Raw genomic sequence first — 57671 nt, 5'->3', positions numbered from 1 at the left:
CGTTTCCGCGAAACAAAGAATGGGTCTGGAAGACCTGCTCGAGATGATTCTGCTCGTAGCTGAAGTGAATGAGTACAAAGCGAACCCGAACAAACGGGCACGTGGTACCATCATCGAGGCAGAACTTGATAAAGGTCGCGGTTCTGTAGCCCGTATCCTCGTTCAGAACGGTACACTGAAAGTCGGCGATGCTTTCGTAGCGGGTAACTGCTTCGGACGTGTGCGTGCCATGGTCAACGATAAAGGTCGTCGTCTTAAGGAAGCAGGTCCTTCCACTCCAGTTGAAATTACTGGTTTGACAGAAGTTCCACTTGCTGGCGATCCATTCATGGTGTTTGAGGATGAGCGCAAAGCTCGTGCTATTGCTGATAGACGTGCGATCACGCAACGCCAATCTGATCTGGGCAGTAATACCCGTGTAACACTGGATGACCTGTTCCAACACATCAAGGATGGCGAAATGAAGGATCTGAACGTCATTATTAAAGGTGACGTACAAGGTTCCGTCGAAGCGTTGAAAGGTTCCTTGAACAAGATTGAAGTCGAAGGTGTGCGCGTTAAAATTCTTCACAGTGGTGCAGGAGCAATCACCGAATCCGATATTATTTTGGCAGCAGCTTCCAATGCTATTGTCATTGGTTTTAATGTTCGTCCGGATAACCAGGCGAAATCTACAGCGGAAGCTGAAAAAGTGGATATTCGTCTACACCGTGTCATTTACAATGTCATTGAAGAAATAGAGCAAGCCATGAAGGGCATGCTGGATCCTGAATATAAAGAAAATGTGATTGGGCATGCTGAAGTACGTAACGTATTCAAAGTTACTAAAGTCGGTACGATCGCTGGTTGTATGGTGACATCCGGTAAAATTACCCGTTCAGCAGAAGCACGCCTGATTCGTGATGGCATCGTCATTTTTGAAGGTAAAATCGACTCACTGAAACGCTTTAAGGACGACGCAAAAGAAGTTGCCCAAGGTTACGAATGCGGTATTACCCTTGATGGCTATAATGATGTTAAGGAACTCGACATTATTGAAGCGTTCGTCATGGAAACAGTGGAGCGCTAACGGCAGAGAGGTGAGCATCCATGGCTAAAATACGTACAGGTCGAGTTGGCGAGCAGATCAAGAAGGAGCTAAGCCAACTCATACAAACTGAATTAAAAGACCCCCGCATCGGTTTTATCACGGTAACGGGTGTCGATCTTACAAATGATTTGTCCCAAGCGAAAATATACTTGAGCGTGCTCGGGGATGAAGAACAAAAAAATTCTTCCCTGAAGGCATTGGACAAAGCGAACGGTTATCTTCGTTCTGAACTCGGCAAACGGATACGGCTGCGCCATATTCCTGAGTTGATTTTCAAAATTGACGAATCTATTGCTTACGGTAGTCGAATTGAAAAACTGCTGAGTGATATCGACAAGGATGAAAAATAAAACTTTTAGTTTGTCTGAAGGAACCATGAACTGAATGTAAAGGAGAAGGCAATGCATACCTATGAACAGGCGCTTCAACAAGCGAAGGAATTTATTCTGGAGCATGATGATTACCTGATCGTATCGCATGTACAGCCGGACGGAGACGCAGTCAGCTCCACCGTAACGGTGGGCTGGCTTCTCTCATGTCTGGGGAAGAAATTTACCATGCTAAATGAGGGACCTATTCCCAAGCGTATGGATTTTTTATGGCATGCCGATGAGATTATGGATATGAGCCAGCAACCGCCAGAACGGAAATACAACCGGATCATTTGTGTAGATTGTGCGGATTACCGTCGTGTTGGTTTGACAGAGCAGTTTTTTACGGAAGATGCCATTATCCTGAATATTGATCATCATCCAACGAATGATGCGTATGGTACAGTTAATGTGATTAAATCGGATGCTGCGGCAACAGCAGAAATTCTTTTTGACCTACTGAAAGAGTTCGCAGTAACTTGGGATGTCGAAATAGCTACGGCTTTATATACAGGGTTGCTAACGGATACAGGAGGTTTCCGTTACTCCAACACTTCACCGAAAGTGATGTCTACTGTGTCACAGCTACTTGCTTACGGTGTAGATGGTCCATCTTTATCCGAGAAATTGCTCGAGGAGATGACTTTTCCACAAATGAAGGTGCTGACAAAAGCATTGCAGACGCTCACGATGTCGGAGGATGGAAAAGTTGCTTGGGTCGTAGTATCACCTGACGACATGACGGAATGTGGCGCTGTAAATGAGGACTTGGAAGGCATTGTGAATTATCCAAGAAATATTCGTGGAGTTGAGGTAGGCATTTTCTTTAAGGTTATTAATGATCAAGCGGTCAAGGCCAGCTTGAGGTCGGCAGGAAATGTTGATGTAGCTGCGCTGGCTCAATCATTTGGGGGCGGTGGACATGTACGTGCAGCTGGCTGCCGTCTAGAGGGTAAGCTGGGAGATATCATTGAGACAGTTGTAGGGCGGGTGAAGTCTGAGCTATGAACCCGATAAAGAAGGAACAGGCAACTTGGGAAGGCGTTCTACCTGTCTATAAACCTGCTGGATTTACCTCTCATGATGTGGTGGCCAAGGCTCGCCGTTTATTAGGTATGAAGCGAATCGGACACACTGGAACGCTTGATCCGCAAGTAACCGGTGTTTTGCCCTTGTGTCTGGGACGTGCCACCCGTGTGGTGGAATACATGCAAGAGCGGCCCAAGGAATATCGGGCTACACTGCGATTAGGAATTGCTACGGATACCGAAGACCTGACTGGGAAAATCACGGAAGAGAGTGAATGTCCAGTAGAGGTGACGGAAGTGGAAGTCAAAGCGGTTTTGAAACGTTTTGTTGGTACGATTTCCCAAGTGCCTCCAATGTTCTCCGCGCTAAAAGTGGATGGCAAACGTCTATATGAACTGGCTCGAGAAGGCAAAACCGTGGAACGCAAAAGTCGTGAAGTGAGCATTTACGAGTTGGAAATGACGGGATTCGCGGAGACGGGGGCGTATGTGGATATTTCTTTTCGTGCCTTATGCTCCAAAGGTACTTATATCCGTACACTATGTGTTGATATTGGTCGTGAATTAGGATATCCTTCAACGATGGTTAAGCTGGAGCGAACCATGTCTGCGGGAATTCCTGCGGAACGTTGTCTGACTTTCGAAGAGATAGAGCGTTTCGTAGCGGATGGTAGTCTTGGAGAGCGACTTATTACAACGGATCAGGCGATTGACTATATGCCTGAGCATATAGTGGCTGAAGCCAAGGTAACTGCGGCTCTGCAAGGCCAACGTCTGTCGCTGAATATGATTTCACCACCTGTGACGGACAACCAGCCCTTCCGTTTGTATAAAGAGGATAAAACGTTTTTAGGCATATATGGTCGGGATGAATCAGACGCGATCGCTCCCATTAAAGTTTTTTTACCTTGAATTGTGCTATAATTTTGACGAAGTTAGTCAAATGATGTGAAATGCAGGTGAATTAATAATGATTACCGTATCGTTATCTTATCCATTGAGTGATGAGCTTTTGCAGCAATGGGGACGTCCACAGGTCACGGCGATCGGTCAGTTTGATGGTCTTCATCTGGGACACGCAAGCGTGATACGTAAGGCCGTTGCGCTGGCTCGTGAACAGCAAGTGCCGGTATCTGTCATGACATTTCATCCTCACCCAAAGGAAGTCATGAAAAAAGGCGATTATGAAGGTTATTTAACACCGCTTGCGGACAAGCAGACTATTCTGGCTGATATGGGTGTGGACGTACTTTATATTTTGAGTTTTAACGAAGAATTTTCTAAGGTCAGCCCTGAGGCGTTTATAAGCGATGTGCTGCTTCCGTTGCAAATTCGAACAGCGGTAGTAGGCTTTGATTTTCGGTTTGGCCACCGGGGAGCCGGGCATGAGGATACCCTCCGTAAGCTGGGAGGAGAGCTGATGTCTGTACACACCGTATCACCGTTCGAACTGGATGGGGACAAGGTGAGCAGTTCTGGCATTCGCCGTGCTTTACAGAACGGGGATATAGCACATGCCTCTCGCTGGTTGGGACGTCCTTATCGTATCCAAGGTACTGTAATGGATGGAGAGAAGCGCGGACGTACGATCGGTTTTCCGACCGCTAATCTCAAACTGGATGATACCTACGTGATTCCGATCAAGGGTGTATACGCTGTACGGGCGCTTGTAGGCGATCGTTGGATAAATGGTGTAATGAATGTAGGGGTTAAGCCTACTTTTCATGAAGGTGTGCTGAATCCGTCGTTTGAGGTACACCTATTTGATTTTAATCAGCAAATTTATGGGAATTCTGTGCTTGTGGAGCTTCACCATTACATCCGCCCTGAACGCAAATTCTCTTCGGTGGATGAGCTGATCAGCCAAATTGGCAATGACGCACAAACGGCTAAAAAGCTGTTAGGCTAATTTATTTACATAAGACAGGCGCTGTGTTATACTGACTTATGTTGTGTAAACAACGATGAACCTTAGCTTGGTTGTCCGCTTTCACCGGCGGCTACGAGGCTAATGGCGATTATAATGAAGGAGGTGAACAGGATGGCATTGACTCAAGAGCGTAAACAGCAATTGATCGAGGAGTACAAAACTCATGAATCCGATACAGGATCACCAGAGGTACAAATCGCTATCCTTACTGAAAACATCGTCAACTTGCAAAGTCACTTTCGTTCGCACAAGAAAGACCATCACTCCCGCCGCGGGTTGTTGAAAATGGTCGGTCAGCGTCGTAAACTTTTGGCTTACCTGAAGAAGACTGATGTTAAACGTTACAGTGCGTTGATCGAGCGTCTCGGACTGCGTCGTTAATTTTCAGACATGTAATGAGAAAAGAAGCCTGGTTGTTCACCGCTTGTCCCTGCTAAGGCGACGGCGGACAGCAGCCGGGTTCTTTTTTGAAATGAGGAATCTTTTTTTGAATTACATATCCTGATTTGTCTGCTAGCTTCTTATGAATAAGCCCTGCGCAGGAAATACTGGATATGTATAGAACTTTTACAATGAAATGAAATGGAGGGATACCATGGAGCAACGCGTAGAAATGCAGCTCGGCGGAAGAAAGCTGGTGCTGGAAACAGGACGTCTTGCGAAACAAGCCAATGCGGCAGTTAAAGTGAGCTACGGAGAAACAGTTGTGCTTTGTACCGTGACCGCTTCCCGTGAACCGAAAGATTTGGACTTTTTTCCCCTGACCGTAAACTATGAGGAAAGATTGTATGCTGTAGGGAAAATTCCTGGCGGATTTATTAAACGTGAAGGACGTCCGAGTCAAAAAGCGATTTTGTCGAGCCGTTTGACAGACCGTCCAATTCGTCCATTGTTCCCGGAAGGTTTCCGGAATGATGTACAGGTGTTGAACCTGGTTATGAGTGTCGATCAGGATTGCGAACCTGAAATTGCAGCAATGATCGGAACCTCGGCAGCACTTAGCATTTCGGATGTACCTTTTAATGGGCCAATCGGTGGAGTCGCTGTAGGACGTGTAGACGGGCAATTTGTGATTAACCCGGATATTGCACAGCAGAATGCAAGCGATCTGTACCTGGTTGTAGCCGGAACGAAAGATGCCATCATGATGGTAGAAGCCGAGGGCAATGAGATTCCAGAGGAAGTTATGCTGGAAGCTATTATGTTCGGTCATGATGAGATTAAGAACATTGTGGCAGTCATTGAACAATTGGTGCAAGTAGCAGGTAAAGAGAAAATGCAGGTTAAACTGCATGCTGTTGATGAAAAAGTGAACAGTGAAGTACGTGCTTATGCAGCTGAACGTTTAATGGAAGCTGTTAAAATTGCAGAAAAACACGCCCGTCAAGAGGCGATTGATGCAGTCAACGAAGAGACAGTTGCTCATTTTGAATCACAATACATAGAGACACCTGAGCTTTTGAGCGACGTGAGCGAAGTTCTCTATGATATCGTCAAGGAAGAAGTACGTCGTCTGATCACGCATGATAAAGTGCGTCCTGATGGTCGTAAGCTTGACGAAATTCGTCCGATTGAAAGCGACACTAGCATTTTGCCGCGTACTCATGGTTCGGGCTTATTTACACGCGGTCAAACGCAAGCACTTAGCATTTGTACACTTGGTGCATTGGGTGATGTACAAATTTTGGACGGTATTGATTTGGAAGAAACAAAACGCTTCATGCATCATTACAATTTCCCGCCATTCAGCGTAGGTGAGGCTCGTCCTTTGCGTGCGCCAGGCCGTCGTGAAATCGGACATGGTGCTCTTGGTGAACGTGCACTTTCCAAAGTGATTCCTTCCGAAACTGAATTTCCATACACCATCCGTTTGGTTTCCGAGGTACTGGAATCGAATGGTTCGACTTCACAAGCTAGTATTTGTGCAAGTACACTGGCTATGATGGATGCAGGTGTACCGATTAAAGCTCCGGTTGCAGGTGTAGCGATGGGATTAATCAAGGATGGAGACCATGTTTCCGTATTGACTGATATCCAAGGGATGGAAGACCACCTGGGCGATATGGACTTTAAAGTTGCTGGTACCGCGGAAGGCGTAACTGCCATTCAAATGGATATTAAAATTAACGGTATTGACCGCCAGATTTTACAGGATGCGCTCAAGCAAGCTAAAGAAGGACGCTTATTCATTCTTAGCAAAATGATGGAAGCGATCCAGAAGCCACGTGAGCAGTTGTCTCAGTATGCTCCAAAAATTATGACGATGCACATTAACCCGGACAAAATCCGTGATGTTATTGGAGCTGGTGGTAAAATCATCAACAAAATCATCGAAGAAACCGGCGTGAAAATCGATATTGAACAAGATGGTCGTGTGTTCATCGCTTCCACAAATCAAGAGATGAATGAAAAAGCACGTTCCATTATTGAGGGTATCGTAAAGGAAGTCGTGGTCGGTGAGATTTACATCGGTACAGTAAAACGGATTGAGAAATTCGGTGCATTTGTTGAAATTTTACCGGGCAAAGATGGTCTGGTTCATATTTCTCAACTGTCTACTGAACGTGTAGCCAAGGTTGAAGATGTAATTGCTATTGGGGATACAATTACGGTGAAAGTAACCGAAATTGATCAACAAGGTCGTGTCAATCTGTCCCGTAAGGCTGTTCTGACTGCAGAAACACCTGCAAAATCCTAGGTACCTGCATGTTGCAGACTAGAAAGGCAGGAGTAGCTTTTCGTATTAACAGTACAAGGGATTTGAATAGCATTGTTTAAGCTTTTGGAAAGAGGCAGAGCTACGTTTCTGGCTCTTTTTTCATACATATGCACAAGCTGCGCCAAAGTAGGCTTCTAGAGGCTACTGCGTCATAGTTCTTGTCCTCCCCGCATACAATGTGGACAAACGGGCGGGAGGATGAAGGAATCATGAGTAGGGCAAAAAGAGCAGTGTGGGTGGTAGCCAGTTTAGCCATCACACTGGTAATCGGACAGTTTAGCGGGGTTCGTGACTTCGCTAATCAATTACGCAATGGAGACGCTACAGGAGTTGGGGAGCCTAAAGCTGAAACAACGATGGCGATGGCGGCTTTACCCGATAATGCGCTTATGCAGCGACTAAGAACAGAAGCAGCCCGTCAGCGGCGGGAACCAGTTGATGCCAAGATCGACAGGGTATGGAAGGCTATTCCAGGCTATAACGGACTGGAGGTTGATTTGGATGCTACCTATCGCAAAGCGATTGCATCTCCGGATCGACCCATTCAATATGTATATCGGCAATTGGCACCTAAAATACATTTAAATCAGCTTGGTAATGTTCCAATTTACAAGGGGAATCCCGAGAAGCCAATGGTATCCTTCATGATCAATGTAGCATGGGGGAATGAATTTATCCTGCCAATACTGAACACGCTGGATCAGGAAAAGGTCAAGGCTACATTTTTTCTTGATGGAAGTTGGCTGAAAAAAAATCCTGAACTCGCCAAGGAGATTCAAAAAAGAGGACATGAGCTTTCGAATCATGCTTACTCTCATCCGAATATGAGCCGTCTGAGTCGGGCCAGAGCCACACAAGAAATTGAAAAGACACAAGAGCTTCTTCAAGAAACTTTGGGCGTCAAAAATAACTGGTTTGCCCCTCCATCGGGCGATTTTAATCAGCAAACGGTGGATATAGCAGCAGAACGTGGGCTCAAAACAGTGTTGTGGACATTGGACACTGTAGATTGGAAACATCCGTCACCGGAATCGGTGATTAACAAAATCAGTAGTAAGGTTGAATCAGGCACACTGATATTAATGCACCCAACAGATTCCTCAGCGGCTGCTCTCAAAGGCATGATCCATGCCATTCGTAGTAAGGGACTTGTGCTCGGAACTGTCAGTCAGACACTTTCCCCTGATCGACAGCTACCTGCTCTGGTTGAGTGAACGTCTTTTTTCTGTTAGGATTGAACATTATGGCTAAGTATGCAATTCAGTTTAGGAGGGCCAATCGTGGAAAGAATTCAACTCAAAAACGGCCTAAGAGTGGTCATTGAAAAAATTCCAACCGTGCGTTCTGTTTCTTTCGGTATCTGGGTTAAAACCGGCTCCCGAAATGAAACGCCGGACAATAGCGGTATTTCTCATTTTATCGAACACATGCTTTTCAAAGGAACAGAGCGTTTTAACGCTAAGGAAATCGCTGAGCAATTCGATGCCATCGGAGGAAATGTTAATGCTTTCACTTCGAAGGAATATACATGCTATTATGCCAAGGTGTTGGATGAGCATCTACCGATCGCAGTTGATGTGCTGTCTGATATGTTTTTTAATTCCAAACTAGATCAGGAAGAATTGGCAAAAGAGAAGAATGTGATTTTGGAGGAAATCTCCATGTACGAGGATACACCGGATGATATGGTGCATGATCTTGTATCTCGCGCGGCCTATGGTGAACATCCACTGGCTTATCCGATTCTCGGAACCGAAGATCACCTGCTTGCTATGGATAGCTCACATCTCAGCCATTATATGAGGGAGCATTATACAATCGACAATACAGTTATCAGTGTGGCTGGTAATGTTGATGATCGCTTGGTAGAATTGTTGGAGCGACATTTTGGACATTTTGATAATCATGGAACCGTTTCGCCGCTGACAGTACCTGCGTTTAACGGTGAGCTGTTGTATCATGAGAAAGCAACGGAGCAAAATCATATTTGTTTATCCCTGCCTGGATTTGCAACGGGTGACGAACTCCAGTATGCTATGGTTTTGCTGAATAACGCGATCGGCGGCGGCATGAGTTCACGTTTGTTTCAAGAAATTCGGGAAAAGCGTGGACTGGCTTATTCGGTCTATTCCTATCATAGCTCCCATGCGGACAGTGGTATGTTCACGATCTATGCAGGTACGGCTCCTAAGCAAACAAAGGACGTGCTGGATTTGACGCTGGAGCTTTTACGAGATGTGGCTGTCAACGGTTTGGACGCTAATGAGCTTCGTAAAGGTAAGGAGCAATTAAAAGGAAGTTTGATTTTAAGCCTTGAAAGTACAGGTAGCCGGATGAATCGGCTTGGAAAAAATGAATTGATGCTTGGTCAGCATTATACGCTGGATCAAATGATCGAGCATATCGAGCAAGTGACGGCAAATGATGTGAATAAAGTGCTGGATCGGATGTTCTCGGAGCCGTTTGCCCTGTCGATGGTGGGAGCGAGTGATTCAGCGGTAAAGGATATGAGGAGGGACTATTTTGTTAACTTACGTGGAAATTAACAGACTCGCGGGCAATGAAGATATTGAGCTGCCCCGCAAAATGTCAGAGCTTGCATCAGGGTTTGACTTGTATGCAGCAGTACAGGAAAATCTGGTACTGGAACCCGGCAAACGTTGCCTCGTTCCAACTGGATTTGCAATAGCTATGCCAGCGGGATTGGAGGCACAGATCCGTCCGCGAAGTGGACTGGCTCTTAAGCATGGTATTACTTGTCTCAATACACCGGGAACGATTGATGCGGATTATCGTGGGGAGATTAAGGTACTTCTTATTAATTTGGGCGAGGAATCGTTCACGATTACGCGCAATGAGCGAATTGCACAAATGGTATTTCAGGTTGTACCTGAGGTAGAGCTGAAACAAGTAGACCAATTATCTGAAACAGTGCGTGGTGCTGGAGGCTTTGGCCATACAGGACGCTGAGGTTATGGTTGGTTTGCGATGTACGAATGTCTATTTTGTAAAATCTTCAAATTTCTTGCTTAAGAGTAAGCATGCAAATAAAGGTCGCCTCATAAAGGGGCGGCTTTTTTTTGTGTTTTTTCACCCCTCTCCGGGCACTCGCATAGACTAAAAGCATATCGTGTCTCGGAAAGGAGTGATCCGGATGCTAACAGGAATACGCGTCGTTGTTTTGGGTGGCGATGCGAGGCAGCTTGAGGTAATCCGCAAATGTGTGGACATGGATGCTACCGTCAGTGTGGTCGGTTTTGACAAGCTTGAAGTACCACTCAAAGGAGTGACACTAGAACCAATGTCTGTCAAGCTGCTGGAATCGTCAGACGCACTGATTTTGCCGGTGGTGGGATGCGATGAGGAAGGCAACGTAAATGCACTTTTTGGAGCACAGAAGCTCCAGTTTCTGAATGAGCATGCTGCTGCTCTTCCACCGCATTGTGTTGTATATACAGGGATGGCGCGGACGTACTTAAAAGAAATTTGTACCAGACATGAGTTAAAGCTGGTAGAGCTGCTGGAGAGAGATGATGTGGCCATATACAACTCTATACCTACGGCCGAAGGCGCACTGATGATGGCCATTCAGCATACCGATTTTACGATTCACGGTGCAGATTGTATGGTTCTAGGCATGGGACGGACTGGATTTACCATGGCAAGGGCACTACAGGGGTTGGGAGCCAGAGTGAAGGTTGGAGTACGGCGGGCAGAGGATGCAGCGAGAGCCGTGGAAATGGGTTGGAAGCCTTTTATGACAAGGGATTTAGCGCAAGAGACAAAGGGAGTTGACTTGATTTTTAATACGATACCCTCTATGATTATCACAGCGCAAATCCTGTCTAAATTGCCATTGAGCACCGTGATTATAGATCTTGCTTCCGCCCCGGGCGGATGTGATTTCCGTTATGCGGAAAAGCGTGGAATCAAGGCTATGCTTGCCCCTGGTCTTCCCGGTATTGTTGCTCCCAAAACTGCTGGTGCCATTATAGCGAATACGCTGGTGCAGTTGTTAATGGAAGATAATCCTGATCGGGGGGATGCACAATGAGTTGGCAAGGGAAAACAGTAGGTTATGCAATTACAGGCTCACATTGCACATTTGAAGAGGTAATGCCTGTTATACAGCGCTTTGTTGATGAGGGTGCGAAGGTCATTCCTATTATATCCAATACAGTACTAACAACGGATACTCGCTTTGGTACTTCGCAAAGTTGGCAAAAACAGTTGAAAGATATAACAGGGAATGATATCATTTCTACAATTGTGGAGGCTGAGCCACTGGGTCCCTCCCAAATACTCGATGTGCTGGTGATTGCACCTTTGACGGGGAATTCAATGAGTAAGTTAGCGAATGCGATGACAGACAGTCCGGTTTTGATGGCTGCCAAGGCGCAATTGCGCAACGGTCGTCCACTTCTTTTAGCCATATCTACTAATGATGGACTGGGTCTAAATGCTGCCAATATCGCCAAATTACTCGTAGCCAAAAATATCTTTTTTGTGCCGTTCGGACAGGACAATCCAGTTAAAAAGCCGAACTCGCTTGTAGCTAACATGGAGTTGATTCCCGAGGCTGCTTATGAAGCATTGCAAGGTAAACAGCTTCAGCCGATGATTGTGGAACGCAAGACCCCATGAAGTACTATAGTTAACTGCTGAGCATCCCTCGCCTAGAAGATGATTCGATATTGTATCGAGTCTAATTTCTTGTTGGCGGTGGATGCTTTCAGAATAAAAAATGGTTTTTTAGTCGAGAAGGGGAGATACACCAGATGAGCAATAGAAAGTTTAATGTAGCTGTCGTTGGAGCAACAGGCGCTGTAGGAGAACAGATCGTAAATCTGCTGGAAAAACGGGATTTTCCTGTGGACAAAATCAAATTTCTTTCTTCGCCTCGTTCTGCCGGCACGTTAATTAGCTTTAAAGGTCAGCAAATTCCAGTAGAGATTGCTACCCCCGACAGCTTTGAAGGAATCGACATTGCTTTGTTTAGTGCAGGTGGAGACGTAAGTAAGGAATTGGCGCCGCATGCTGTTCGTCATGGGGCGGTTTGCATTGACAACACCAATGCATTCCGAATGGATCCGACAGCTCCTCTTGTAGTGCCTGAGGTGAATAGCGACAAAATTGCCGAGCATCAAGGAATTATTGCGAACCCGAACTGCTCCACCATTCAGTTGGTAGCTGCTTTGAAACCATTATATGATCAGTATGGCATTTCTCGTATCATAGTATCCACATACCAGGCCGTTTCCGGGGCTGGAAGCCGAGCTATTGATGAATTGAATCGTCAAAGCGCAGCGATTCTTAACGGTGATGAAGTTCAGCCTGATCTGTTGCCAGTAGGCTCGTTGCCAGTAAAGCATCAGATTGCTTTCAATGCTATCCCGCAAATCGATAAATTCCAGGACAATGGTTATACACTGGAAGAAATGAAAATGGTACGTGAAACGAAAAAAATACTGGGTGACGAATCTGTGGACGTAACAGCAACGTGTGTACGTATTCCTGTTGTATACGGTCACTCGGAATCTGTATATGTAGAACTTAAAAAAGATTATGATTTAGAAGAAATCCGCAATCTGCTGGCTTCGGCACCGGGAGTAACGCTAGTGGACGATCCTGCTGCTCAGCTTTATCCACTGGCATCCGAAGCTGCTGGAAAACCTGACGTATTTGTGGGGCGTGTACGCCGTGATTTGGGCAATAGCCGTGGATTGAATTTGTGGGTTGTATCCGATAATCTGCTCAAAGGAGCGGCATGGAACGCGGTGCAAATCGCGGAAATTATTGCTGCAAACGCGGAGTAACGTTCCGATATGGGGGAAGAATAATGGGTATTTTGGTGCAAAAATTTGGGGGAACCTCGCTGTCCACACCTGAAGCACGTCAACTTGTGCTGGCACATGTGAAGCGGGAGCTGGAGCAAAATCTTCAATTGGTTGTTGTTGTGTCGGCCATGGGGAGAAAAGGAGAGCCTTATGCCACCGACACGCTGCTGGATTGGGCGGCGTCTAACGGCGACAGTCTTCCGAAGCGCGAGCGGGATTTACTGCTGTGCTGTGGTGAAATCATTTCTGCTGCTACATTATGCAGCCTGATGGAGAAGGAAGGTATTCCTGCTACGGTGCTAACTGGGGCACAGGCGGGCTTTATTACGGATGATCAATACGGCAATGCTCGTATTTTGGATATAAAGCCAGACCGTGTTGTTGAAGAGTTGAACCAAGGCAGAGTTGTCATTGTGACAGGTTTTCAGGGACAAACAGCAGACGGTGATATGACCACCTTGGGTCGGGGAGGCAGCGATACGTCAGCTACTGCTCTGGGTGCTGCTCTGCATGCGGATATGGTTGATATTTATACGGATGTGAATGGTATATTAACCGCCGATCCGCGCATTGTGGAAAATGCAAAGCCACTTACACATGTTAGCTATACGGAGATTTGCAATATGGCTCATCAGGGAGCAAAGGTTATCCATCCTCGTGCTGTTGAAATCGCCATGCAGGCTAATATCCCGGTCCGTGTTCGCTCTACCTTCTCCGAAGGAGAAGGTACGTTAGTTACCCACCCGGAAGGCTTTAAAGACGTGCAGGCAGACATCGTAGACCGTTTCGTGACCGGTATTGCGTATGTCGGCAATGTCACTCAGATTAATGTTGAATTAAAGCCGGGTTTGGAGCACTTGCAATTACAAGTATTCAAATCTATGGCTGAACATGGAATCAGCGTTGACTTTATTAACGTAACTCCATCGGGGGCAGTTTATACTGTGTTCGATCATGATGGAAGCAAAGCGGTTGAAGTATTGAATGGTTTGGGTCTAGAACCTAAGATACTGGCCGGGTGTGCTAAAGTTTCTGTCATAGGCGGTGGTATCAACGGGGTACCGGGCATTATGGCGACGATTGTGGAGGCATTGGCAGAATCAGACGTACAGATCCTTCAATCCGCAGATTCCAACACGACGATCTGGGTACTTGTTAAAAAAGAAGATATGGTGCAGGCTGTACGCGCATTGCATAATAAATTTGAACTCCATCAATAGGTGCATTGTCCGTGCTCGGACTTGCAAAAAGGAGGCAGCATGGTGAACTTCGGCAGATTGATTACCGCAATGGTGACACCTTTTGATAAGCAAGGAGAGATTGACTGGACTGCATTGTCCTCGTTGATTGATTACTTAATAGAAGAACAGCACTCAGAGTCACTTGTTGTATCTGGAACAACAGGGGAGTCTCCTACCCTGAGCGATGATGAAAAAATCAAGTTGTTTGCATTTGTTGTAGAAAAAGCAGCTGGACGATGTAAAATTATTGCCGGGACTGGAAGCAACAATACGCGTCACTCTATTCATCTAACCCGTGCCGCGGAGCAGGCAGGAGCAGATGGTGTTCTACTCGTAGTACCATATTATAATAAACCGAATCAGGAAGGGATGTATCAGCATTTCGAAAGTATTGCAAACTCCACATCCCTTCCAGCTATACTGTATAATGTTCCAAGCCGTACTGGAGCGAGTCTAACAGCTGAAACAACGCTGCGTCTTGCACAAATTCCGAACATTGTGGGAACCAAAGAATGTGCATCACTTGCGCAGGTCACACAGATTGCAGCGGCAGCGCCAGAAGGTTTTCTGGTTTATTCCGGGGATGATGCTTCTGGGTTGCCTGCTATGGCTGTAGGTGCTTATGGTATTATCAGCGTAGCGAGTCATGTGGTAGGTGCTGAAATGAAGCAGATGATCGATTCACTTGTAGGAGGACACTCGCAGGAGGCAGCCAAGTTGCATCAGCAGTTGTTCCCGATTTTCAAGGGTTTGTTTGGCTGTCCTCATCCTCTGCCTAATCCGGTGGCAGTAAAATATGCATTGGAATTACGGGGGATTAAGGTAGGTTCGGTTCGGTTGCCACTCATTCCTCCAACTGAGGATGAAGCGGAATTTATTAAGAAATTATTTACCCGCTAAAGAGAAATAGGAATATAAGCTGTTAATTAATACTAAGGTGTATCCTTGTTAAGGGCAGTCGGTAGGTACAAAACCGATAGAGTTTATTGTCTGACAAGGTTCTCCAGCGTGAAGGGCGTTCTTATAGGACGTCCTTTTTGCTGTGCTTTTAACTATGCATGTAGATAAAATGACAGATACTAATGGTTTCAGACGGCAATGGGAAACCTAGCGTAACGAACAGGATGACTTGTTTTTTCTTATTTTAATCATGTATAATGGGGTCAAGTGACTGGGTGCGGTATTTTTTTGAAAATTAAATAAACAAATCAAGGTACGACGTCCAACTACCATAGGAGGTTTAGATTCATTTGTCTAAAAAAACAAACAACGATAAATTGATGATTTTCGCTTTGGGCGGCGTCGGTGAAATCGGGAAAAATATGTATGTCGTTCAATACGGCAATGACATTGTCGTGGTGGATTCCGGTCTGAAATTCCCGGAAGAGGACATGCTGGGCATTGATATCGTTATTCCTGATATTTCCTACCTTACAGAGAACCGCGACAAAGTAAGAGGCATTGTGCTGACTCATGGTCACGAGGACCATATCGGCGGTTTGCCTTACGTGTTGAAACATTTGAATGTACCAGTATATGGTACCAAATTGACGCTGGGATTGGTGGAAAACAAGCTGAAGGAAGCGAATCTGCTTGGTGAAACCAAACGTATTTTGATCAATGCTGATTCCGAAATCAAGCTGGGTTCCACACTAAAAGCAACTTTCTTCAGAACCAACCATAGTATTCCGGATTCTGTAGGTGTATGTATTGATACTCCTGAAGGCGCTGTTGTTCATACAGGTGACTTCAAATTTGACCATACTCCGGTGAACGGACAATATGCAGATTTGCAGCGTATGGCTGAAATTGGCACACGTGGTGTACTGGCTCTTTTGTCAGACAGTACAAATGCCGAGAAACCGGGCTTTACACCTTCGGAAAAGAGCGTTGGTATTGTCCTGGAAGACATTTTCCGCAAGTCGAGACAGCGTGTGGTCGTAGCCACTTTTGCTTCTAACGTACATCGTATTCAGCAGGTAATTAATGCTGCTGAAGCTACGGGACGTAAAGTAACAGTTATTGGTCGAAGCATGGTTAATGTCGTAGGTATTGCTTCGGACTTGGGCTATTTGGAAATTCCAGATGGAATGCTGATTGAGCCTGAAGAAGTTGGCAAAATGTCAGCGGATCGTGTAGTTATTCTCTGCACAGGCAGTCAGGGTGAACCGATGTCCGCTTTGACAAGAATGGCTCGTTCCACACATCGAAAGGTTGACATTCTTCCAGGGGATTCAGTCATCATCGCAGCTACTCCGGTACCGGGTAATGAAAAATACGTTGGACGCACAATTGATGAACTGTTCCGTCTGGGTGCCAATGTATATTACAGCGCAGCTAATCCAGGTATCCACGTTTCTGGACACGGAAGCCAGGAAGAACTCAAGCTGATGCTGAATCTGATGAAACCAAAGTTCTTCTTGCCAATTCATGGTGAGTTTAGAATGCAACGTCGTCACGCTCTTCTTGCTGAAGGCGTAGGTATAGAGCCTGAAAATATCTTCATCACGGATATCGGTGAAGTCATTGAAATTCAGAATGGCGGAGCACGCAGAGCTGGTAAAGTTACAGCAGGCAACGTACTGATCGATGGACTAGGCGTAGGGGATGTAGGAAATATCGTATTGCGCGACCGCAAATTGCTGTCACAGGACGGTATTTTGGTGGTGGTTGTCACGCTGAGCAAGCAAGACGGAACGATTAAATCAGGCCCAGATATCATTTCCCGCGGTTTCGTATATGTCCGTGAATCGGAAGGTCTACTGGATGAAGCAAATCGTATTGTCTCAAGTACACTGCATAAGCTCATGAGTGAAAATGTAAATGAATGGGCTTCCCTCAAGACAAATGTCAAGGATGCACTAGGTCGCTTCTTGTATGAGCAAACTCGTCGCAGACCGATGATCCTGCCAATTATAATGGAAGTGTGATTCAATTGAAATTTGTTCAAAAACCTGAATTAAAAACTTAAGTCACAGGCACACAGTCGCCTCTCTTCCCGCAGGAAATATTGGACGGTTTCCGCGGGAGGAGAGGCTTTTTTGATTTTGCGGGACAAGGAAAAGCATGGGGTCGGGTATAAAATATTCCATTTCCATCCCATACTATAGGGTGAATACGGGTCATATAGATGCGTAAAGCGAAAGGAAGATCACCCATATGGAACAATACAGCAATCTAACATCTGGCAACGAGGAAACGGAAGCGCCAGATCAACCAGAAATTGGGCAAAGACCCGCTTTACCTGCTATGGAGGCTTTGCAGCAGCTGGGTCAAACTTCCATGCCTGGAGGCGAGTCCAATATTTTTTGCATGACGATTATCGGTCAGATTGAAGGGCATCTCATTTTACCGCCTCAAAACAAAACGACAAAATATGAGCACATTATTCCCCAGTTGGTAGCGGCAGAACAAAATCCTCGTATCGAAGGATTAATGATTTTGCTGAATACAGTTGGTGGTGATGTAGAGGCAGGACTGGCTATTGCTGAAATGATCGCATCGATGAGTAAACCAACGGTGACTATTGTCATAGGTGGGGGGCATAGCATCGGTGTGCCGATTGCTGTGTCTTCCACTTATTCCTACATTGCGGAGAGTGCGACGATGACCATTCATCCCATTCGGATGAACGGTCTGGTCATTGGAGTACCACAAACTTTTGAATACATGGAAAAAATGCAGGAACGTGTTGTACGCTTCGTCGTTTCTCATTCTCGTATTACAGAAGAGCAGTTTAAGGAACTGATGTTTAAAACCGGTGAGTTAAACCGCGATATTGGTACAGCGGTTGGGGGAGCGGATGCAGTGAAGTATGGATTGATGGACGCGGTTGGAGGCATCGGAGAGGCTTTAAAACAGCTGAACACCATTATTGAAACGCGGCGTCAGCAAAACGGGATCGCTGGGATTCAACAGCAGGCTCCGTATGCTCCTTTTTCTCCCAGTCCCACAGGAACTCCTACAGAGACACTGTCAGGGGAGCAAAGCAGGGAGCTACCTCAATGACACTATATACTGTGATGCCAATGGAAATGGTATGGCAAGGGATGTGGAAAGAGGCTGAGGAGCTTGCAGAGGTTCGGGTAGACGGTCTACTTATGCAGGTACAGCCGCTTGAAAGTCGTCGGGGGATCATTGTACGGTTGTTGGACTGTCCGCTGGAAGCCTACCTGAATCCGCGTTATGGACCAGGTCAAGTTATCGAGTGGTCGTAGAAGGTGTCGAATAGTATAGAAATAGGTCATTTACTGCTGAAAAAGAACATATGTGCGGATACCGGGTGACGTGGTATAATATTCTTCTGGGGGGTGACCTTGTATGTCCAGAAGAAGAAAAAGAAAAAAGAAAGCCGCATTTGGCGGAGTTCTAAAATTTGAAATTTACGGCATTGTGCTGATTACATTAGCGGTCATTGCGTTGTCGGGTGAAGCGGCAGTTGGTCGGTCGCTATCCAAGATGTTTGGGCTCGTACTGGGGAAATTCTATTTTGTTATCCCTCTCATTGGCATTTATTATGGTCTGATGGTGATGATTCACCGCAAGTGGCCGAACCAGTGGAACTCGCGTAAAACGGGTTTGCTCCTGTTGGTATTTGCCTTTACACTTATGAGTTCTATTTCATCTATGGAGCAGCGTTTGGGGCCGATCAACGCGCTTCAGCCGGGCGGAGTGATGACCCAGATACATATAGATATGCGTGAGCAGTTGCTGTCGCCTGACCAGCAGGGCCATACCTCAATGCTGAACAAGGATATCAGCGGGGGGTACGTAGGCGCATTGCAGCTTACTGTTCTGTTGTGGCTGTTTGGTCTCACAGGAGCTAAACTGATCATGATTGTTATGTTCGTCATTTGTTTCATGCTGATGACCCAACTGTCCTATGTGGATTTGGTACGGATTGTAAAGACCAAGCTGCTGACAGTCGGGGGAAGCGTGCGTAAAAAATGGACTGGTAAAGCTACTCCGCTTTCGGCATCTAGCAAAGGTAGTGGAAATAGAAAAATCAAGTCTGAGCCGATTCCTGCCTATGAGGAAGACATGGATGATGACTTTGACGAAATGCAGCCTCCTGCACGCAAACAACCGATTTTCTTTCAGTTGTTTGGTCTCAAAAATTCAGATAAAGCGGACAAGGAGAAGCATTCCGTCGATACGGATGAGGATGATCATGATCTTCCATATGAAGCTGAGGACGCGCAGGCCCAGTGGAGAAACGATAACCAGAGTGAAGAGCTGTCTGACGTAGTCGAACACGCTGAGGAGGAAGCTGCAACTCCGGTAAAAAGGTCGCCGATTATTAGGGATTTCTTCGAACAAGTAAAGCATGAGGAAAGAAGACCGGAAGCTGAATTTGGAGAGTCCCTGACAGGGGCAGAGCAGACAACTTCCATTATTGATGAATCCCTGGATGATGACTTTGTGGATGCCCATGCGAATACGGATATGGATGATTCGACAACGATCCAGGGGACATTAGAAGGTGCTCAGGGACAAGCTCAGACGATTGCAACTGGGGTTGCAGGCGAAGAGGCTGAAGGTACCCATACAGCTATTCCGGCTCCGCCGCCGCCTAAACCTTACAAGCTCCCATCGTTTCGTTTGCTTGCTAAACCACAAAACGTAGGCAAAGGTATGGGACAAAAGGATTACATGCAAACGGCACGCAAGCTGGAAGCAACGCTGGAAAGCTTTGGTGTGCGGGCGAAGGTGCTGGAGGTTGTCCGTGGCCCTGCCGTAACGCGTTATGAAATTCAGCCGGACATTGGAGTAAAGGTCAGCCGCATTGTGAGTCTGACGGATGATATTGCGCTTGCGCTTGCTGCCAAAGATATCCGTATGGAGGCTCCGATTCCTGGCAAATCTGCTATCGGAATTGAGGTTCCGAATAATGAAGTTTCCATTGTCACGATGCGTGAGGTAATGGAGACAACCGTTTTCCAGGAGTCAACTTCCAATTTATCCATTGCATTCGGACGTGATATTGCAGGACAGACGATTGTTGGTAATTTGGCCAAGATGCCCCATCTGCTTGTAGCTGGGGCAACAGGTTCGGGTAAATCAGTGTGTATCAATGGGATCATCACGAGTATTTTGTACAAAGCAAAGCCGGATGAGGTCAAATTTTTGATGGTCGATCCTAAAATGGTGGAGTTGAACGTGTACAACGGAATCCCGCATTTGTTGGCTCCGGTCGTGACTGATCCAAAGCGTGCCTCACTTGCATTGAAGAAAATTGTAGTTGAAATGGAAAAAAGATATGAGTTATTTTCCAAATCAGGAACCCGTAATATTGAGGGCTATAATAATCTGATGAAAGATAACCCGGATGCATTTCTGCCTTACATCGTCGTTATTGTGGACGAGTTGGCAGATTTAATGATGGTAGCTGCGGGAGATGTGGAGGATGCGATTGCACGACTTGCCCAAATGGCACGTGCAGCAGGCATCCACCTTATCATTGCAACCCAGAGACCTTCGGTTGACGTAATTACCGGGGTGATTAAAGCCAATATTCCTTCACGTATTGCCTTCGGCGTTTCCTCGCAGGTAGACTCCCGTACCATATTGGACATGGGCGGAGCCGAGAAGCTACTCGGACGTGGTGATATGCTGTTCATGCCAATGGGGGCTTCTAAACCTGTCCGCGTTCAGGGAGCGTTCATGAGCGATCAAGAAGTCGAAAATATTGTTAACTATGTACGTGAACAGGGTGAAGCGCAGTATGATGAAACGCTTGTGCCGGAGGTGGAAGAGGTATCGGCTGATGCAGATGAAATGCTGGATGAGCTGTACGATCAGGCTGTCAACATCATTTTAGAGGCTAAACAAGCTTCCGTTTCGCTCCTTCAGCGCCGTATGCGGATCGGTTATACACGTGCTGCTCGACTGATTGACTCCATGGAAGCTCGCGGAGTCATCGGCCCTTACGAGGGTAGCAAGCCCCGTGAGGTCCTTATCTCAATGGAGCAATATCAGCAAAATAAAGTTAGTTCCTAAGCATTATCTCTATCCAGCATTACATTAAAACGCTGTTTGTTCGAATGGTGGTTGTTCTAATATGACAACTCCAAGTGAACAAACAGCTTTTTTTGTGATGTTTTTTTGAGGTGTGGCGACTACCTGCTGAAAGAAGATTAAAAGGGTGAATAGCTTTAAGCGGAGCTTGTCATAATAAACGTAGCCATCCTGTTAATCCCACAAAAGAAAGGTAGAGCGCAGCATATGAAAAAGACAATGGTCTGGATTTGCACGGGTATCCTCGCAGCCTCGGCTATTACGTACACAGGACTTTCTAAAAATGACTCTGCACAGCAGCAAGCAGAGCCGCTTAGCACACAGCAGAAAGTACAAGCAGCGCAACCTTCCCAGCCGACATTCAGCTCGGGAGCGGTTGATTTTGGATCTTACGGTCAGGATGTATATGAGTTGCAATCACGTTTGAAGTTGCTGGGCTTTTTTGGCGGGAAAGTGGACAGCCATTTTGGCAGCAGTACACTAAAAGCTGTCAAGGGTTTTCAAAAGGAATTTGGCATCCGTCCCGATGGAGTGGTCGGAGCAAAGACGAAATTAAAGCTGGTGAATGCTACTCCTAACTGGAAGCCAACGGAAACTCCTATGCATCGTAACAATCAAGGTTTCGCTCAGGGACAGACAGCGGACAATAACGATAAAGCGGATCAAAATGATGAAACGATGGGATCGGCCAACACCATGGGACTATCTGAAAACGATCTTAAAATTATGGCCAACGCGGTCTACGGTGAATCTCGCGGCGAGCCGTTTGAAGGACAAGTTGCCGTCGCGGCTGTTATTTTGAACAGGGTTAAGTCGCCCAGCTTTCCCAACTCACCATCTGGAGTGATCTTTCAGCCAGGAGCTTTCACAGCTGTAGCAGACGGCCAAATCTGGCTCACACCGAATGAGACTGCACAAAAGGCGGTACGCCAAGCACTGAACGGCTGGGATCCAAGCGGAGGATGTCTTTATTATTTTAACCCAAAAACAGCCACCTCCAAATGGATTTGGTCCCGTCCGCAGGTGAAAACCATTGGGGAGCATATTTTCTGCATGTAAAACGCCGAAGCAGCCGGGAGCTTGTCTCCGGTTGCTTCTTGGCTTTTGCATGGTTAGAATAAAGATTGGTACACTTTACCTCTTTACAGGAGGATGATTTACAGCAGCTAATGCTAATCAAAGGCTAGACGCAAATTGACGTCACAAAGGAGTTTTGGACTTGAACAAAACAGGTTTCGAGCGTGGCACACGCAGACAACTGAGGATTCATGTACTGCCGACCAAGCGCTTTAAGACGTTTGCCATATCGTTGTATGTAGGTACTCCGCTACGTGAGGAAACCGTAACCCGAGTGGGGCTGGTACCTTTCGTTCTGCGACGGGGTACAGAATCGTATCCGCAGACTACACAATTCAGAGAACAGTTAGAACAATTGTATGGCGCGGGTTTCGGATTCGATGTATACAAACGTGGAGATTATCAGATCGTGCAATTTCGCATGGATACGATTAATGACAGCTTTGTAAACAGTCCGGATAGTTTGCTGGATCGTTCGTTTGCTTTTCTCGGAGAAGTGCTGACGAAGCCTGCATTGGAAAATGGTGCATTTCAAACGGGATACGTCCAGCAGGAACGAGAAAATGTGCGTAAAAAGCTGGAATCTATAGTTAACGATAAAATACGTTATGCTGGTGAGCGCTGTATGGAGGAAATGTGCAAAGATGAGCCTTATCGTCTGCACCCTCTTGGTCAACGATCCGATCTGGACAGCATAGATGCACAGAGTTTGTATCAGGCTTATGGAGAATGGCTGAATCATGCCAGCATGGATTTATACGTTGTGGGAGATACGACGCTGGAAGAAGTTGAGAAGTTTGTTGATCGCTATTTTCAATTGAACCGTTCAGCGGAAACAGGGTATGTTCCTGAACAGCCCAAATCGGTAGAGCGTGAGGTTCAAACCGTTGTAGAGCGTCTTGATGTGAACCAGGGCAAGCTCAACATGGGGTTGCGCACCCCTATTACGTATGGAGACGATCGCTATGCTTCCGCTCTGATGTACAATGGCATTTTGGGCGGGTATCCGCATTCAAAGCTGTTCGTTAATGTAAGGGAAAAGGAAAGTTTGGCGTATTACGCTTCATCGCGGTATGACGGGCATAAAGGGATTGGTACGATTCAATCTGGTATCGAAATTCCTAATTATGAAAAAGCGGTTACTATTATCCGCAAGCAACTGGAAGATACGCAAAATGGAGCGATTACCGAGCTGGAAATGACCCAAACGCAGGCGATGATTCGCAACTTGCTAAAGGAGATGCAGGATTCCGCTTTTGAAATGATCGCCTATGATTTTAACAGACAGCTTTCTGGTAAAGAGCGGACGGTAGATGAGCTGCTGAGTCAGGTGGAGGCAGTCAAGGTGCAGGATGTTCAGGATGCCGCCCGGACGTTCCGACTGGACACTATTTATTTCTTGAGAGACCAGAAGGGGGAATAGCGGTGGAGCATATACCATATGAGCATTTGCAGGAAACGTTGTACTATGAAGTAATGGATAACGGTTTACACGTTTATGTGTTGCCCAAACCGGGTTTTCAGAAAACGTACGCTACATTTGCGACTAAATACGGCTCGGTTGATAATCATTTCCGCGTAGAAGGTCAACAGCCCGTAAAGGTGCCGGATGGCATAGCCCATTTTTTGGAGCATAAAATGTTTGAAGAGCCTGAAGGCGATATTTTTGCTACCTTTTCTTCTAATGGGGCATCGGCGAACGCATTTACGAGCTTTGATCAAACAGTATATCTGTTTTCGGCAACCGAGCGTATTCAAGAAAATTTGACCACGCTGGTCAATTTTGTGCAGCATCCTTACTTTACAGATGAAAATGTAGAGAAGGAAAAAGGCATTATCGGCCAGGAAATCAATATGTATGAAGATAATCCCGATTGGCGGAGTTACTTTGGTCTGATCGAGGCGTTGTACAAGGTCCATCCGGTGCATATTGATATCGCAGGTACTGTTCAATCCATCAGTACGATTACAAAGGAAACGCTGTACAGTTGCTATGAAGCTTTCTACCATCCAAGCAATATGATTCTTTTTGTAGTGGGCGGAGTGGATCCAGCTGAAGTAATAGAACTGGTACGTAACAATCAGGCTAAAAAGGACTATAAGCCGCAGGGAGAGATCGAGCGGATTTTCGACGATGAACCCACTACAGTTGCAGAACCACGTCGTGAGGTAAAGCTGGCCGTTTCTCTGCCAAAGCTACTGTTTGGATTTAAGGAGGCTGAAGTAGGCCTAACGGGTGAAGAATTGCTCCGTCATGATCTGGAAACCAAGCTGATGCTAGATCTCCTGTTTGGCTCCAGTACACAACTGTATCAAAAGCTCTACGATGAGGATCTGATTTCGGACAGTTTTGGTCATGAGTACAATAGCACGCAGCAATATGCATTCTCTGCAATCGGTGGGGATACCAAAGACCCGGATCGGCTGTTGGCGAGAATACGTGAAGAGGTGGAGTCCATCCAGAAGCAGGGCTTTGCAGCAGAACATTTTGAACGGGCACGCAAAAAGAAAATCGGTGGTTATCTGCGTACACTCAATTCACCAGAAAATATTGCGCATGAATTTACAAGACATCGCTTCCGGGGCAGCGATTTTTTCCAACTGCTTCCGATTTATGAAAGTATCACGCTTGAGGATGTAAATCGCCGTCTGAAAGACCATATCCAGTGGGATCAACTCGCAATATCACTAGTGGTGAGTCCGTAATGTCCAGGGAGAGGGAAACGATGACCACCGAGGGCGGAGAACTAAAAGCGATTGGCGATACAACCGTGCTGATTACAGGAGCAAGTGGCGGAATTGGTGCGGCTATTGCTGAGCGTTTTGCAGCTGTAGGGATGAATGTGGTCATTCACTACATGAAGTCCCATGAAAAAGCAAATGAAGTTGCCCGTCGTTGCATGGCTTATTCAGGCAAGGTAATGACCGTGTCAGCGGATCTGCGGAGCAAGGAGCAGATCGAACGCATGCGTGAAAAGCTGGATAATCACGGGATGAAGCCGGATATTCTTGTGAACAATGCCGGACTATCTCATTATGGGCTGTTAACAGATGTTTCGGAAGAGGAATGGGACGAAGTGATGGCTGTCAATGTTAAGGGAACCTTTTTGTGCACGCAGGTTTTTATGCCACATATGATTTCCCAACGCTATGGCCGCATTGTGAATGTTTCATCCGTGTGGGGGATATGTGGTGCTTCGTGCGAGGTGTTGTATTCCACCACCAAGGGAGGCATTAACGCTTTCACTAAAGCGCTGGCTCAAGAGGTAGCACCTTCCGGGGTGACAGTGAATGCTGTAGCTCCAGGTGCAGTGGATACGTCGATGCTGGATCATTTGGATGAAGGCGAAATTACCAGTTTGGAAGAAGAAATTCCTGCTGGACGATTGGCTCGACCTGATGAAATATCGTCCCTAGTTTATTTTCTTGCGCTTCCTGAGTCAGGTTATATTAATGGCCAGGTCATAAGTCCTAACGGAGGATGGGTGACTTAAGGGAAATAGCGCTTGGAGGAATCCACCAGTATAGTAAGCGTCTGAGAAGAGCATATTACAACTGTTGATTTTAAATCTGAATCATCTAAGGAGGATTTAAGTATGTCAACAGTTGTTCAGAATTTTGATGTTTGGAAAAAGTTCCTCGGTCAGCGTGTAGAGCAAGCGGAGAAGCTTGGAATCAGCCAAGATACCATTTCTGAGCTTGCTTATGAAATTGGTGATTTTCTGGATGAGAAGGTCGATCCAGCCAACCATTCCAACCGCGCACTGAAAGAACTGTGGGGAGTTGCCGATGAGGACGAGCGTCACACCATCGCCCGGCTAATGGTTAAATTGGCCAAGAGCAACGCATAAGTAGGAACCAACATGAAAAGCTCCCTTTTGGGGGCTTTTCTGTAATGGTTACAGAGCTGTTCTTGTAATTCCATTGTAATTTATATATCATAAACGTGATTGAGGCTTACAACACAATGCAGCCTATCAAATTTCAATAATTGGTTTTGTCGAAAGATGTTATTTTATGATACAATAATGCTTTGATTTGGAGTTGTTGACGGTTTGAATGTGAATGAGGTGCTAACGTGACGGAAGAAACGAAACAGTGGTACATGGAGTACAAGATACATAAAAATCGACCCGGACTGCTGGGAGACATTGCTTCCATGCTTGGTATTCTGGGGGTTAATATACTGACGATCAACGGTGTTGAAGGCGAAAGACGGGGGATGTTGCTTGAAACGGACGATGACGAGAAGATACGCATTCTCGGAGACACGTTAAAAAAAGCGAGCAACATTACAGTCACGGCCTTACGTGCTCCGAGACTGGTTGATATATTGGCAGTAAGACACGGCCGTTACATCGATCGGGATTCGGATGATCGTAAAACATTTCGCTTTACACGCGATGAGCTTGGGTTGCTGGTCGATTTTTTGGGTGAAGTATTAAAGAGGGACGGCAATCAGGTGATCGGTCTTCGCGGGATGCCGCGTGTGGGCAAAACGGAATCCATTATTGCCAGTAGTGTATGCGCAATGAAGCGTTGGACTTTTGTGTCTTCAACGTTACTACGACAGACGGTGCGCAGTCAGCTCTCTGAAGAAGAAATGAACCCGAACAATGTGTTTATTATTGATGGTATTGTGAGTACAATTCGGTCAAATGAAAGACATTATCATCTGCTTCAGGAAATCATGAGTATGCCAAGTACTAAAGTGATTGAGCATCCTGATGTATTTGTACGTGAATCAGGATACAGCTTTGACGATTTCAATATCATTATTGAGCTTCGCAATAATCCGGCTGAGGAAATTATTTATGATACCTTTACAGCCAGTTATACAGAAGATCTTTAAATAAGCGTAATTACACAAGGAGATGATGACATGTCAGAACTGGGTCAGCAATTAAAGGAGGCCCGGCTGCAAAAAGGATTGAGCCTTGACGATGTTCAGGAAATGACGAAGATACGCAAACGTTATCTGGAAGCCATTGAGACGGGCGATTACAAAGTGCTGCCGGGAAGCTTTTATGTCAGAGCTTTTATTAAAACATACGCTGAAACGGTCGGGTTGAACCCCGATGAGATTCTGGAAGGGCATCAAAGCAATGTGCCTGAACCTGAGCCGGAAGCAGTCATGGAGCCTGTTACACAGAAACGCTCCAGCCGTCCCGCCACGATTGGTAATCTTAAATGGTTGCCTACAGCGTTAATGTGGCTTTTTCTAGTTCTCATTGTTGGGGTTATTTATGCTTATTGGGTGAGCAACAACCATTCAACTCCAAAAACAGCAGAAAACACAACGCCGATTACAACACCAAGTACAACACCAAGCACCACACCAAGCACGTCTACTCCTGATACCACTACGACACAGCCGAACAATGGTCAAACGACGGCTCCAAATGGTGCTGGTGGGCAGACTCCTGATGCGGGGCAAACCGGCCAAACTCAGCCAGGTGGTACGGGGAGTACGGGTGCTACTACTCCAGATACTGGACAGCAGCCGGATACGACTACGCCACAACAAGGTGTAACTGTGGCACAGGACGGCAAGCAAGGCAAGACGACGATTTTTAAAGTTTCCAGTTCAACGGGAGCTGCGGTCAAGGTTGATATTAAAGCGACGGGCGAAAGCTGGCTTGAAGTGTACAAGGGAGAAAATTCCCGTGGAGAAAAGCTGAGTTATGGTATGACTAAAAGTGGAGATGCCATGTCATTCGATATTGGTCCAGAAGGTTTATATATCAAATCAGGACGGTCTTCTGCCACAGATATTTCCGTAGCAGGTCAACCGATAACAGATAATAAATCGACTACTCGTGTACTGATCCAGCAAGGAGAAGCTTCTTCGACCGGAACGAGTGCAGGGGTGACGGGTTCACCTGCAGATTCTACGACAGGTAGCAGTACGGATTCAGCACAAAGTAGTACAGATTCTACAACTACTGATGGTGAATAAACGCCTTGGTGCGAGGAAATACTAATGACTGTAATTCCTGGAAAGGCAGTCATTTCATTTTCCGCAAAGTGAGGTGTATACGTTATGACCGTCAGCTGGATTGTGACTGGGCTCGGTATAATTGTCAGTTTACTGGGCTATTATCTGACACCGAATGCATGGGGCTATGGCATACTGGGCTTTGGTCTTGCTCACATTGTGCTTGGACTTTTGGATATGTTCCGAACTCCAACACGAAGCCATAATTAGATATTTTGACCGTAAATGAAATAAAGGCGTTTTTGTCAGGAAAACTGGCAAGAACGCCTTTTTAGTCAACGGATTATTGGATTTTTGTAAATGACTAGCCTATAATTAGATATTGAACTTTGTTGTGGAAAGGAAAGTGAAACGATGGCTTCAGAAAATTCATTTGATATCGTCTCCAAAATGGATATGCAGGAGTTAACAAATGCGGTTCATCAGACGGAGCGTGAAATTGAAACTCGATTTGATTTCAAGGATAGCAAAAGTAGCCTTAAGCTTGAGAAAGAAGCTCTTACGATTGCATCGGAAGACGAATACAAGCTGAATGCGGTGATTGATATTTTGCAATCTAAAATGGCCAAACGAGGTCTGTCCCTTAAAAATGTGGAGTATGGCAAATTGGAACCCGCCTCTTTAGGTTCAGTGCGTCAGCGTCTTTCGCTTAAGCAGGGAATTGATCAGGATAATGCCAAGAAAATTAACATTCTTATTCGGGACTCCAAGCTAAAAGTTAAAAGTCAGATTCAAGGTGATCAAATCCGAGTGACCGGAAAAAACAGGGATGATTTACAGGCGATCATTCAATTGCTGCGTAAAGCTGATTTGCCATTGGAGCTTCAATTTACAAACATGAAATAAAGCCGTTTTCCCTCATACATTTTGTAGGAAAAAACGTTGCTTGATGTGCGGCAGGTTATTTTGACATGCGTTTTGTGCCATATTATACTTGTAACGAAAATGCAGACAATTCAGGTGTATAGCGCTCGTCGATAGCGATTTACATAGGATTGAATTTAATCCGAAAACTGCCATTTGTAATCAAGTACGATAATCAGGGGAGAGTGTGTTGTGAATTTACCCAACAGAATTACAATAACGCGGATTTGCCTTATTCCGGTGATGATGCTGGCTTTGCTGGTGGACTTTGATTTTTATCCGCCGCCGATTGAGATCGGAGCTTTCAAGCTGCCGTATAATCAGCTGATTGCGGCTATCATTTTCCTTGTAGCAGCCAGCACGGATGGTCTTGACGGATATTTGGCACGTAAAAATAATATGGTCACCAATTTGGGCAAGCTGTTGGACCCCCTTGCTGATAAGCTTTTGGTAACCGCCATTTTGGTTTCCTTGGTAGAAATGGGAAAAATCGATTCGTGGATTGTCGTTGTGATTGTTAGCCGTGAGTTTGCGGTTACGGGTCTGCGTCAGATTGCCTTACTGGATGGTTCTGTGGTTGCTGCAAGTAATTGGGGCAAATTGAAGACGATCATCCAGATCGTTGCTATTGTAGCGTTGCTCATTAATAATTTCCCGTTTGTTTTTCTTGGTATCCCGTTTGATTTAATAGCGATATGGGCAGCGGTGTTGATCACCATTTATTCGGGTATTGATTATTTTGTGAAAAATATCCACTTGCTGAGCTCCTCCAAAGTTTAACAGGATAAATTTTATGGAAACAGCAATAGGGACTAAACTTATTGCTGTTTCTTTACATAATTCCCATAATATTCGCAGTACAGGAGGAAGAATTGATGAAAGCTGAAATAATTGCAGTAGGTACAGAGTTATTGCTCGGACAAATAGTGAATACAAATGCTCAATATTTGTCACAAGAGTTGGCTACAATCGGAATCGATGTATATTTTCAGACTGTAGTTGGCGATAACATAGATCGGCTTCAGGAAGCGATAAGAATTGCTCAGAAGCGTGCGGATATTATTTTGTTTTCCGGTGGTCTGGGACCGACTCAGGATGATTTGACGAAAGATGCGATAGCGTCTGTATTGGGGCGAAAATTGCACATAGATCGTCTTGCAATGGACAAGCTAGATCAGTTTTTCCGTAACCGTGGGGTAGAAATGACCGAGAATAACCGCCGGCAGGCGCTTTCTATTGAAGGCGCTACTCCGCTTGAAAATGAGACAGGGCTAGCTGTGGGCGACGCAATTGCACAGGACGGTAAATTTTATGTAGTTTTGCCTGGACCGCCTAAGGAACTCAAACCCATGTTTGCAAACCAAGCGAAACCTTGGTTGCTTCAGCAGGCATTGAGCGGTGAGGAAATGCCAATTTATTCAAAAATGCTAAAATTTGCAGGGATCGGTGAGTCAGCTCTTGAAACCCATTTGTTAGATCTGATCCAATCCCAGACAGACCCCACGATTGCTCCTTATGCCAAGGAAGGGGAAGTCACGATCCGTATATCCACCAAGGCGGCCAGCGAAAGTGAAGCACTAATTAAGCTGACGGCTACGGAAGTAGAAATTCAGCAGCGTCTTTCGGAATATATGTATGCAAGTGAAGATGTTACGCTGGAGAAGGTTATCGTAGATCTAATGGCCAAACGCGGGCTCACTGTGAGTGCGGCAGAAAGCTGTACAGGTGGAATGCTGATGGAACACATCACTTCTATACCTGGCAGTGCTGTTATGTTTCAAGGTGGCATCGTGTGCTATTCCAATGAAATGAAGATGAAATTACTCAACGTGCCTTATGATTATTTGGAAGGGGATCAAGCGCCAGGTGCAGTGAGTAAGGAAGTAGCCCTTGTGCTTGCAGAGCAGGCGAGAATGATCATGGACAGCGATTTTGGACTTTCAGTTACTGGTGTTGCCGGGCCTGGGTATTCCGAACGGAAGCCAGTCGGTTTGGTGTATATTGGCATTGCTGAACGCGACAAGGAAACGGAAGTACATGAACTGAGACTGAGTGGTAACCGTGAAACAATCCGACTGCGATCAGTCAAAGCAATCCTGTACAGATTGTGGCGCAGGCTGGTAGAGAACGAGAAACTCTCTTAAACATCTATGTACAGTGTGGGTCGTAGAGTTGTTTTAGATAGATATTCATGATATAATCATCTTATCGGAAGAACCGTTGCAAAGCCTTTTGCCAGCGGTTCTTTTTTTGTTTTAAGAGACAGGTGTAATTGTAGAAGAGAGCTGTGTGAACAAAAAAACGAATGTATGTTCGAAAAAATGCTTGGCAAGCGTGTCAAAACAAGGTATTATTAAAGTACAAACAATGAAGGATGTGAGTTTATTGTCAGATCGTCGTGCTGCGCTGGATATGGCGCTCCGTCAAATAGAAAAGCAATTTGGTAAAGGTTCCATTATGAAGTTGGGTGAGTCTACCCACATGCAAGTGGAAACGATCCCCAGTGGTTCGATTGCTTTGGATATTGCGTTAGGAACGGGCGGCTTTCCAAGAGGCCGGGTTATTGAAATATACGGACCGGAATCATCCGGTAAAACGACAGTAGCTCTTCACGCTATCGCAGAGGTGCAAAAAACAGGCGGACAAGCCGCCTTTATCGACGCCGAGCATGCGCTTGATCCGTCGTATGCAAGCAAGCTGGGTGTCAATATTGATGAGTTGTTACTATCGCAACCAGATACAGGAGAGCAGGCGCTTGAGATTGCCGAAGCTCTTGTACGTAGTGGAGCAGTAGACATTGTAGTTGTTGACTCCGTAGCGGCACTTGTGCCCAAGGCAGAGATTGAAGGCGAAATGGGAGATTCCCACGTTGGTCTTCAAGCACGTTTGATGTCTCAGGCATTGCGTAAGCTTTCTGGAGCCATTAATAAGTCGAAAACCATTGCTATTTTTATTAACCAGCTACGTGAAAAAGTAGGTGTTATGTTCGGTAACCCTGAAACAACACCAGGTGGACGTGCCTTGAAGTTTTACTCTACGGTACGTTTGGATGTTCGTCGTATTGAAAGTTTGAAAATGGGTAACGACATTGTGGGTAACCGCACACGTATTAAAGTCGTGAAGAACAAAGTTGCCCCTCCTTTCCGTCAGGCTGAGGTAGATATTATGTACGGTGAGGGCATTTCCAAAGAAGGTAGCCTGATCGATATCGGTACGGAGCATGACATTGTCGACAAGAGCGGAGCCTGGTATTCCTACGAAGGTGAGCGCCTTGGTCAGGGACGTGAGAATGCTAAGCAATTTTTGAAGGAAAATCCGAATATTGCTAGTACGATCGAACAAAAAATTCGGGTGGCCAGCAATCTGATTACGACGGTTGCTCCGCCTACAGAAGAAGAGTTGGCACAGCAAGCGAAGGAAGAACAGGAATTGTTGGAGCTTGAATAAAGCTCGGTGAATCCTGGTTTGTGAACTGGGGCCAGGGTTATGGCACCGTCCGTTTGAATAGCATGATTCTGATGCCCTGCACAGTTGTGCAGGGCATTTTTGCATCAACTAGAGTCTGCTTTGTCAGTGGAATCTAACTTTTGCGTAGCAGGTGTTCAAAGGCTGCTTTCGTGAATTTCAAAGTGAGGGAAATATATTGCAGTTGGACGATGAAGATGAATACACTTCGGAAGCAAATAAGCAACAAGGGATTTCTCTTTTTCCGGATCATGAGGAATTGATGATTACTAGGGTAGAGCAGGGACAGGGACGCAAACATGGAAGGTATATCATACATTTTGGTCCTTATTCACTGTCTGTATTAGAAGATGTAATGATCAAGTACAATATGTTCAAAGGAACGTCATTTGATAAAAAAGAACTGGAAGATATCGTTCTGGCAGATGAAAAGCAACAGGCTTATGTACTTGCGCTTCGCTATTTGGGGCGAAAGCCTCGCACACGTCAGGAAATTGCCCAGCGTTTAGCGCAAAAAGAACTGGATCAGTCTGTTATTGACGAAGTAATGGTCCGACTCCATAGGGAACAACTCGTAGATGATGATTTATACGCCCGTCAATGGGCAAGGCAGCGCATAACAAGCCAACGTAAGGGGAAGATGTGGGTTAGGCAAGAACTTCGTCAGAAGGGCATCTCTAAAGCCTCTATTGGCGAAGCGTTAGGTGAGATCACCGATAATGAGGAGTGGGAGAGCGCTTTGACGGTCGGACGTAAGAAATGGAATCAGGTACGTGGTGATATAATGGAGAAAAAAAGGAAAACATACCCTTTTCTCATGAGACGCGGATATTCGGGGGATATGACACGCCGTGTAGTCAATCATCTCACTGCGACCGAGCATGACGCTGCTTCAGATGACGAGGAATTGTTGCAGTGGGAGGAATAGTTGCCAAACGGCTGCTGAACCTTTGGCTAGTATGAACGGATAGGATGAGCTAGTTATTACATGGAAAGCTGCATGGTAGTCTACTAATGTTTGCATTCCCTTGACAATGCCATTTGTCAAATAATAAAATATATATGAAACGATACTTGTGGAACGCCCTTTTTCCTTCCAAAAAAGCGGAATCCACGGTGAGTTCTCATCGCCAAATAACAAGTGATGCCGCTATGCCAGGCGGAATTGTACATGTGAAAGCATGTGCATATGAAATGAAACGACCTTGTGTCGTTGTCTTAGTTTGACGATCAAAGTAAATGTGACAATTGCAAAAAGTCCCAAGGAATGCCTTGGAGGAACCAACGGGGAGGTGAACAGTATGATGACTGCGATCTGGTTCGTTCTCGTTGCTGTAGCCGCGTTATTCTTTGGGTTCGGGATTGGTTATTTTATTCGCAAATCTATTGCAGAAGCTAAGATCTCCAGTGCGGAAGAAGCTGCCGCGCAAATCGTGGAGAACGCGAAAAAAGAGGCAGAAGCGCTGAAGAAGGAAACGGTATTGGAAGCGAAAGATGAAATCCACCGCATCCGTGCCGAAGCTGAAAAAGAAACTCGTGAACGTCGCAATGAAATTCAACGACAGGAACGAAGATTGCTGCAAAAAGAAGAATCGCTGGATAAAAAATTGGAATCGCTGGAACGCAAAGAAGAACAAGTGGCCAACAAAGAGAAACGAATCGATGAAACCCAGCAGCAAATTGATTTGATTTACAAGAGTCAGGTAACTGAGTTGGAACGTATTTCCAATCTGACGATGGAGGATGCAAGAAGTATTATTCTGACCAACGTAGAGCAGGAAGTTCGTCATGAAACAGCTCAGATGATTAAAGAAATTGAACAGCAGGCCAAAGAAGAAGCGGACAAAAAGTCTCGTGAAATCATCACACTGGCCATCCAACGCTGTGCGGCAGATCATGTAGCAGAAACGACGGTTTCTGTTGTCACATTGCCGAACGAAGAAATGAAAGGCCGGATCATCGGGCGCGAAGGCCGTAATATCCGTGCACTTGAAACCCTTACAGGAATTGACCTCATTATTGATGATACGCCGGAAGCTGTTATTTTGTCTGGATTTGATCCGATTCGTAGAGAGATTGCGCGTACTGCGCTTGAAAAGCTCGTAGCGGACGGACGGATACATCCGGCTCGTATTGAAGAGATGGTGGAAAAATCCCGTAAAGAGGTGGACGAACGAATCCGTGAGTATGGTGAACAGGCCACCTTTGAGGTGGGCGTGCATAGCTTGCATCCAGATTTGATCAAGATCTTGGGACGTCTCAAGTTCCGTACAAGTTACGGACAGAACGTATTGAAGCACTCGATGGAAGTTGCATACTTGACAGGTCTGATGGCCGGGGAACTGGGCGAAGACGTTGTACTGGCAAGACGGGCAGGATTGCTGCATGACATCGGGAAGGCGCTGGATCATGAAGTGGAAGGATCGCACGTTGAAATTGGCGTGGAGCTGGCGAAGAAGTACAAGGAACACCCGGTCGTCATCAACAGCATTGCCTCACATCACGGCGACTGCGAAGCGACTTCAGTGATCGCCATGCTGGTTGGGGCGGCAGATGCCCTGTCAGCAGCAAGACCGGGAGCGCGGCGTGAAACGCTAGAGACGTACATCCGTCGTCTTGAGAAGCTGGAACGCATCTCCGAATCTTTTGAAGGCGTTGAAAAATCATACGCGATTCAAGCCGGACGCGAAGTTCGTGTCATGGTACAGCCAGAGAAAATTGATGATGCGGAAGCATTCCGACTGGCCCGCGATATTACGAAAACGATTGAGAATGAACTGGACTATCCGGGACATATCAAGGTTACCGTCATACGCGAGACCCGTGCGGTAGAATACGCAAAATAAAAGCATTTCAATGAAAAGTGGCCGCTGCTTGTAGGGCCACTTTTCATTATGTAAGGCAGACTAGGGAGGGCTTTCTATCAACGTATTATTTATTGGAGACATCGTCGGCAGTGTAGGCAGAAAGGCACTGAGGGAGAATCTCCCTTCGCTAAAATCAAAATACAACCCGCATGTTATTATTGTGAACGGAGAAAATGCGGCTTCGGGAAGAGGAATTACCCCAGCCATCGCCAGAGAGTTTTTTGATTGGGGCGTTCATGGGATTACGATGGGAAATCATACTTGGGACAATAAGGAAATATTTGATTTTATAGATGATGAGCCGCGGATCATCCGCCCGGCTAACTTTCCACCAGGAACACCAGGACGGGGTTATACCGTTGTAAAAGGTGGAGGTAAGGAGCTGGCTATTGTTAATCTGCAAGGTAGAACTTTTTTGCCAGCTATTGACGATCCATTCCGTGCAGCAGATGAAATTGTCGATGAGCTGCGCAAAAAACATAAACATATCCTAGTTGATTTCCACGCCGAAGCAACCTCGGAAAAAATCGCTATGGGTTGGCATTTGGATGGACGTGCTTCAATCGTGGTAGGTACGCACACACATGTACAGAGCAATGACGATACGATTTTGCCACAAGGAACTGCGTATCAGACAGATGCGGGAATGGTAGGTCCTTATGAGGGAGTGCTTGGGATGCAGAAAGAGGCTGTGTTACAGAAATTCCAGACCCAGCTTCCAGTACGTTTTCAAGTGGACATGGGCAAATGGCATTTTCATGCCATCAGCGTAGAGCTGAATGATAACGATGGAAAAGCCCGCAAAATTCAGAAAATCAGACTCAAAGAAGATGAATGGCGGATGGATTAACCTTTTTGTGAGCTACTTAAGGAAAGAATAAGGAAAACTGTCACCAAAAAGCAGGAATTTTTTGCTGACCCTCGAATAACATCTAATAGTGGAATCAAACCATCATCATTCCCAGGGGAGGTACTTACTATGGATGTATTAAAAGTATCAGCAAAATCCAATCCCAATTCAGTTGCAGGCGCACTCGCAGGAGTACTGCGTGAACGCGGAAATGCAGAATTACAGGCGATTGGAGCGGGTGCACTAAACCAAGCCATTAAAGCGGTAGCCATTGCCCGGGGATTTGTCGCACCAAGCGGAGTGGATTTGATTTGTATTCCTGCTTTTACAGACATTGTTATTGATGGAGAAGATCGGACTGCGATCAAATTGATTGTAGAGCCAAGATAATAAATGTAAGTTGCCTGAGCCTGTTTACGATTTGTAAACGGGCTTTTTTGCTTTGTGAGTCTGTTACTATGATTTTTAAAATAAATTTGTGATGCTTCAATCTCTAAATGGAGGTAAGATGCATGAATGATAAGCTAAAAGTGAATTGGCCAGTTGTTGACTTTCATTGTGATGTGTTATGTAAAATGCAGCTCGATGCGCAGATCGATTTCAGTCATCCATCGCTTGATGTCACAAAAGAACGTTTGCTAGAAGGTAACGTGCGGTTGCAAACATTTGCTATATATATTTCTCAGGTATTGGGCACGCCAAGATTTGAGCATGTGATTCGTCAAATTGAGCTGTTCAGGCAGCATGTTACCTCTATCTCAGGTGGGTTGAGACCATTGCTGTGGAAGGAAGACTTGGTAATGTGTAAAAATACGTCCGCAGTGCATCAGGAGGAGCAAGTAAAGCAGGCAGGAAAAGAGAAGCGCATGGAAAAGATAACGTATGTGGATGGTAATGGGACGGATCATACATGGGCACCTTGGGCTTTGCTCTCACTGGAGGGGGTAGATGCGCTGGAAGGGAACCCGTTTTATGCAGAATTGTGCTATGCCATGGGAATACGATTGATTGGACTGACATGGAATTATGCGAACTGGGCAGCTGACGGCATTATGGAACATAGAGGTGGCGGGCTGAGTAGCAAGGGGCGCGATTTGGTCAATCGCTGTAATGACCTGGGACTGCTGCTAGATGTATCGCATTTGTCGGTACAGGGCTTCTGGGAGGTGCTAGAGGAGGCCACTCTACCGCCCATTGCTTCGCATTCGAATGCCTTTGCGAAGTGTGCTCATCCTCGAAATCTACGGGATGAACAGATTTGTGCACTGATCGCTCGTAACGGACGGATTGGTTTGACCTTCGTCACAATGTTTCTCAAAGAGCAGGGCATGGTAACTGCTGAGGATCTGCTACCACACATTGAGCATATTTGTTCATTAGGCGGCGAAAGGCATTTGATGTTTGGCTCTGATTTTGACGGTATCGAGCACCATGTGCAAGGGCTGGAGCATTCGGGGAAATATCCGATTTTTGCAGAACTGCTGCTGAAGCATTACCCTGAGGAGCTGGTCAAGGGATGGCTGGGAGGACATGCGCTGGAATACTTGCAAACGAATCTGCCTTCCAAAATTTCTTCTTAAATAGCTATTTATAGAGGGAATTTTTAGCTGCGAACACTCTTGACAAAGCGAGAAGGATTACGAAATAATTGGAGCATCTTAGAATTGCATGGTGCTAAAATAACATTTGCAGAAATACGGCAGACGTTGGAGCGAGACTGACGGGTCACCATGCTGCACCGCCATATCAGAGGGGGCTCCATTACATAATGTTGATAAAAAAGGTTACCTGGCTTGAGCTCTTTTATGACTTGTTGTTCGTAGCTGCTGTCTCCAAGGCCACTCATGTTTTGCTACATGTTGAGCATGGTAGTATCTCATGGGAACATATGGAAAAGTTTATTATGATTTTTATCCCAATATGGTGGGCTTGGGTGGGGCAAACGGTCTACAACAATCGTTTTGGGCAAGACAGTATAACACATCGAATTTTTATGATCCTGCAATTGTTTTTCGTGTTGATCATGACCGCCAGCCTGAATATAGATTTTGATGCGTATTATGTATCTTTTTTTGTTGGCTATATTGGGTTAAGAGGTTTGACTGTCGTTCAATATTTACTTTCGGCACCCAAAGAAACGGCTCATAAACAGGAAACAGCTCGTTTTTTCGGAATTTATTTTTGGATTGGAATAGTCATTTCTAGTTTCTCCCTCTTCTTTGATTCTTGGGTTCGATATTTGATTTTATATACAGGTATAGCTATTGATATCCTCGTTCCTTTGATTGGCCGTAAAAAGTTGGTGATCACACCTATCCATACGGAGCATCTTTTAGAACGCTTTGCACAGTTCACCTTAATTTTGCTTGGCGAATCTGTGATAAGTATGCTTTCTGTTTTACAATCCGATCATTTTACGGTTTCTTCTATTGTATTTGCTGCTTTGGCTTTTGTATTAGTCATCGCAATCTGGTGGCAATATTTTGAGAATATGGAGAAGCGCGTAGATAAATCAAAACAATCAGCAGGACAGACTATTATTTATGGTCATTTGTTTATTTATCTTTCCCTTAGCATGCTAGCTGCTTCGATTCAGCTCTTGTTTTTGGGACAAGTAGACTATATCTTTGTGCTTTGCTTTACCTTTGCTTCTGTTTTTATTTACTTTTTGTCGGTTTTGCTGGTATTTCATCAGTACAGATTAAGTCATCTGAAACCTCGTCTCAGAGTCATTTTTTTCTTAACTGGAATACTCTGTGTCCTGTTTATTCTTAATATATTTGTTGTCGTTCCCCCTCATCTCATCGTAGCTGAAATCATGCTTTTCTTTCTCTTGTTCGCTAAAACGACGGTTTGATCCGATTTCTATGGACGATATTTAACGCTGATTAGGGCGAAAAAGGGAACTTTATACGCTCTCCTTTTCTTTCTTGGCAAAATAGGAGTATAATAGCATGGATGTGTAAAGTATTGTATAGAGAAAAAGGAGTGACCACACGATGAGTAAAATCGTACCTGTCGGCGTTTCAGCCCGTCATATTCACCTGACTCAAGAGCATATTGAAATTTTGTTCGGAGCAGGCTATCAATTAACTGAATTTAAACCTTTGTCCCAAACAGGACAATTTGCCGCAAATGAAACGGTAGCTGTAATTGGTTCTAAGGGTCAATTTGATAAGGTTCGCATTTTGGGACCTGCTCGTCCCGCATCCCAATTGGAAATCTCTCGCACTGATTCCTTTGCTATTGGTGTAAAAGCACCTGTACGCGAATCTGGTAGCATTGATGGTACACCAGGAATCACGGTAAAAGGACCCGCTGGTGAAGTGGAACTGCAAGAAGGCGTGATTGTAGCAGCCCGCCATATTCATTTCCATACATCTGATGCAGCTAAATGGGACATTAAGGACAAGCAGTTGCTGAAAGTACGTGTCGGCGGCGAACGTGGCCTTGTATTTGAAAATGTTCTTGCACGTGTGTCCGATTCTTTTGCTTTGGATATGCACATTGATACAGATGAAGCGAACGGAGCCGGTGTGAAAAACGGTGACAACGCTGAAATCGTAGACTAATATACACGTATTTAAATGCCGGAAGGCTTAAAGAGTCCGATTCTTGCAAAAGAATCGGGCTTTTTACATACTATATAATTCACAAATACTTCACTAATGTACAAAAAGAACATGAGTTCACATTGCACTCAATGGTATCTGCGGCTGATCTATGGCGATGGCCTATAAATCATGCTATAATTTAGTGTAATGCCTTTTTTAAAGGTTTTTTAGAACTAAAATAAATTTACCAAGCCTAAAGATACAGTAAAATCACAAATTAGCTCGTGAAATAGATGGTGTAAGGAGTGACTAAGGAATGGAAAAGAAAACAAAAGATTACTCCAAATATTTTGATTTCTCGGATGCGAAGATTATTTCTGAAGATGAGCATAGCAAAAAGATCCGTATTCGCGGACGTGAAATCAACATTATGGCGGAGCCGAACCATAGAAAAGAAAAGCAACGCGGTAAAGAGGATGTACAGGTATTATATGATAACGCAGTCCCGGATGAGCTAAAGCATATCGGTGAGGGAAAGCATTATATCGTATACACATTCGGTTGCCAAATGAACGAGCATGATTCCGAAACCATAAAAGGCTTGCTGGAGCAAATGGGCTACCAGGCAACCGAGGATCGGAAGGAAGCAGACATCATTTTACTGAACACTTGTGCTATCCGTGAAAATGCGGAGGATAAAGTGTTTGGCGAGCTGGGTCACCTCAAGCATCTCAAAACAGAAAAGCCAGGACTGCTGCTCGGCGTGTGTGGCTGCATGTCACAAGAAGAGAATGTCGTTAACCGGATTATGCAAAAACACGGTTTTGTCGATATGATTTTTGGTACCCACAATATTCATCGTCTGCCTCAGCTCGTCAAGGAAGCACTCTTTAGCAAAGAAATGGTGGTCGAAGTGTGGTCTAAGGAAGGCGACATTATCGAAAACCTGCCGAAGAAGCGCGAGGGTATGCGGGCTTGGGTGAACATTATGTACGGTTGTGATAAATTTTGCACCTATTGCATTGTTCCCTTTACACGTGGTAAGGAAAGAAGCCGCCGTCCAGAGGATGTTATCGCTGAAGTACGGGATTTGGCACGTCAAGGCTTTAAAGAAATCACCTTACTGGGGCAAAATGTTAACGCTTATGGCAAGGATTTGAAAGATTTGAATTACAGATTCGGGGATCTGATGGATGATATGCGCAAAATTAATATCCCGCGTGTACGTTTTACGACATCACATCCACGTGATTTTGATGACCATTTGGTTGAAGTGCTTGGTAAGGGTGGCAATTTGGTGGAGCATATCCATCTGCCTGTTCAATCCGGTAATACGGATATATTGAAGAAAATGAACCGAAAATATACCCGTGAGCGTGTTCTGGAACTGGCTGCGAAGATTAAAACAGCTGTTCCGCATGTTTCTCTGACAACAGATATCATCGTAGGTTTCCCGGGCGAAACAGACGAGCAGTTTGAAGATACTCTATCTTTGGTGCGCGAGGTCGGCTATGACTTTGCCTACACATTTATTTATTCACCACGTGAAGGTACGCCAGCTGCTTCGATGGAAGATAATGTGCCTATGTCGGTTAAAAAAGAGCGTCTCCGGCGTCTGAACATTGCTGTGAACCAAAACAGCCTTCGCTTTAATAGTCGATTGCGTGGCGAAGTGGTTGAAGTGCTGGTGGAAGGCGAGAGCAAAAATGACAGCAAAGTGCTTGCCGGTCGGACCCGTTCCAATAAGCTTGTACATTTTGAGGGCTCTAAGGATCTGATTGGTTCCTTTGTTCAAGTGAAAATTACGGAACCTATGACCTTTTACATCAAAGGTGATCTGGTTGAAACGGCTGTAGCAGTTAACGGATAAAAGAATATTCTAGCGGGTTGCATGCGGTCTGAGTAAAGGGCTGTGTGCAAGGCCGTCTAAGTGAGAAAAGGAGCGATGGACAATGACAGAGGAGCGGTTGCAACAAACAGAACTTCAATCGGCGGCGCGCCAGCATGATCATTTGGTCAATCGCGAAATGATATTGGCAAAAGCCAAAGAATTGGCAGGTATTTTGGGTAGCAGTGAGGAAGTACAGGTATTCCGAAAAGCAGAAGAAAAGATTCAGGATCATGGGCGCATCCAGCAACTGATTGCAACGATGAAAAAGAAGCAAAAGGAAATTGTAGCATTTGAATCCTTGAAGAATCAAAAAATGATTGCCAAAATAGAGGCCGAACTTCAGGAGCTACAGGAAGAGCTTGACGGTATTCCAATTGTAACGGAGTTTCAGCAGAGTCAGGTGGAAATTAATGAGCTACTGCAAATGGTGATTATGGCGATCCGTGATACCGTTGCTGAGAAGGTAAACGTAGAAGAGGGAAAAAGCACTTCCTCGTCGAATTGCAGTGATTAGAATGAAATCTATGGTGTGGAGGCGTAGCTTCCACGCCTTTTTTTCGAAAGCATTTTGCCAACGTATATGGTTATAGGACTTCAAGAGAAATGGGACAACATAGAAGGGATGGAAGCAAGGTAATGGATAAGTTGGGTAAGATGCTAGAGGGAGAGAATAATACTTTTTGGGAGTATTTAGGGTGTGAACTGATTGCAGCTGATGCAAACGAGGTACAGATCGCTTTGGAGGCCAAACAAGAGCATACCAATGTGATGGGTATTGTCCATGGGGGTGTACTTACTTCATTGATGGATCAGGCGATGGGGATGGTCAGTATGGCTTCACGAAATATGGATCCATGTGTAACGACGAACCTGAATGTTCATTTCTTGTCACCCATGAGGCAAGGACGACTGGAGGTTAGGGCGCGAATTCTTCATCAAGGAGGTCGCACGATAACCACTGAGGCGGAAGTAAGAGATAGTGAAGGCACACTCGGTTCTACATCTACAGCAACCTTCCGAGTATTACGTACACAAGCAAGTGATTCAGGTAAGGCCTGACACTTGACAAAAATTTTTATTATGTCATAATGAATTTATCAAAACGATATAATATGGTGATGCCAATGGATAGCAATCGTATAAACGAAGAGGCGCAAAAGGCGTCGTACAACATTAAGAAATACCGTACCCCGGATGGAGCTCCGGCGGATATCGTTATGTTTACCTTAACGAAGCGGGAGCGCAAGACGGTAACAAAGACATTGCCGATTCGTGAGCTGAAAGTGATGCTCATCAAGCGCCGCAGTTGGCCTTTTGCAGGACGCTGGGCGTTGCCTGGAGGGTTTTGTCAGGAAGATGAATCCATGTATGGAGCTGCCAAGCGGGAGCTGTTAGAGGAAACGGGTGTGGACGGCGGGCATCTGGAGTATTTGGGTGTATATAGTGGACCGGGACGTGATCCGCGCGGGTGGATCATATCGCATGCGTTTTTTGCGCTAGTAGAAGAATGGATGTTGGAACAGCGTCAGGCGGCCGATGATGCTTCCGAGGTTGGGCTATTCACGATCCGCGAAGCGTTGGAGGAATTGGAGCTGGCATTCGATCACCGGGATATCATTGTAGATGCTTATCGCAAAATTCAGTTGCAGATGCTTCAGACGACGATAGCCAAGCAGTTTTTACCGCTACATTTTACACTGGGTGAATTATATCAGGTGATTCAGAGTGTCGTACCGGATTTCGAAGAGCCAAACTTTATTCGCAAAATAACATCGACTCGTAGCAGGCAGGGAATACTGGAAGAGGTGCGTGATGAGAATGGCAAACCGCTCAGTTCCAACCAGTATTCACAAAGACCGGCACAGTTGTACCGTTTTAGTGACAGAGTACCGCGTTTATCTATCTACACGTAACGCCTAATGTAATAGGTTACGCATAGAACGTACAATATCACTTTGAGGATAAGGAGCTGACCGTACGATGCAGGCACTAATTGTTATTGATTACACGAAAGATTTTGTGGACGGTAGTTTGCCTGTAGGACAACCTGCGATTGAGTTGGATGAACGGATCGCAGCAATTACGCAGGCATATGTGGATCAAGGGGACTTTGTTGTCATGGCTGTGGATTTGCATGAGGAGAACGACCTTTATCATCCGGAGAGCAAGCTGTTTCCTCCACATAATATACGTGGAACCAACGGACGACATTTGTATGGCAAGCTACGTAGCCTTTATGAGCAACAAAGTGATCTTATCTACTGGTTGGATAAAACACGGTACAGTGCTTTTGCGGGCACAGATCTGGAGCTCAGGCTGCGTGAACGTGGTGTTCTGGAAGTTCATCTAATTGGTGTGTGTACAGATATATGTGTGCTGCATACGGCTGTAGATGCTTATAACAAAGGTTTTGCTATTACTGTATACAAGGACGCTGTGGCGAGCTTTAATCAAGCTGGACATGATTGGGCTTTGGGTCATTTTGAGGGAAGTCTTGGAGCTTCGGTACGGTCGGCTGAGGATACGGTTTTACGTCAGAAGAAGTAAAATAACTTAACGATTGTGCACCAATGTCCGATAACAAAATGGAGCCGGATATTGCTGAATCTGGGCAGATGAGGCGGTACGCTGCCACAAACCTGGGGACAGTCAGAGAGGATGATTACGATGCAGTCAACGAGCCTCGCATTACATACAGATAAATATCAGATTAATATGATGTACGCCCATTGGGTGAACGGAAGTCATCAGCGTAAAGCTGTGTTCGAGGCGTATTTCCGTAAACTCCCTTTTGGTAATGGATACGCCGTGTTCGCTGGTCTGGAACGCATTGTGAATTATATTGCAAATTTGCGGTTTACAGAAGAGGACATTCGCTATCTGTCTGAACAGGAGGAGAATTACGATCCCATGTTCATGGAGGCGCTGCGCCAGTTTAAGTTTGGTGGAACAGTCCATTCGATGAAAGAAGGGGCACTTGTTTTTCCAAACGAGCCTCTGGTACGTGTCGAAGGAACGATTATGGAAACGCAGCTTGTCGAGACGGCATTACTGAATTTTATGAACTATCAGACACTCATTGCGACAAAGGCATCGCGCATCAAGCAGGTGGCAAGTGACGATACACTGCTCGAATTTGGAACACGGCGTGCGCAGGAAGCAGATGCGGCGATTTGGGGAGCACGAGCAGCTTATGTGGCAGGTTTTGACGCGACTTCTAATATGCTGGCAGGCGAGCACTTTGGAATCCCGACGAAGGGAACACATGCCCATTCATGGGTGCAGACCTTTATGACGGAGCAGGAGGCGTTTGACGTGTATGCGAAGGTTTTACCAGACCAGGTTACACTGTTGGTAGACACCTTTGACACGCTGGAAAGTGGTGTTCCTCATGCGATTCGGACAGCAAAAATGCTGGAGAGTCAGGGCAAGCGTATGAATGCAATCCGTCTGGATAGCGGTGACTTGGCTTATCTATCCATTCAGGCGCGGGAAATGCTCGATGCTGAAGGCTTAGATTACGTACAAATCGTAGCTTCCAATGATTTGGACGAAAATACGATTTTTAACCTGAAAGCCCAAGGGGCACGTATTGATGTATGGGGTGTAGGAACACAGCTTATTACGGCTTCAGATCAACCTTCGCTTGGCGGGGTGTACAAGCTGGTTGAGCGTGAAGTTGATGGCGAAATGTTGCCGACGATTAAGATCTCGGGTAACCCAGAAAAAGTATCCACACCAGGCAAGAAGGATGTATATCGCATTGTGGATAAGAAAAAAGGGAGAGCTGTGGCCGATTATATTTCTTTCCCGGATGAAGAGCGTCCGCGTAATGGTAAGCGCCTGAAGCTGTTTAACCCTTTGCATCCGTATATGAAGAAGTATGTAGAAAATTATGAAGCCGTACCAATGCTTGAGCCTATTTTTATAAATGGACAGAAGGTATATGAGCTTCCTGAGCTGGATGAAATTCGTGCCTACCATACTTCACAGTTGAAACTGTTTTGGCCAGAATATTTGCGGAAGCTGAACCCTGAAATTTATCGTGTAAATCTGAGCGAGAAGGTATGGGAGCTGAAGCAAAAGCTGATCGATAGCTATATGCAGCCCGAAGTTGAAGAAAAAGAATAGTTGGAAGAGGCACCTCATGAATGTATGGGGTGCCTTTTTGTGTCGCGGCATGTAGGAAATAGGAGCTTATTTATAAATTTCTCTCATCACATGTCGTAGCTCAGGGACAATAATGCGTTCCATTGCCAAACGAACGGCTCCGCGTGAGCCAGGCATAGAAAATACAGCTGTCTGGCCCACAGTGCCAGCTACAGCCCGGCTTAATATAGCTGCTGAACCAATGTCCTCAGCAAAGCTTAAATAACGGAAGATTTCTCCAAAGCCAGGTAGTTCCTTATCCAGTAGAGAGGAGACGGCTTCATATGTAGTATCACGTGGAGAAATACCAGTGCCGCCTGTCAAAAGTACAGCCTCGATTTCATTCTGTGCCGCTGCTTCGGATACTAACTGCTGAATACCTTCGTAGTCGTCCTTGACAATGACATATCGAACAACCTTATATCCATTGGTTTCTAGTAGATCCATGAGCAGTCGTCCCCCAGTATCTGTTTCCACGGTGCGGGTGTCCGAGACAGTCACGACCATGCAATTAACCTGTTGCGGGGGTTCCTGTCGATGCTCCTCTACAGAAGACATATTCATTGAAATGCTCACTCCTTGATCGGTGGTTAGACATACACTTTTTACAATAGAGCAATGACTGAGTGTATGCAAGTCAGAAACAGGGGCTAAAAATCCATGTGATTAATATCCTTGCACTTGCACACTGGAATATAGTACACTTCCTTACATAAGTCGGGATTACTTTGTTTTTATTTTATTGAAAGCGCGCACATCAAATGATTAATCTCAAGGGTCAGCGGGTAATAGTACAGCAGGGTCAACAACTGGGAGGTAATGTAATATGAATCATTCATACCAACAATGCGTGGATGCTTGCCTGGAATGTATGAACGCTTGCAATGTATGTTACGTAGCGAGTTTGAAGGAATATGATTTAGCTATGCTGCGTGAATGTATTCGAGTGAGTAGGGAATGTGCAGAAATATGCGGATTTGCTGCTCAAATGCTGCAGCGTGGAACGGATTTTGCCGAGCAAATCTGTGAGCTGTGCGCCAAGGCCTGTGAGGTATGTGCTGCTGAATGCAGCAAGCATTCCCATGATCACTGCAAGCATTGTGCAGAAGCCTGCCGTCGTTGCGTTCAGGCGTGCCGCCAGTTGGTGGCAGTGTAATTACATATATGGAACTAGTGCCTGAAGAGGAAATAATAGGTTGCTTTCTACTGAATAGGTTTGTATAATGATTGGAATTAACGTCATGGAACGGGAGAGTAGCAGCGGAGCCGTATCATTACAGCGAGCCGGAAGAGGTGTAAGCCGGTATGAGGTCCGATGTGAAGCGCACCCGGGAGACGGTTGATCCAACGAGCAGAATTTCTAGTAGATCAGCCCGGCAGACACCGTTATTAGTCATTGGAGTGAAATCGCGATTTGTGTAAGTTAGCTTTAGCTGCACAACCGATTTACGAAGAGTGGTACCGCGGGGATATTGAAGTTCTCGTCTCTTGAATTATTTCAAGAGGCGGGGGCTTTTTTTGTTAGATTCTATAAAAAGAAGGAGAGAGATCATGTTGATGAGGATTGCTGCTCAAGCGATATTGGCCCATACGGGCTTGGAGGAGAAAGAAATTTTATCTTTATTTGAGGTGCCTCCGCAGCCTGAATGGGGAGATGTGGCGTTTCCCTGTTTTGTGCTGGCCAAAAAGTTTCGAAAGTCTCCACAGCACATTGCACTGGAATTGGCGGAGCTAGTGAATCATGAAGAAGGTTTAACTGCTTCAGCATCGGGTGCCTATGTAAATATAACATTGGATCGATCTGTTCATATTCCACTTATGCTTGCTGAATTGAGCAAGGCCGATTTCCTCAGGCCCAATATCGGGCACGGACAGCGGGTAGTTATTGATATGTCCTCGCCCAATATTGCCAAACCGTTTGGTATCGGTCATCTTCGCTCTACTGTTATCGGTGCTGCCTTGTATCGTATTCTTGGTGAAACCGGATATGTTCCAATTAGTGTGAATCATCTTGGGGATTGGGGAACACAGTTTGGCAAGCAAATTGCGGCCTATAAAAGATGGGGAAATGAGGAGCAGCTACAACATGATCCGATTGGTGAATCGCTGAAGCTATATGTTCGTTTTCATCAGGAGGCCGAGCATAATCCGACTTTGGAGGATGAAGGCCGCGAGTGGTTCCGACGTTTGGAGCATGGGGATGCTGAGGCTCAACAACTATGGGAGTTTTTTGTTGAAGTTAGTCTGGGTGAATTTGATCGTATGTACCAGCGTCTGAACATTACATTTGACCATGTGCTGGGAGAAAGTTTTTACAATGATAAGATGCAGGCAGTTGTTGCTCAATTAAGAGCAAAAGGATTGCTGGAGGAAAGTGATGGTGCGCTCGTGGTTCGTCTGGAAGACGAGGAACTGCCTCCGTGTCTTATTCTAAAAAAGGATGGGACCACCATTTATCCGACACGTGATCTGGCAACAGCGATTTATCGTCATGAAGTGATGAAGGCTGATCGGTTGCTGTACGTCGTTGGTGGAGAACAGAAGTTGCATTTTCAGCAGGTGTTTGCGGTGCTGAAGCATGCAGGGGAGGCTTGGGCGGAGCAATGTGAGCATGTGCCGTTTGGATTAATGCGGTTTGCGGGTAAGAAAATGTCCACAAGACGCGGAAAAGTTGTCAAACTGGAGGAGGTGCTGGATGAAGCTATAGCGCGTGCTCAAGCCATCATTACTCAGAAGAACCCCGATTTGCAGGAACAACAGGCAGTAGCTGAGGACGTTGGTATCGGGGCGATTATTTTTGGTGATTTAAAAAACAACCGGCTGAATGAAGTGGATTTTTCGTTGGAGGAGGCGCTGACCTTTGAAGGCGAGACCGGGCCTTATGTGCAGTATACTCATGCGCGCATTCGCAGCCTTCTGGAGAAAGCTCACGCTCGCGTCGATGTTGATAATACCAATTCTAGCGACAACGCCCTTGTCCAAGATAGCCATTCTCGTGATTTGAATGACGTATCGGATGGAATGTTGGGTGACACAGGTTGGGCGCTGCTTAAGCAGTTGGATCGCTATCACGGACAACTGATACGTGCGGTTCGCCAACTGGAGCCTTCGGTAATTGCGAGATTTGCATTGGATACGGCCCAGGCGTTTAACCGTTTTTACGCCAAGGAAAGGATTGTCGATGGTGGACAGTGGCGTATTCAGTTGGCGGAACAAACTGCCGATATTCTGGCATGCGCGCTGCAACTTCTTGGTCTGAAAGCACCGAATCGGATGTAAGCAAAGCGAACAAAGGGGAGCGAGTTTTTGCTGGCGGGATGACTGCTACCCAGACCTGGATATTCCAAAGGAATACTGTAAAAAAATAAATCGGTTACAGGCACTTTTGGGTATGTATAAAGATTGTGAGCAGAAAAGAGTTAGACGGGTACACTAAACGCAGGTATTCCACTGTTTTGCAACCAATTTGTGCATATTTGAAACATTTGATGCTTTTATTGCGTCGGTAAGTGTAGAAGCAAAGTAAACATGGAGGTGTATCTCATGAAAAAGAACAAAAGCGTGACAGCTGCCCTGCTTGTCATCTGCTCATTGGCAGTAGCTACGTCGGCCTCTGCTTTTCGTGATATAAAGGGAACTGAACAGGAGAAGATCGTAAACTCACTTCAGGACAAAGGAATTATTCAAGGAATAACCAAGGATAAATTTGCACCGGATCAAACGCTCACGTATGCACAAGGAGTACACTTGGTTGTTCGTGCAATGGATCTTCAGGTAATGCCTGATTTCACAACGGGTTCCTTTGCAAACATTCCGGCTTCTGCATGGTATGCCCAGTCCTATCGGATTGCAGCCCAACACCAAATCCCTTTGTCACCAGATATTGATCCAAGCACCCGTATGACAAGAGAACAATTTGCGAATATTCTGTATAAAGCAGTGAGTGCAACGGGTGAATATCCAACTGTCCGTATGTTAATTAATGTAGCGGATGGCAAAAAACTAGACCAGGAATCAAATGCAGCCGTTCAATTCCTGCTATTGACCAAAATTGCAAAATTGGACGAACAGAGCAACTTTAACCCGGATCGTAAAGTAACGCGGATGGAGGCAGCAGAAATGGTCTATAACGCATCCGAATTTGTACAAAGTCATAAAACGGTTGAAGCTACTCCTGAAAATCCGGCTGAGCCTGTAGATCCGGTTCAACAAAATAACATTAGTATGAGTATAGAGAAGGCAAATGACGAGCAGAACAAAGTGACAATCACCCGTCTGCAGGCACCTAATCCAGGTTACGGCATTGAAGTGGATCACATCGACTACGTAGATGATACGAATGCAGTAATTTACTACAAGCTGACTAGTCCAAAGCCAGGGGAAATGAATATTCAGGTCATTACGGATACCCACACAAGCACATTGGTAGACAGCAAGTATAAGGTTACGCTTAAAGCAGTAGATGGAACAGTGCTTCCGCCCACAGGAACAGGCACGTCTGTAGCTAAATAAAATTACGAGCCCTATGTTATAGATATAAATAAAACCAGCGAGCCTCCAATTTGTAGGGGAGACTTGCTGGTTTTTTTCATACCAAATGTTAATCGTTAGCCCTAAGCAATAGGGCTATTCAAGCTTTAAATGCTGACTTTGCCTGCAAGCAGGTCATCTTGCGCAGAAGGCGTAGCAGAGGATGAAGCCGAATCTGTTGCAACTGTTCCCGACTGGAGCTGATACATTTGGAAGTAACGACCGCCTTGAGTCATAAGTTCGTCATGGCTACCCCGTTCAACAATTTCACCCCGATGAAGTACCAAAATTTGGTCCGCACTGCGAATGGTGGACAAACGGTGAGCAATGATAAAGGTCGTACGTCCCTTCTTGAGTACCTCAAGAGCGGATTGGATGAGCGCTTCCGTTTCGGTGTCAATATTGGCAGTAGCTTCATCCAGAATTAAAATTGCGGGATCAAAGGCTAGTGCACGAGCGAAGGAAATTAGCTGGCGTTGCCCGGCTGATAAAGTGCTACCTTTTTCAATAACAGGCTCATCGAATCCTTGCGGCAAATGGGCCAGCAATTTGTCGGCTCCAACGTCATGCAGCGCTTTATTCACCTGTTCTCTCGTGATTCGGCTGTCTTCGAGACTGACATTAGAGGCTACCGTACCTGTAAACAAATATGGATCTTGAAGAACAATACCCATATGATGGCGAAGCCATTGCTTAGGGATGTCTTTGACAGATGTTCCGTCAATGGTGATCGTTCCTTTTTGCGGATCATAGAACCGGAATAGCAGGTTAATAATCGAACTTTTGCCTGATCCGGTATGTCCGACAAGGGCAACTGTTTGCCCGGGCTGTGCAGTAAAGGAAATATGTTTAAGTACATCATCCTTTTTGTAGGCAAAGGAAACGTCGTTAAACTCTACCTGGCCTTTGTAGCGCGGCATCGTGCCGTCCGTCACCGGCTCTCCAGTTTCGTCCATCAACTCAAATACGCGTCCTGAGGATACGATGGAAGTATCCAGTACGGCGAGTTGGTTGACCATACCCGTCATAGGTTGGAACAGTCGACCCAGCACATCGACGAAGGCATACAATACGCCTAGTGAAACAGCACTACCTGTAGTTCCGAGCGCCTCAGATCCGAAATACCACAACACGACGGCAAAGGCGAGATTTCTCAACACGTTGACTAAATTGTGCGAAGTGAAGGCGTTCAAATTCAGCATTTTATTCTGATGCTTCATATAATCATCATTCAGTTCTTCAAACTCTTGCTGCGTTTGTTTCTGGTGGCGGAATACGCGAATGATGGACATCCCTTGAATCGATTCATTGATAATCGCATTAATTTCACTGAGTCTGGACCGAATGATCGTATTATAGCGGGTGGCGACCTTGCGATACAATACAATCCACAAGATCAGTAACGGTACTATAAACAGAGAGATAAGACCCAGTCTGAAGTCCAGCAAAAAGAGTGCAACATATACTCCTGCCATCGTCACAATCCCTGAAGTGAAATTTGAGAGCACAGCCACAAACAAATCTTTGACTGCCTCAGTGTCATTCGTAACACGGGATACGACTTTGCCTGCAGGCAAGTTATCAAAAAAGTAAACTGGCAACCGCTGGATGTGAGCGTAGAGATCAAGCCGAAGCTTTTGAATGACCTTGTTCGCCGAGGATTGCAGCCAGTATGTTTTACCGAATTCAGCAAAAATGGAAATAACCAGGAAGAAGCAATACCAGCCAATCAGCTGAAAGATACCGGGCATTTCCGGTTTGTAAAAGCTATACAGTTCATCAGCTGTCAGAGCCTTAGCTTCATAGCGAAAGGTGTCGGAGCCGCGTGTCACAGTCAGCGTTCCGTTCGTAAAGGAGCGGTTACCGTCAGCCACTTTAACCGAGCCATCGATAAATACGAAAGATTTCCCAACTTGTAAAATCCTCGCTTCGCGACCTTTGGTCTCCCCGGACTCAAAGCGATCTTCACGCTTAAAGTGGGTTCCAGCATAGCTTACAGTTCCGTCCACACTAGTTGTTTCATAAAATGGTTTTTCAATAGCGAGCATATGGTCGTCAATCATCGTTTTGGCGATGAAGGGACCAGCGAGCTCGGCGGCTACTCCGATAGCCAAAGCGATGAGAGCGGCAATAAAGCCTGCTTTGCTCGTCAGCGCGTACTGGAATAGCCTTTTGCCGATATTAGGTTTCATTAGGATACCTCCCCTGAGGTCAGATCAGATTCCACTTGTTGCCGTTCATACTGTTGTCGGTACCATCCGTCAGCCTGAAGCAGCTCGCTGTGGGTCCCTTCCTCAATAATGCGTCCTTGCTCCAGCACGACGATCCGGTCTGCATGTTCTACAGCAGAGAGGCGGTGGGTGGAGATCAAGGTTGTTTTACCCGAGCGCTTACGTCGGATATTGTCAATAATCCTTGCTTCCGTCCGGGCATCTACTGCAGATAGTGCATCGTCGAGCAATAGAATATCCGGATCACCGATAAAGGCGCGTGCCAGCGAAACACGCTGCTTCTGGCCGCCGGACAGGGCGATACCTTTTTCTCCGACCAGTGTATCCAGCCCATCAGACAAGGTACCTAAATCCTGGTCGAAGGCAGCTGTACGGATAGCTTCCATAATGTCGTCATCATCTGCACGAGGTTTCCCGAACTGAATGTTCTCGCGCACCGATTTGGAAAACAAAATTTGCTCTTGCGGCACGTAGCCGATCCAGCTGTGTAGTTGTTCTACTGCAATGTCCTCCAGACGTATGCCGGAGATTAAAATATCACCGCTACCCGTCGGATATTCATGCAGAAGCTGTTTGAGGAGAGTGGATTTCCCGCTGCCGGTTCTACCGACGACGCCTAGCGTTTCTCCGCGTTTGAGCTCCAGACTCACATGTGACAGATTGTCAATAGTAGAAGTAGGGTAACGGAAGGTAACGTCTTTCATCCTGATGGATTCGAGGCGGTCCACTGGAACAGGTTGAGCTGCATCCTGAACGTCTGGCTGGACATCGAGAGTTTCATTGACCCGGTCCAGGGAAGCGCTACCGCGCTGCATAATGTTAATCAGCTCTCCAATGGCAAACATCGGCCAAATCATCATTCCTAGATACATATTAAAGGAGACCAATTCGCCTAGCGTGATATCGTTATGAAATACCAGATAAATACCATAACCGAGTCCAATGACATAGCTAAGTCCTACACATAAACGAATCGTTGGTTCAAAGAGAGCATCCATCCGAGCGACAGCCAGATTTTTACGAAATACATCGTCGGTAATATCAGCAAAACGTTTTTCGTCCATTCGCTCTTGCACATAGGCGCGAATGACTCGGATGCCTGCTACGGATTCCAACACCTGATCGTTCATATCACCAAATGCATCTTGTGCCAGTGTGTAACGCTCGTGAACGGCTTTACCGTAAATGCTCATAGCCAGTGCAATAAAAGGTAGGGGCAGGATAGCTGCCAGTGTCAACTTCCAACTGATTAGGGTACCCATGGCAACTAATACAACGCTCAGATAGACCGTAGAGTCTGTCAGTGTCAGCATGCCGAAGCCCGCTGTACTTGCTACGGAGCGAAGGTCGTTCGTAGCACGAGCCATCAGATCACCAGTACGATTACGTTCAAAAAATGGAGGGGTCATCCGCAGTAGATGATTCATAAAGCGTGTGCGCAGTAAGCGCTCCACCAGATTGGCACCACCAAACAGCTTGTGCATCCATATGTACGTAATGTAGTAGATGACGGCTAGAATGCCTATGATGTACAAAATATAACGCCAAAGTGAGGACCAGGAAATCGAACCGCGCACAATCTCATCAATGGCACTACCTAGTAGCCGAGGTGGAGCAAGCTCCAGCACACCAACGGCTATCAGCAAAAACAATCCAATGGAGTATCGGCTTCGTTCTCTTTTAAAAAACCAGCTTAAATTTTTAAGTACCGAAAACAAGAGGAATCCCATCCTTTCATGACAAGTTCTTTCGAGAGTTGTGTACCATTTTGAAGAAACAACAGCGACTTGCTACCACAAATATGATCCGGCAACAGGCGCAAAAAAGGCATACCGTCCGCAGACGATATGCCCTAAATCTCAATATCATATGGCGCGCAGGTATTTTCAGCACACTCACCACTGAAAAACTGCTCAAACGCAGGCAGCCACTCGTATTAAACCATACAACGTGAATGGCCCAATTCTGAAGGATGCGACAGGGGAGATGCTCCGGTATGAAGTTGTTGTGTTTGTAGATGTGGGTAAAATGCAATAGGAAATTTTAGCACCGGTAACACTCCTTTCTTCCTCAAAATGGGTTCATTCTAACATGAGTAATCGTTCAAATTGGTAATAAATTTCAAAATGGATCTCGTATGGTTGAATCTTAACACCCTTTTTTGCGAATTGTCAAACCTTTTTCAAAAAAATGTATATGACTTGTCCAAGAATCTCGCTAGGTTGGGACGGTTGGTGGTCATTCTAAAAGATGCTATGATATAGTTGGCAGACGTCATTGTACAAGGAGATGAGCATAACGTATGAGCATACAGGTAACTGAACCTGCGGCACAGTGGTACATTAAGGAGCTTAGTTTGAATCGTGGAGATGCGATCCGTTTTTTTGTTCGCTATAGCTCTGGCGGCGGGTTGCATCCAGGCTTTTCTCTGGGAATTGCCGTAGAGCCTCCGCAGCACCCCGTATTACAGCATGAAGCGGCTGGCATTACGTTTTATATGGAGGACCAGGATTACTGGTATCTGAAGGGCCATCATCTGGAAGTTAAGTATTTGGAGGAACATGATGACATTATTTACACCTATGTTGAGGATGGACAAGCTTAGCGCTCTACTGTCAATCATAGCGTGCAAATAGTTGTTCTTGGACAAGAAGAGCGGTGGAGTATCGTGTTACAGGAGATGAACCTGTACATGATGCTCCACCGCTTTTTTGTGGTTAAGGCGGGTATGTCGTATGTTAAGGGTTGTTAAGTATCGGGCCATCGAGTGCAAAATCAAAATCATCAATGTCGTACACATGTACAGGTACGGAAGCTTCGATAATGCGGTGGATCCAGTCCAATTGATCCGTCAGAATAGGTAATGATTCACGTTGAGCTGTCAACACTAGTTCAGTCTCAATTGGATCAAAATATTCTCCGTAATGCGCAGTATCAACAGCATTAATGATAATGAGTGATGTATTGGCATCGAATAGAATAGGCAAGCTCTTGGCCCAAGGCATCTGAAGGGCACGCCGAATTTTTTTCTGATTCAACGGTTCCTCAAAATAACTGATCAACTCGCTTACCTTCCGCTTCACATGTTGATCGTCCATAGGATTATCCATGAGCGGCTCTGTGCTATCCTGGAATTCGTATAGCTCTAGCAGTGATGTGTATGGCACTATATATTCCACAGGGGCGGGAGATGTAAGTAGTTGGCCGTATATAGCCACCATTACAGCTTCCGTTACAAATTGTCGAGACATCGGTCAAGCCTCCTGCATTTACCAAATTATGCGATATGAGTATACCACAAAGCGGGACTGAATTCAGCCCGACATGCAGATTGCTATCATTTATTCCTATATTTGTTGTGCGAATTTAGCTGCGGCCGATTAACAAGGAAAGCAATCCGGCAGCAATCAGAGGTCCAACAGGAACTCCTTTAAAGAAGGCAACGCCAATGACGGTCCCGATCAGTAGACCTGTCACAATAATGGGCTGTCCAGACATCAAAGTTACTCCGCGGCCGCCAAGATAGGCTACCAGAATTCCGATACCAATCGCGAGCAGTGATTTCCAGTGCAGGAAAGACTCCATCACCTGATTGATACTGATTTTACCGCTGGCTAGCGGGGTCATGACCCCAATCGTCAAAATAATAATTCCGATCGTCAGGCCATACCTTTCAAGCCAGGGGAAAGCAGAATGAAAGCTGGTTACCCGCAGCAGCAGTAATACAACCATGGCAATAGTCACGGTAGAGTTACCACTAACAATTCCAAGACCAGCCAATACCAGTAAGATAAGTGAGCTGTAATCCATACAGATGTTCTCCTTCGTTTATTTAGCTTTGGATATGTTCAGCGATTTGTCGCCCGTGCCAGCGGCCTGTTTCAATAAACACCTCATTGGCATTGCTGCCTGAAGCGATGACCCCAGCGACATATATACCTGGGATGTTCGTTTCCATCGTGGCAGGATTAAATTCTGGTTTGTCCAGATCCTCAGCCATGTGGACGCCAACAGACTCCAGTAGTTTTCGTTCCGGGTGAAATCCAGTCAGTGCCAGTACAAAATCATTTTCGAGCCGGAATGCTTCAGTGTCCAGCGGAGTGACTACGACATGGTCTGGATGAATTTCGGTAATACGTGCGCCTAAGTGCAGCGTGATCTTCCCTTTTTGTACCATACTGTCAAACAGTGGACGAACCCACGGCTTGATGTATTGGGACAACTCGCTTCGACGATATACCATATCAATCGTAGCTCCGACCCGCACCAATTCCATTGCAGCATCTACCGCAGAGTTACTGCCACCGATGACTGCGACCCGGGTTCCTGTATAGGGATGGGCTTCGCTGAAATAGTGCGTGACTTTATCCAATTGTTCCCCAGGAATGCCCAAATAGTTCGGATGATCAAAATATCCTGTAGCCACAACGACATAGCGTGACGAATACGTTTTGGTTATTTCCCCTTTGCTCAGGGTATGTACGGTAAATGTACCGTCATCCTGGCGATGAATGGACTGGGCCTCCTCATAATGCTGAATGTTCAAGTTATAATGAGTGGCTACCTTACGATAGTACGCCAGTGCTTCATGACGAAAAGGTTTATCATTAGGGGTGCTGAATGGAACATCACCGATTTCCAGTAGTTCGGCGGTGCTAAAAAACTGCATGTTCGTCGGATACAGAAAAATGGAGTGAACGATGTTGCTTTTTTCAATAATGACAGTTTGCAAACCTCTGCGGCTGCATTCGATTGCAGCGGATAGTCCGCAGGGTCCGCCACCGATAATGATTACGTCGTACATTTGGATGAACCTCCAGTTGTATTGGTTTATTACGCCAGTTTTGTAGGGTTAACATTATTTTGACGATTAAAAACGGATCTCAGGATTGAAGCAAATAGCTCAGTATGTGAGAAGTTTTCAAATAATAATCCTACCGCAATGCGAACACAATATCCAGC

The 57671-nt window shown here is 45.7% G+C and carries 55 protein-coding genes and 1 other annotated feature (1 of these 56 cut by a window edge); of the genes, 49 read left to right on the top strand and 6 right to left on the bottom strand.

From position 1 onward, the window contains the following. From infB to MKX59_RS17170, 44 genes are all read left to right on the top strand, one after another. Positions 1 to 1069, top strand: the 3' portion of a protein-coding gene (gene infB, locus MKX59_RS17385; protein WP_028542714.1) for a translation initiation factor IF-2. The gene continues 1487 nt to the left of window position 1, outside the view; 1069 of the gene's 2556 nt are visible here — the last part of the coding sequence; its start codon lies beyond the left edge, outside the window; the stop codon is at positions 1067 to 1069. Positions 1070 to 1089: 20 nt separating this feature from the next. Continuing rightward, positions 1090 to 1440 carry a 30S ribosome-binding factor RbfA gene (rbfA, locus tag MKX59_RS17380; protein ID WP_010346342.1) on the top strand — a complete coding sequence of 117 codons (351 nt, stop codon included), beginning with the start codon at positions 1090 to 1092 and terminating at the stop codon, positions 1438 to 1440. A gap of 51 nt (positions 1441 to 1491) precedes the next feature. Beyond that, positions 1492 to 2469 carry a DHH family phosphoesterase gene (locus MKX59_RS17375; protein WP_023988218.1) on the top strand — a complete coding sequence of 326 codons (978 nt, stop codon included), beginning with the start codon at positions 1492 to 1494 and terminating at the stop codon, positions 2467 to 2469. Continuing rightward, entirely contained in the window at positions 2466 to 3401 is a 936-nt protein-coding gene (truB, locus tag MKX59_RS17370) for a tRNA pseudouridine(55) synthase TruB (protein WP_023988219.1), read from the top strand. The genes MKX59_RS17375 and truB overlap by 4 nt, the downstream gene beginning before the upstream one ends. A 58-nt stretch (positions 3402 to 3459) precedes the next feature. After that, positions 3460 to 4398, top strand: a complete 939-nt coding sequence (locus MKX59_RS17365; protein WP_023988220.1) for a bifunctional riboflavin kinase/FAD synthetase — start codon at positions 3460 to 3462, stop codon at positions 4396 to 4398. A 132-nt stretch (positions 4399 to 4530) separates the two neighbouring features. Further along, on the top strand, positions 4531 to 4800 hold the full coding sequence (rpsO, locus tag MKX59_RS17360; RefSeq protein ID WP_007430074.1) for a 30S ribosomal protein S15: 270 nt from the start codon (positions 4531 to 4533) through the stop codon (positions 4798 to 4800). A 214-nt stretch (positions 4801 to 5014) separates the two neighbouring features. Next, positions 5015 to 7117, top strand: coding sequence for a polyribonucleotide nucleotidyltransferase (gene pnp / locus MKX59_RS17355; RefSeq protein ID WP_071558858.1), 2103 nt, complete (start codon positions 5015 to 5017; stop codon positions 7115 to 7117). Positions 7118 to 7347: 230 nt separating this feature from the next. Continuing rightward, a complete protein-coding gene (locus MKX59_RS17350) occupies positions 7348 to 8352 on the top strand; it encodes a polysaccharide deacetylase family protein (protein WP_179085422.1) in 1005 nt (334 codons plus the stop codon). Positions 8353 to 8418: 66 nt separating this feature from the next. After that, on the top strand, positions 8419 to 9684 hold the full coding sequence (locus MKX59_RS17345; protein ID WP_023988223.1) for a M16 family metallopeptidase: 1266 nt from the start codon (positions 8419 to 8421) through the stop codon (positions 9682 to 9684). Further along, a complete protein-coding gene (gene dut / locus MKX59_RS17340) occupies positions 9662 to 10108 on the top strand; it encodes a dUTP diphosphatase (protein ID WP_013309936.1) in 447 nt (148 codons plus the stop codon). Before MKX59_RS17345 ends, dut begins: the two co-directional genes overlap by 23 nt. A gap of 184 nt (positions 10109 to 10292) precedes the next feature. Continuing rightward, the gene (gene dpsA, locus MKX59_RS17335; protein WP_028542709.1) at positions 10293 to 11192 is read left to right on the top strand and encodes a dipicolinate synthase subunit DpsA; all 900 of its coding nucleotides are present in this window, start codon (positions 10293 to 10295) and stop codon (positions 11190 to 11192) included. Next, a complete protein-coding gene (locus MKX59_RS17330) occupies positions 11189 to 11782 on the top strand; it encodes a dipicolinate synthase subunit B (protein WP_023988226.1) in 594 nt (197 codons plus the stop codon). Before dpsA ends, MKX59_RS17330 begins: the two co-directional genes overlap by 4 nt. Before the next feature lie 134 nt (positions 11783 to 11916). Then, positions 11917 to 12954: an aspartate-semialdehyde dehydrogenase gene (locus tag MKX59_RS17325; RefSeq protein ID WP_340858677.1), complete on the top strand. Its 1038-nt coding sequence runs from the start codon at positions 11917 to 11919 to the stop codon at positions 12952 to 12954. 23 nt (positions 12955 to 12977) lie between these two features. Further along, complete coding sequence (gene dapG, locus MKX59_RS17320) at positions 12978 to 14195, top strand: aspartate kinase (RefSeq protein WP_013309940.1); 1218 nt, start codon at positions 12978 to 12980, stop codon at positions 14193 to 14195. Positions 14196 to 14234: 39 nt separating this feature from the next. Further along, positions 14235 to 15116: a 4-hydroxy-tetrahydrodipicolinate synthase gene (dapA, locus tag MKX59_RS17315; protein ID WP_340858676.1), complete on the top strand. Its 882-nt coding sequence runs from the start codon at positions 14235 to 14237 to the stop codon at positions 15114 to 15116. A 350-nt stretch (positions 15117 to 15466) separates the two neighbouring features. Beyond that, positions 15467 to 17146: a ribonuclease J gene (locus tag MKX59_RS17310; protein ID WP_013309942.1), complete on the top strand. Its 1680-nt coding sequence runs from the start codon at positions 15467 to 15469 to the stop codon at positions 17144 to 17146. A gap of 229 nt (positions 17147 to 17375) precedes the next feature. Then, positions 17376 to 18224, top strand: a complete 849-nt coding sequence (locus tag MKX59_RS17305; RefSeq protein WP_023988228.1) for a ClpP family protease — start codon at positions 17376 to 17378, stop codon at positions 18222 to 18224. Next, a complete protein-coding gene (locus tag MKX59_RS17300; RefSeq protein ID WP_023988229.1) occupies positions 18221 to 18433 on the top strand; it encodes a YlzJ-like family protein in 213 nt (70 codons plus the stop codon). Before MKX59_RS17305 ends, MKX59_RS17300 begins: the two co-directional genes overlap by 4 nt. Positions 18434 to 18536: 103 nt before the next feature. Continuing rightward, positions 18537 to 21215, top strand: coding sequence for an FtsK/SpoIIIE family DNA translocase (locus MKX59_RS17295; protein ID WP_023988230.1), 2679 nt, complete (start codon positions 18537 to 18539; stop codon positions 21213 to 21215). Between the two features lie 225 nt (positions 21216 to 21440). Further along, the gene (gene sleB, locus MKX59_RS17290; protein WP_340858673.1) at positions 21441 to 22292 is read left to right on the top strand and encodes a spore cortex-lytic enzyme; all 852 of its coding nucleotides are present in this window, start codon (positions 21441 to 21443) and stop codon (positions 22290 to 22292) included. 160 nt (positions 22293 to 22452) lie between these two features. Further along, positions 22453 to 23733: an EF-P 5-aminopentanol modification-associated protein YfmF gene (gene yfmF, locus MKX59_RS17285; protein ID WP_209941797.1), complete on the top strand. Its 1281-nt coding sequence runs from the start codon at positions 22453 to 22455 to the stop codon at positions 23731 to 23733. Positions 23734 to 23735: 2 nt separating this feature from the next. Continuing rightward, a complete protein-coding gene (gene yfmH / locus MKX59_RS17280) occupies positions 23736 to 25016 on the top strand; it encodes an EF-P 5-aminopentanol modification-associated protein YfmH (protein WP_023988233.1) in 1281 nt (426 codons plus the stop codon). 20 nt (positions 25017 to 25036) lie between these two features. Then, positions 25037 to 25804 (top strand): elongation factor P 5-aminopentanone reductase, encoded by a 768-nt coding sequence (gene ymfI, locus MKX59_RS17275; protein ID WP_023988234.1) that lies wholly within the window; start codon positions 25037 to 25039, stop codon positions 25802 to 25804. 102 nt (positions 25805 to 25906) lie between these two features. Next, positions 25907 to 26161 carry a DUF3243 domain-containing protein gene (locus MKX59_RS17270; RefSeq protein ID WP_013309950.1) on the top strand — a complete coding sequence of 85 codons (255 nt, stop codon included), beginning with the start codon at positions 25907 to 25909 and terminating at the stop codon, positions 26159 to 26161. Between the two features lie 227 nt (positions 26162 to 26388). After that, on the top strand, positions 26389 to 27162 hold the full coding sequence (locus MKX59_RS17265; protein WP_013370747.1) for a DUF3388 domain-containing protein: 774 nt from the start codon (positions 26389 to 26391) through the stop codon (positions 27160 to 27162). A 30-nt stretch (positions 27163 to 27192) separates the two neighbouring features. Continuing rightward, on the top strand, positions 27193 to 28269 hold the full coding sequence (locus tag MKX59_RS17260) for a helix-turn-helix domain-containing protein (protein ID WP_028542704.1): 1077 nt from the start codon (positions 27193 to 27195) through the stop codon (positions 28267 to 28269). Between the two features lie 84 nt (positions 28270 to 28353). Then, a complete protein-coding gene (locus tag MKX59_RS17255; protein ID WP_023988236.1) occupies positions 28354 to 28518 on the top strand; it encodes a hypothetical protein in 165 nt (54 codons plus the stop codon). A 144-nt stretch (positions 28519 to 28662) separates the two neighbouring features. Then, positions 28663 to 29154 carry a YajQ family cyclic di-GMP-binding protein gene (locus MKX59_RS17250; protein WP_013309953.1) on the top strand — a complete coding sequence of 164 codons (492 nt, stop codon included), beginning with the start codon at positions 28663 to 28665 and terminating at the stop codon, positions 29152 to 29154. A 210-nt stretch (positions 29155 to 29364) separates the two neighbouring features. Then, positions 29365 to 29952, top strand: a complete 588-nt coding sequence (pgsA, locus tag MKX59_RS17245) for a CDP-diacylglycerol--glycerol-3-phosphate 3-phosphatidyltransferase (RefSeq protein ID WP_013309954.1) — start codon at positions 29365 to 29367, stop codon at positions 29950 to 29952. Between the two features lie 95 nt (positions 29953 to 30047). After that, on the top strand, positions 30048 to 31316 hold the full coding sequence (locus MKX59_RS17240; protein ID WP_028542703.1) for a competence/damage-inducible protein A: 1269 nt from the start codon (positions 30048 to 30050) through the stop codon (positions 31314 to 31316). Positions 31317 to 31557: 241 nt separating this feature from the next. Next, entirely contained in the window at positions 31558 to 32619 is a 1062-nt protein-coding gene (gene recA / locus MKX59_RS17235) for a recombinase RecA (protein ID WP_023988239.1), read from the top strand. Positions 32620 to 32815: 196 nt separating this feature from the next. Continuing rightward, the gene (locus MKX59_RS17230) at positions 32816 to 33565 is read left to right on the top strand and encodes a regulatory protein RecX (protein ID WP_028542702.1); all 750 of its coding nucleotides are present in this window, start codon (positions 32816 to 32818) and stop codon (positions 33563 to 33565) included. Between the two features lie 373 nt (positions 33566 to 33938). Next, a complete protein-coding gene (gene rny / locus MKX59_RS17225; RefSeq protein WP_013309958.1) occupies positions 33939 to 35483 on the top strand; it encodes a ribonuclease Y in 1545 nt (514 codons plus the stop codon). Between the two features lie 76 nt (positions 35484 to 35559). Then, positions 35560 to 36354, top strand: coding sequence for a TIGR00282 family metallophosphoesterase (locus MKX59_RS17220; RefSeq protein WP_013309959.1), 795 nt, complete (start codon positions 35560 to 35562; stop codon positions 36352 to 36354). Positions 36355 to 36483: 129 nt separating this feature from the next. Next, positions 36484 to 36744 carry a stage V sporulation protein S gene (locus MKX59_RS17215; protein ID WP_007430104.1) on the top strand — a complete coding sequence of 87 codons (261 nt, stop codon included), beginning with the start codon at positions 36484 to 36486 and terminating at the stop codon, positions 36742 to 36744. A 122-nt stretch (positions 36745 to 36866) separates the two neighbouring features. Then, a complete protein-coding gene (locus MKX59_RS17210; RefSeq protein ID WP_028542701.1) occupies positions 36867 to 37934 on the top strand; it encodes a dipeptidase in 1068 nt (355 codons plus the stop codon). A gap of 188 nt (positions 37935 to 38122) precedes the next feature. Next, the gene (locus MKX59_RS17205) at positions 38123 to 39211 is read left to right on the top strand and encodes a low temperature requirement protein A (RefSeq protein WP_028542700.1); all 1089 of its coding nucleotides are present in this window, start codon (positions 38123 to 38125) and stop codon (positions 39209 to 39211) included. Positions 39212 to 39353: 142 nt separating this feature from the next. After that, on the top strand, positions 39354 to 39926 hold the full coding sequence (gene pduL / locus MKX59_RS17200) for a phosphate propanoyltransferase (RefSeq protein WP_023988243.1): 573 nt from the start codon (positions 39354 to 39356) through the stop codon (positions 39924 to 39926). A 298-nt stretch (positions 39927 to 40224) separates the two neighbouring features. Then, positions 40225 to 41778, top strand: a complete 1554-nt coding sequence (miaB, locus tag MKX59_RS17195) for a tRNA (N6-isopentenyl adenosine(37)-C2)-methylthiotransferase MiaB (protein ID WP_023988244.1) — start codon at positions 40225 to 40227, stop codon at positions 41776 to 41778. 82 nt (positions 41779 to 41860) lie between these two features. Further along, complete coding sequence (locus tag MKX59_RS17190; protein ID WP_023988245.1) at positions 41861 to 42313, top strand: RicAFT regulatory complex protein RicA family protein; 453 nt, start codon at positions 41861 to 41863, stop codon at positions 42311 to 42313. 122 nt (positions 42314 to 42435) lie between these two features. Further along, positions 42436 to 42858: a PaaI family thioesterase gene (locus tag MKX59_RS17185; RefSeq protein WP_023988246.1), complete on the top strand. Its 423-nt coding sequence runs from the start codon at positions 42436 to 42438 to the stop codon at positions 42856 to 42858. A 65-nt stretch (positions 42859 to 42923) separates the two neighbouring features. Then, entirely contained in the window at positions 42924 to 43712 is a 789-nt protein-coding gene (locus MKX59_RS17180; protein ID WP_023988247.1) for an NUDIX domain-containing protein, read from the top strand. Positions 43713 to 43779: 67 nt separating this feature from the next. Further along, the gene (locus MKX59_RS17175) at positions 43780 to 44346 is read left to right on the top strand and encodes a cysteine hydrolase family protein (RefSeq protein ID WP_028542699.1); all 567 of its coding nucleotides are present in this window, start codon (positions 43780 to 43782) and stop codon (positions 44344 to 44346) included. Between the two features lie 120 nt (positions 44347 to 44466). Further along, positions 44467 to 45930, top strand: a complete 1464-nt coding sequence (locus MKX59_RS17170; RefSeq protein ID WP_028542698.1) for a nicotinate phosphoribosyltransferase — start codon at positions 44467 to 44469, stop codon at positions 45928 to 45930. 66 nt (positions 45931 to 45996) lie between these two features. On the opposite strand, the gene MKX59_RS17165 is transcribed toward MKX59_RS17170, so the two are convergent. Beyond that, complete coding sequence (locus MKX59_RS17165) at positions 45997 to 46512, bottom strand: MogA/MoaB family molybdenum cofactor biosynthesis protein (protein WP_340858659.1); 516 nt, start codon at positions 46510 to 46512, stop codon at positions 45997 to 45999. Positions 46513 to 46774: 262 nt separating this feature from the next. Between MKX59_RS17165 and MKX59_RS17160 the strand changes: the two genes are divergently transcribed. From MKX59_RS17160 to MKX59_RS17150, 3 genes are all read left to right on the top strand, one after another. Continuing rightward, positions 46775 to 47104 (top strand): four-helix bundle copper-binding protein, encoded by a 330-nt coding sequence (locus MKX59_RS17160; protein WP_023988251.1) that lies wholly within the window; start codon positions 46775 to 46777, stop codon positions 47102 to 47104. 77 nt (positions 47105 to 47181) lie between these two features. After that, positions 47182 to 47440 (top strand) — a binding site (T-box leader). A 59-nt stretch (positions 47441 to 47499) separates the two neighbouring features. Further along, positions 47500 to 49227, top strand: coding sequence for an arginine--tRNA ligase (gene argS / locus MKX59_RS17155; protein ID WP_053325274.1), 1728 nt, complete (start codon positions 47500 to 47502; stop codon positions 49225 to 49227). A gap of 264 nt (positions 49228 to 49491) precedes the next feature. Beyond that, positions 49492 to 50460 (top strand): S-layer homology domain-containing protein, encoded by a 969-nt coding sequence (locus MKX59_RS17150; RefSeq protein ID WP_068940669.1) that lies wholly within the window; start codon positions 49492 to 49494, stop codon positions 50458 to 50460. A 125-nt stretch (positions 50461 to 50585) separates the two neighbouring features. Here MKX59_RS17150 and MKX59_RS17145 read toward each other — a convergent pair whose 3' ends face one another. Continuing rightward, positions 50586 to 52670 (bottom strand): ABC transporter ATP-binding protein, encoded by a 2085-nt coding sequence (locus MKX59_RS17145; protein WP_068940671.1) that lies wholly within the window; start codon positions 52668 to 52670, stop codon positions 50586 to 50588. Then, positions 52670 to 54427, bottom strand: a complete 1758-nt coding sequence (locus tag MKX59_RS17140) for an ABC transporter ATP-binding protein (protein ID WP_023988255.1) — start codon at positions 54425 to 54427, stop codon at positions 52670 to 52672. The genes MKX59_RS17145 and MKX59_RS17140 overlap by 1 nt, the downstream gene beginning before the upstream one ends. Positions 54428 to 54477: 50 nt before the next feature. On the opposite strand from MKX59_RS17140, the gene MKX59_RS17135 reads away from it, so the two are divergent. Beyond that, a complete protein-coding gene (locus MKX59_RS17135) occupies positions 54478 to 54663 on the top strand; it encodes a hypothetical protein (protein ID WP_226887697.1) in 186 nt (61 codons plus the stop codon). A 348-nt stretch (positions 54664 to 55011) separates the two neighbouring features. Beyond that, positions 55012 to 55314 (top strand): HesB/YadR/YfhF family protein, encoded by a 303-nt coding sequence (locus tag MKX59_RS17130; RefSeq protein WP_068940673.1) that lies wholly within the window; start codon positions 55012 to 55014, stop codon positions 55312 to 55314. A gap of 133 nt (positions 55315 to 55447) precedes the next feature. Here MKX59_RS17130 and MKX59_RS17125 read toward each other — a convergent pair whose 3' ends face one another. The 3 genes from MKX59_RS17125 to MKX59_RS17115 form a co-directional block, all read right to left on the bottom strand. Beyond that, a complete protein-coding gene (locus tag MKX59_RS17125) occupies positions 55448 to 55960 on the bottom strand; it encodes a hypothetical protein (protein ID WP_023988256.1) in 513 nt (170 codons plus the stop codon). 115 nt (positions 55961 to 56075) lie between these two features. Next, complete coding sequence (locus MKX59_RS17120; RefSeq protein ID WP_013309978.1) at positions 56076 to 56519, bottom strand: DUF441 domain-containing protein; 444 nt, start codon at positions 56517 to 56519, stop codon at positions 56076 to 56078. Positions 56520 to 56541: 22 nt separating this feature from the next. Beyond that, positions 56542 to 57513 (bottom strand): YpdA family putative bacillithiol disulfide reductase, encoded by a 972-nt coding sequence (locus MKX59_RS17115; RefSeq protein ID WP_023988257.1) that lies wholly within the window; start codon positions 57511 to 57513, stop codon positions 56542 to 56544. Positions 57514 to 57671 lie beyond the last annotated feature (158 nt).

Origin of the sequence: Paenibacillus sp. FSL R7-0340, from assembly GCF_038002205.1 — a bacterium.
Taxonomy (GTDB): domain Bacteria; phylum Bacillota; class Bacilli; order Paenibacillales; family Paenibacillaceae; genus Paenibacillus; species Paenibacillus polymyxa_B.
Note: the sequence above shows the minus strand (reverse complement) of the source record. Positions and strands in the feature narration are given on the sequence as shown.

Excerpts from the sequence above, each read along its gene's own strand:
- MKX59_RS17295 (WP_023988230.1), top strand. The coding sequence starts at position 18,537 with ATGTCCAGAAGAAGAAAAAGAAAAAAGAAAGCCGCATTTGGCGGAGTT.
- pnp (WP_071558858.1), top strand. The coding sequence starts at position 5,015 with ATGGAGCAACGCGTAGAAATGCAGCTCGGCGGAAGAAAGCTGGTGCTG.
- dapG (WP_013309940.1), top strand. The coding sequence starts at position 12,978 with ATGGGTATTTTGGTGCAAAAATTTGGGGGAACCTCGCTGTCCACACCT.
- dpsA (WP_028542709.1), top strand. The coding sequence starts at position 10,293 with ATGCTAACAGGAATACGCGTCGTTGTTTTGGGTGGCGATGCGAGGCAG.
- MKX59_RS17240 (WP_028542703.1), top strand. The coding sequence starts at position 30,048 with ATGAAAGCTGAAATAATTGCAGTAGGTACAGAGTTATTGCTCGGACAA.
- MKX59_RS17260 (WP_028542704.1), top strand. The coding sequence starts at position 27,193 with ATGTCAGAACTGGGTCAGCAATTAAAGGAGGCCCGGCTGCAAAAAGGA.
- MKX59_RS17300 (WP_023988229.1), top strand. The coding sequence starts at position 18,221 with ATGACACTATATACTGTGATGCCAATGGAAATGGTATGGCAAGGGATG.
- MKX59_RS17325 (WP_340858677.1), top strand. The coding sequence starts at position 11,917 with ATGAGCAATAGAAAGTTTAATGTAGCTGTCGTTGGAGCAACAGGCGCT.
- MKX59_RS17125 (WP_023988256.1), bottom strand. The coding sequence starts at position 55,960 with ATGTCTCGACAATTTGTAACGGAAGCTGTAATGGTGGCTATATACGGC.
- MKX59_RS17180 (WP_023988247.1), top strand. The coding sequence starts at position 42,924 with ATGGATAGCAATCGTATAAACGAAGAGGCGCAAAAGGCGTCGTACAAC.
- MKX59_RS17175 (WP_028542699.1), top strand. The coding sequence starts at position 43,780 with ATGCAGGCACTAATTGTTATTGATTACACGAAAGATTTTGTGGACGGT.
- MKX59_RS17255 (WP_023988236.1), top strand. The coding sequence starts at position 28,354 with ATGACCGTCAGCTGGATTGTGACTGGGCTCGGTATAATTGTCAGTTTA.
- MKX59_RS17170 (WP_028542698.1), top strand. The coding sequence starts at position 44,467 with ATGCAGTCAACGAGCCTCGCATTACATACAGATAAATATCAGATTAAT.
- MKX59_RS17145 (WP_068940671.1), bottom strand. The coding sequence starts at position 52,670 with ATGAAACCTAATATCGGCAAAAGGCTATTCCAGTACGCGCTGACGAGC.
- MKX59_RS17375 (WP_023988218.1), top strand. The coding sequence starts at position 1,492 with ATGCATACCTATGAACAGGCGCTTCAACAAGCGAAGGAATTTATTCTG.
- sleB (WP_340858673.1), top strand. The coding sequence starts at position 21,441 with ATGAAAAAGACAATGGTCTGGATTTGCACGGGTATCCTCGCAGCCTCG.
- rny (WP_013309958.1), top strand. The coding sequence starts at position 33,939 with ATGATGACTGCGATCTGGTTCGTTCTCGTTGCTGTAGCCGCGTTATTC.
- MKX59_RS17120 (WP_013309978.1), bottom strand. The coding sequence starts at position 56,519 with ATGGATTACAGCTCACTTATCTTACTGGTATTGGCTGGTCTTGGAATT.
- MKX59_RS17210 (WP_028542701.1), top strand. The coding sequence starts at position 36,867 with ATGAATGATAAGCTAAAAGTGAATTGGCCAGTTGTTGACTTTCATTGT.
- MKX59_RS17205 (WP_028542700.1), top strand. The coding sequence starts at position 38,123 with ATGTTGATAAAAAAGGTTACCTGGCTTGAGCTCTTTTATGACTTGTTG.
- argS (WP_053325274.1), top strand. The coding sequence starts at position 47,500 with ATGTTGATGAGGATTGCTGCTCAAGCGATATTGGCCCATACGGGCTTG.
- ymfI (WP_023988234.1), top strand. The coding sequence starts at position 25,037 with ATGACCACCGAGGGCGGAGAACTAAAAGCGATTGGCGATACAACCGTG.
- MKX59_RS17330 (WP_023988226.1), top strand. The coding sequence starts at position 11,189 with ATGAGTTGGCAAGGGAAAACAGTAGGTTATGCAATTACAGGCTCACAT.
- MKX59_RS17215 (WP_007430104.1), top strand. The coding sequence starts at position 36,484 with ATGGATGTATTAAAAGTATCAGCAAAATCCAATCCCAATTCAGTTGCA.
- MKX59_RS17115 (WP_023988257.1), bottom strand. The coding sequence starts at position 57,513 with ATGTACGACGTAATCATTATCGGTGGCGGACCCTGCGGACTATCCGCT.
- MKX59_RS17150 (WP_068940669.1), top strand. The coding sequence starts at position 49,492 with ATGAAAAAGAACAAAAGCGTGACAGCTGCCCTGCTTGTCATCTGCTCA.
- miaB (WP_023988244.1), top strand. The coding sequence starts at position 40,225 with ATGGAAAAGAAAACAAAAGATTACTCCAAATATTTTGATTTCTCGGAT.
- MKX59_RS17350 (WP_179085422.1), top strand. The coding sequence starts at position 7,348 with ATGAGTAGGGCAAAAAGAGCAGTGTGGGTGGTAGCCAGTTTAGCCATC.
- pduL (WP_023988243.1), top strand. The coding sequence starts at position 39,354 with ATGAGTAAAATCGTACCTGTCGGCGTTTCAGCCCGTCATATTCACCTG.
- dapA (WP_340858676.1), top strand. The coding sequence starts at position 14,235 with ATGGTGAACTTCGGCAGATTGATTACCGCAATGGTGACACCTTTTGAT.
- MKX59_RS17365 (WP_023988220.1), top strand. The coding sequence starts at position 3,460 with ATGATTACCGTATCGTTATCTTATCCATTGAGTGATGAGCTTTTGCAG.
- MKX59_RS17250 (WP_013309953.1), top strand. The coding sequence starts at position 28,663 with ATGGCTTCAGAAAATTCATTTGATATCGTCTCCAAAATGGATATGCAG.
- truB (WP_023988219.1), top strand. The coding sequence starts at position 2,466 with ATGAACCCGATAAAGAAGGAACAGGCAACTTGGGAAGGCGTTCTACCT.
- MKX59_RS17190 (WP_023988245.1), top strand. The coding sequence starts at position 41,861 with ATGACAGAGGAGCGGTTGCAACAAACAGAACTTCAATCGGCGGCGCGC.
- MKX59_RS17185 (WP_023988246.1), top strand. The coding sequence starts at position 42,436 with ATGGATAAGTTGGGTAAGATGCTAGAGGGAGAGAATAATACTTTTTGG.
- MKX59_RS17130 (WP_068940673.1), top strand. The coding sequence starts at position 55,012 with ATGAGCATACAGGTAACTGAACCTGCGGCACAGTGGTACATTAAGGAG.
- MKX59_RS17305 (WP_023988228.1), top strand. The coding sequence starts at position 17,376 with ATGGAACAATACAGCAATCTAACATCTGGCAACGAGGAAACGGAAGCG.
- rpsO (WP_007430074.1), top strand. The coding sequence starts at position 4,531 with ATGGCATTGACTCAAGAGCGTAAACAGCAATTGATCGAGGAGTACAAA.
- MKX59_RS17160 (WP_023988251.1), top strand. The coding sequence starts at position 46,775 with ATGAATCATTCATACCAACAATGCGTGGATGCTTGCCTGGAATGTATG.
- rbfA (WP_010346342.1), top strand. The coding sequence starts at position 1,090 with ATGGCTAAAATACGTACAGGTCGAGTTGGCGAGCAGATCAAGAAGGAG.
- MKX59_RS17270 (WP_013309950.1), top strand. The coding sequence starts at position 25,907 with ATGTCAACAGTTGTTCAGAATTTTGATGTTTGGAAAAAGTTCCTCGGT.
- MKX59_RS17165 (WP_340858659.1), bottom strand. The coding sequence starts at position 46,512 with ATGAATATGTCTTCTGTAGAGGAGCATCGACAGGAACCCCCGCAACAG.